Origin of the sequence: Micromonospora sp. NRRL B-16802 (assembly GCF_001279555.1) — a bacterium.
Taxonomy (GTDB): domain Bacteria; phylum Actinomycetota; class Actinomycetes; order Mycobacteriales; family Micromonosporaceae; genus Micromonospora; species Micromonospora profundi.
In genome coordinates, this window is the sequence record NZ_LGEB01000057.1 from 57,672 (window position 1) to 106,633 (window position 48,962).

41 protein-coding genes, 1 tRNA gene and 1 pseudogene (1 of these 43 only partly in view) are annotated in these 48,962 nt (G+C 70.9%); 20 read left to right on the forward strand and 23 right to left on the reverse strand.

The window, feature by feature from the left end; all coding sequences use genetic code 11:
• The 3 genes from ADK66_RS31420 to ADK66_RS14465 form a co-directional block, all read left to right on the forward strand.
• Nucleotides 1-750 carry the 3' portion of an HNH endonuclease signature motif containing protein gene (locus ADK66_RS31420; protein ID WP_157552480.1) on the forward strand. The gene continues 99 nt to the left of window position 1, outside the view, so 750 of the gene's 849 nt are visible here — the last part of the coding sequence; its start codon lies off the left edge, out of view; it ends in the stop codon at nt 748-750.
• Nucleotides 736-821 (forward strand) — tRNA-Leu (locus tag ADK66_RS14460). Before ADK66_RS31420 ends, ADK66_RS14460 begins: the two co-directional genes overlap by 15 nt.
• A gap of 88 nt (nt 822-909) precedes the next feature.
• Nucleotides 910-1,437: a GNAT family N-acetyltransferase gene (locus tag ADK66_RS14465; RefSeq protein WP_053655563.1), complete on the forward strand. Its 528-nt coding sequence runs from the start codon at nt 910-912 to the stop codon at nt 1,435-1,437.
• 59 nt (nt 1,438-1,496) lie between these two features.
• On the opposite strand, the gene ADK66_RS14470 is transcribed toward ADK66_RS14465, so the two are convergent.
• From ADK66_RS14470 to ADK66_RS14485, 3 genes and pseudogenes are all read right to left on the reverse strand, one after another.
• On the reverse strand, nt 1,497-2,507 hold the full coding sequence (locus tag ADK66_RS14470) for an expansin EXLX1 family cellulose-binding protein (protein ID WP_053655564.1): 1,011 nt from the start codon (nt 2,505-2,507) through the stop codon (nt 1,497-1,499).
• 485 nt (nt 2,508-2,992) lie between these two features.
• Nucleotides 2,993-3,772: pseudogene (locus tag ADK66_RS14480) on the reverse strand (MOSC domain-containing protein); the annotation flags it as partial.
• A 4-nt stretch (nt 3,773-3,776) separates the two neighbouring features.
• Nucleotides 3,777-4,610, reverse strand: coding sequence for a class I SAM-dependent methyltransferase (locus ADK66_RS14485; protein WP_053655566.1), 834 nt, complete (start codon nt 4,608-4,610; stop codon nt 3,777-3,779).
• A 119-nt stretch (nt 4,611-4,729) separates the two neighbouring features.
• Here ADK66_RS14485 and ADK66_RS14490 point away from each other — a divergent pair, with 119 nt between their 5' ends.
• The 3 genes from ADK66_RS14490 (at nt 4,730) to ADK66_RS14500 (ending at nt 8,909) form a co-directional block, all read left to right on the forward strand.
• Nucleotides 4,730-5,812, forward strand: coding sequence for an LCP family protein (locus ADK66_RS14490; RefSeq protein ID WP_082377449.1), 1,083 nt, complete (start codon nt 4,730-4,732; stop codon nt 5,810-5,812).
• Nucleotides 5,813-5,934: 122 nt separating this feature from the next.
• Nucleotides 5,935-7,428, forward strand: a complete 1,494-nt coding sequence (locus ADK66_RS14495; RefSeq protein ID WP_082377450.1) for a sugar transferase — start codon at nt 5,935-5,937, stop codon at nt 7,426-7,428.
• A gap of 98 nt (nt 7,429-7,526) precedes the next feature.
• The gene (locus tag ADK66_RS14500) at nt 7,527-8,909 is read left to right on the forward strand and encodes a glycosyl hydrolase family 28-related protein (protein WP_053655567.1); all 1,383 of its coding nucleotides are present in this window, start codon (nt 7,527-7,529) and stop codon (nt 8,907-8,909) included.
• Between the two features lie 7 nt (nt 8,910-8,916).
• Here the strand turns inward: ADK66_RS14500 and ADK66_RS14505 are convergent, their stop codons facing one another.
• The 6 genes from ADK66_RS14505 to ADK66_RS14530 are packed head-to-tail and all read right to left on the reverse strand — an operon-like array spanning nt 8,917 to nt 16,751.
• Nucleotides 8,917-10,164, reverse strand: coding sequence for a hypothetical protein (locus ADK66_RS14505; RefSeq protein WP_369814797.1), 1,248 nt, complete (start codon nt 10,162-10,164; stop codon nt 8,917-8,919).
• 8 nt (nt 10,165-10,172) lie between these two features.
• On the reverse strand, nt 10,173-11,909 hold the full coding sequence (locus ADK66_RS14510; RefSeq protein WP_053655569.1) for an O-antigen ligase: 1,737 nt from the start codon (nt 11,907-11,909) through the stop codon (nt 10,173-10,175).
• The gene (locus ADK66_RS14515; protein WP_231640034.1) at nt 11,906-13,081 is read right to left on the reverse strand and encodes a glycosyltransferase family 4 protein; all 1,176 of its coding nucleotides are present in this window, start codon (nt 13,079-13,081) and stop codon (nt 11,906-11,908) included. Before ADK66_RS14515 ends, ADK66_RS14510 begins: the two co-directional genes overlap by 4 nt.
• 3 nt (nt 13,082-13,084) lie before the next feature.
• Nucleotides 13,085-14,197: a glycosyltransferase gene (locus ADK66_RS14520; RefSeq protein ID WP_082377451.1), complete on the reverse strand. Its 1,113-nt coding sequence runs from the start codon at nt 14,195-14,197 to the stop codon at nt 13,085-13,087.
• The gene (locus tag ADK66_RS14525; protein WP_053655570.1) at nt 14,184-15,317 is read right to left on the reverse strand and encodes a glycosyltransferase; all 1,134 of its coding nucleotides are present in this window, start codon (nt 15,315-15,317) and stop codon (nt 14,184-14,186) included. The genes ADK66_RS14520 and ADK66_RS14525 overlap by 14 nt, the downstream gene beginning before the upstream one ends.
• A gap of 54 nt (nt 15,318-15,371) precedes the next feature.
• Nucleotides 15,372-16,751 (reverse strand): hypothetical protein, encoded by a 1,380-nt coding sequence (locus ADK66_RS14530; RefSeq protein ID WP_053655571.1) that lies wholly within the window; start codon nt 16,749-16,751, stop codon nt 15,372-15,374.
• A gap of 147 nt (nt 16,752-16,898) precedes the next feature.
• Between ADK66_RS14530 and ADK66_RS14535 the strand changes: the two genes are divergently transcribed.
• The 6 genes from ADK66_RS14535 to hutH are packed head-to-tail and all read left to right on the forward strand — an operon-like array spanning nt 16,899 to nt 24,775.
• Nucleotides 16,899-17,750: a MurR/RpiR family transcriptional regulator gene (locus ADK66_RS14535; RefSeq protein WP_053655572.1), complete on the forward strand. Its 852-nt coding sequence runs from the start codon at nt 16,899-16,901 to the stop codon at nt 17,748-17,750.
• 16 nt (nt 17,751-17,766) lie between these two features.
• Nucleotides 17,767-19,416, forward strand: a complete 1,650-nt coding sequence (gene hutU, locus ADK66_RS14540; protein WP_053655573.1) for a urocanate hydratase — start codon at nt 17,767-17,769, stop codon at nt 19,414-19,416.
• 11 nt (nt 19,417-19,427) lie between these two features.
• Nucleotides 19,428-20,648 (forward strand): allantoate amidohydrolase, encoded by a 1,221-nt coding sequence (locus ADK66_RS14545; RefSeq protein ID WP_053655574.1) that lies wholly within the window; start codon nt 19,428-19,430, stop codon nt 20,646-20,648.
• A gap of 37 nt (nt 20,649-20,685) precedes the next feature.
• Complete coding sequence (locus tag ADK66_RS14550) at nt 20,686-22,047, forward strand: formimidoylglutamate deiminase (RefSeq protein ID WP_053655575.1); 1,362 nt, start codon at nt 20,686-20,688, stop codon at nt 22,045-22,047.
• An 8-nt stretch (nt 22,048-22,055) separates the two neighbouring features.
• Nucleotides 22,056-23,240 (forward strand): imidazolonepropionase, encoded by a 1,185-nt coding sequence (hutI, locus tag ADK66_RS14555; protein ID WP_053655576.1) that lies wholly within the window; start codon nt 22,056-22,058, stop codon nt 23,238-23,240.
• The gene (hutH, locus tag ADK66_RS14560) at nt 23,237-24,775 is read left to right on the forward strand and encodes a histidine ammonia-lyase (protein WP_053655577.1); all 1,539 of its coding nucleotides are present in this window, start codon (nt 23,237-23,239) and stop codon (nt 24,773-24,775) included. The genes hutI and hutH overlap by 4 nt, the downstream gene beginning before the upstream one ends.
• Before the next feature lie 106 nt (nt 24,776-24,881).
• Here hutH and rdgB read toward each other — a convergent pair whose 3' ends face one another.
• From rdgB to ADK66_RS14605, 9 genes are all read right to left on the reverse strand, one after another.
• Nucleotides 24,882-25,499, reverse strand: a complete 618-nt coding sequence (gene rdgB, locus ADK66_RS14565) for an RdgB/HAM1 family non-canonical purine NTP pyrophosphatase (RefSeq protein WP_053655578.1) — start codon at nt 25,497-25,499, stop codon at nt 24,882-24,884.
• Nucleotides 25,500-25,625: 126 nt separating this feature from the next.
• Nucleotides 25,626-26,351 (reverse strand): ribonuclease PH, encoded by a 726-nt coding sequence (gene rph / locus ADK66_RS14570; RefSeq protein WP_053655579.1) that lies wholly within the window; start codon nt 26,349-26,351, stop codon nt 25,626-25,628.
• 67 nt (nt 26,352-26,418) lie between these two features.
• Nucleotides 26,419-27,162 carry an MBL fold metallo-hydrolase gene (locus tag ADK66_RS14575; protein WP_053655580.1) on the reverse strand — a complete coding sequence of 248 codons (744 nt, stop codon included), beginning with the start codon at nt 27,160-27,162 and terminating at the stop codon, nt 26,419-26,421.
• 193 nt (nt 27,163-27,355) lie between these two features.
• Complete coding sequence (locus tag ADK66_RS14580) at nt 27,356-28,321, reverse strand: PLP-dependent cysteine synthase family protein (protein ID WP_053655581.1); 966 nt, start codon at nt 28,319-28,321, stop codon at nt 27,356-27,358.
• A gap of 11 nt (nt 28,322-28,332) precedes the next feature.
• Nucleotides 28,333-28,662, reverse strand: a complete 330-nt coding sequence (locus ADK66_RS14585; protein ID WP_053655582.1) for a MoaD/ThiS family protein — start codon at nt 28,660-28,662, stop codon at nt 28,333-28,335.
• Nucleotides 28,663-28,731: 69 nt separating this feature from the next.
• Nucleotides 28,732-29,220 (reverse strand): Mov34/MPN/PAD-1 family protein, encoded by a 489-nt coding sequence (locus ADK66_RS14590; RefSeq protein WP_053655583.1) that lies wholly within the window; start codon nt 29,218-29,220, stop codon nt 28,732-28,734.
• A gap of 53 nt (nt 29,221-29,273) precedes the next feature.
• The gene (locus ADK66_RS14595) at nt 29,274-29,768 is read right to left on the reverse strand and encodes a DUF2017 domain-containing protein (RefSeq protein WP_197281524.1); all 495 of its coding nucleotides are present in this window, start codon (nt 29,766-29,768) and stop codon (nt 29,274-29,276) included.
• Nucleotides 29,769-29,829: 61 nt separating this feature from the next.
• Nucleotides 29,830-30,120, reverse strand: a complete 291-nt coding sequence (clpS, locus tag ADK66_RS14600) for an ATP-dependent Clp protease adapter ClpS (RefSeq protein ID WP_053655585.1) — start codon at nt 30,118-30,120, stop codon at nt 29,830-29,832.
• Nucleotides 30,121-30,268: 148 nt separating this feature from the next.
• Nucleotides 30,269-31,813: a hypothetical protein gene (locus ADK66_RS14605; protein ID WP_053655586.1), complete on the reverse strand. Its 1,545-nt coding sequence runs from the start codon at nt 31,811-31,813 to the stop codon at nt 30,269-30,271.
• A 198-nt stretch (nt 31,814-32,011) separates the two neighbouring features.
• On the opposite strand from ADK66_RS14605, the gene ADK66_RS14610 reads away from it, so the two are divergent.
• The 5 genes from ADK66_RS14610 (at nt 32,012) to ADK66_RS14630 (ending at nt 39,528) form a co-directional block, all read left to right on the forward strand.
• Nucleotides 32,012-34,690 (forward strand): LuxR C-terminal-related transcriptional regulator, encoded by a 2,679-nt coding sequence (locus ADK66_RS14610; protein WP_053655587.1) that lies wholly within the window; start codon nt 32,012-32,014, stop codon nt 34,688-34,690.
• A 16-nt stretch (nt 34,691-34,706) separates the two neighbouring features.
• Nucleotides 34,707-35,993, forward strand: a complete 1,287-nt coding sequence (locus tag ADK66_RS14615) for a nicotinate phosphoribosyltransferase (RefSeq protein WP_053655588.1) — start codon at nt 34,707-34,709, stop codon at nt 35,991-35,993.
• 51 nt (nt 35,994-36,044) lie between these two features.
• Nucleotides 36,045-36,626 (forward strand): isochorismatase family protein, encoded by a 582-nt coding sequence (locus ADK66_RS14620; RefSeq protein ID WP_053655589.1) that lies wholly within the window; start codon nt 36,045-36,047, stop codon nt 36,624-36,626.
• A 40-nt stretch (nt 36,627-36,666) separates the two neighbouring features.
• Entirely contained in the window at nt 36,667-37,917 is a 1,251-nt protein-coding gene (locus ADK66_RS14625) for an MFS transporter (RefSeq protein ID WP_053655590.1), read from the forward strand.
• Between the two features lie 408 nt (nt 37,918-38,325).
• Nucleotides 38,326-39,528, forward strand: coding sequence for an IS110 family transposase (locus tag ADK66_RS14630; RefSeq protein WP_157552495.1), 1,203 nt, complete (start codon nt 38,326-38,328; stop codon nt 39,526-39,528).
• Here the strand turns inward: ADK66_RS14630 and ADK66_RS14635 are convergent.
• From ADK66_RS14635 to ADK66_RS14645, 3 genes are all read right to left on the reverse strand, one after another.
• Nucleotides 39,502-40,002 carry a hypothetical protein gene (locus ADK66_RS14635; protein ID WP_053655591.1) on the reverse strand — a complete coding sequence of 167 codons (501 nt, stop codon included), beginning with the start codon at nt 40,000-40,002 and terminating at the stop codon, nt 39,502-39,504. The genes ADK66_RS14630 and ADK66_RS14635 overlap by 27 nt on opposite strands.
• Before the next feature lie 583 nt (nt 40,003-40,585).
• Nucleotides 40,586-42,346 (reverse strand): cytochrome c oxidase subunit I, encoded by a 1,761-nt coding sequence (gene ctaD / locus ADK66_RS14640; RefSeq protein ID WP_053655592.1) that lies wholly within the window; start codon nt 42,344-42,346, stop codon nt 40,586-40,588.
• Nucleotides 42,347-42,474: 128 nt separating this feature from the next.
• The gene (locus tag ADK66_RS14645; RefSeq protein ID WP_053655593.1) at nt 42,475-43,587 is read right to left on the reverse strand and encodes an FAD-dependent monooxygenase; all 1,113 of its coding nucleotides are present in this window, start codon (nt 43,585-43,587) and stop codon (nt 42,475-42,477) included.
• A 302-nt stretch (nt 43,588-43,889) separates the two neighbouring features.
• On the opposite strand from ADK66_RS14645, the gene ADK66_RS14650 reads away from it, so the two are divergent.
• Nucleotides 43,890-45,023, forward strand: coding sequence for a cellulose binding domain-containing protein (locus tag ADK66_RS14650; RefSeq protein ID WP_053655594.1), 1,134 nt, complete (start codon nt 43,890-43,892; stop codon nt 45,021-45,023).
• Nucleotides 45,024-45,225: 202 nt separating this feature from the next.
• On the opposite strand, the gene ADK66_RS14655 is transcribed toward ADK66_RS14650, so the two are convergent.
• Nucleotides 45,226-46,146 carry an RNA polymerase subunit sigma-70 gene (locus ADK66_RS14655; protein ID WP_053655595.1) on the reverse strand — a complete coding sequence of 307 codons (921 nt, stop codon included), beginning with the start codon at nt 46,144-46,146 and terminating at the stop codon, nt 45,226-45,228.
• A 137-nt stretch (nt 46,147-46,283) separates the two neighbouring features.
• Between ADK66_RS14655 and ADK66_RS14660 the strand changes: the two genes are divergently transcribed.
• Both ADK66_RS14660 and ADK66_RS14665 read left to right on the forward strand, forming a co-directional pair.
• Nucleotides 46,284-46,991, forward strand: a complete 708-nt coding sequence (locus ADK66_RS14660; protein ID WP_053655596.1) for a DUF899 family protein — start codon at nt 46,284-46,286, stop codon at nt 46,989-46,991.
• A 7-nt stretch (nt 46,992-46,998) separates the two neighbouring features.
• Entirely contained in the window at nt 46,999-47,463 is a 465-nt protein-coding gene (locus ADK66_RS14665) for a hypothetical protein (RefSeq protein WP_053655597.1), read from the forward strand.
• A 318-nt stretch (nt 47,464-47,781) separates the two neighbouring features.
• Here ADK66_RS14665 and ADK66_RS31425 read toward each other — a convergent pair whose 3' ends face one another.
• Nucleotides 47,782-48,699 (reverse strand): hypothetical protein, encoded by a 918-nt coding sequence (locus ADK66_RS31425; RefSeq protein ID WP_157552486.1) that lies wholly within the window; start codon nt 48,697-48,699, stop codon nt 47,782-47,784.
• Between the last annotated feature and the right edge of the window lie 263 nt (nt 48,700-48,962).

The window sequence follows — 48,962 nt, forward strand, 5'->3', positions numbered from 1 at the left end:
AACACGGGCCTGCGAGGCGTGCGGCGCACCACATCGTCACAGCTCCTGGTCGAGCTGCCCGAGGGCTCCCGCCGGACGCCGGGGACGCGATTGAAGTGGGCCCTGAGCACACTCGGCGTGCCCGAGGAGTGCGAAGAGTGCGGGACCGGGCCGGTCTGGCGGGGCGTGCCGCTGACCCTGCACGTCGACCACATCAACGGCGACTTCCTTGACAACCGGCCACCGAACCTGCGGCTGCTCTGTCCGAACTGTCACAGCCAGACCGCGACCTACGCCGGCCGGGGCAAACGAGCTGACGATCTCACCGTTCCCGTGCGCGCGGCGGCCGGTGGCGAGGATTCCTCCCCCGAGACGGCCGGTTCCCATCGTCGCCCGACGTCGCGGGCGGAACTCGTCGAGCTGTTCGCCCGGATCGACGCGCAGCAGATCACGGCCCTGGCAGCGGCCCAGCACCTGGGCTGTCACCCGGCGTCCCTGCACAAAATGCGGCGGGCACTTGAGCAGGAGGGCCTGCTGACACCGCGACTGAATCGCCGCTGGCGTTCGCTGGCACACCGCGACACGGTGATAGAACACGCGCTGGCGAATCCGGACGTCGGGCCGAAACGACTGTCGGAGATCCTCCGCGACCTGCCCGACGGACAATGCACGCTGAGTCACGGCTCGATCTCGGCCATCCTCAGAGAGGCTGGGCTCAACACCGTCGAAGCCAGACGCTTTAGAATCAGCACGTTGGCGGGAGTGGCGTAACGGCAGCCGCGCAGGTCTTAGGAACCTGTATCCGAAAGGATGTGGGGGTTCGAATCCCCTCTCCCGCACCATCTGCCAGCGCGTTCACGGGCTGCGCACGCTGTCGGCCGGGTCACAACCCCGGGCCGATCGTGCGACTGACCAGCCAGGATTGGCGCCGTGAGTCTGCGTTTCGTCCTCGACCCCGACCTGTCCCCACGGCTACGCGACGAGATCGTCGCCCTCTGGGTGGACGTCACAAACGCCGGTGGCGCGGTCGGCTTCGTGCCGCCGGTCACCGCCACCGACGTCCGTACGATCGCCGACCCGACCTTCGCCGGCATCGCCGGCGGGCCGGACCGGCTGCTGGCCGGGTACGACGGCGACCGACTCGTGGCGGTGCTTGTCTTCTGCGACAACCGGTTCCCGCTCAAGGCGCATTGGTGCGTGCTGAAGCGGGTGATGGTCCACCCGGACACTCAGGGCACGGGCTACGGGTCGGCGCTGATGCGTGAGGCCGCGCGGCTGGGGCGGGAGTTGGGTCACGAGGCGCTGCACGTGACGGTGCGTGACGGACTGGGTCTGGACGGGTTCTACCGCCGTCTCGGTTACCGGGAGATCGGCCGGTTGCCGGGCGCGCTGCGGGTGGCGCCAGGAGACGACCGGGACGAGATCCTCATGTGGCTCGACCTGACCCCGACCGACTGACCGCTCAGCCACCCCGACCGCCAGTCGGTCAGCCACACCCAGCCCAGCCGACTGACCGCTCAGCCACACCAGCGGGCGGTGGGCCTTGGCGGGCGGGTGGAGGGCGTTCCGGCGACCGAGGCGTTCGCCTGCGCCACCTCCGCCGGCCGGCGCGCGGGTGTCGGCGTGGACGCTGGTCGGGTGGTGGCCGGGCGGGCCGACGCGGGCGGTCGCGCTGTCGCGCGCGCGGTGCCGGGCTCGTACATCCGCACGACGCTGGTCTGCACCTGGCCGGGTGTCATTCGGATGCCGGACACGGTGACCTGGTGTCCGTACACGTCGCTGACCCGCACGCTGAACGGGCCGGGACCGGCACCGGAGGCCAGCAGCCAGTAGTTGTAGTCCTCCCGGGCGGTCGCCCGCCACGGGCCTGTCGTGCCCTGGCGCACCTCGACGGCGCGCAGCGGGTTGCCGTGGTTGCCGATCCGGATGGCGAACCAGAACCGCGACGCGCCTTCCTTGATCCGGAAGGTGAGCGGGCTGGGCAGCGGCGGGTTGACCACGGCACGGTAGGTGATCGGGACGAGGCCCTGGACCGGGTCGGCGATGCGGGCGAACGCCTCCCGGGAAAGGTCGAGGTGCCCGGTCTCGCACTCCGGGCACTGATCCATGATCAGGACGCGGACGGTGCCCTTCGGGCCGGTGACGTCGAGGAAGCCGCCGCAGGCGGCACCGGCGGCGTACTCGCTCGGGCCGAGCGCCACGTAGAGCCGGTTGGCCGGGACGGCCGGGTTCGAGCAGTTGCCGCCCCCACCGTTGGAGTCGTAGAAGGTCGCTTTGCCGCTGTGGGTGGCGGTGCCGGTGGGTGGTGCGGCGGCGAGGGTCCGGCCGGCGGCGCAGGCGGGGGTGGAGCCGGAGCGCAGGGCGAGGGTGAGCCCGAGCGCCGCCGCGAGCACTGTGACGCCGGTGGCGACGAGCCAGGGCAGCGGGCCGGGCGTGGATGTCGGCGGGTTGTCCGGGGCACGGTCCACGTCGAGTTCGATGTCGACGTCGGTGCTGCCGACGCCGCCGGGAGCGCTTCCGTCGGTCACGTCGGCGATGCTGCCGGACCCGCGGGCGGGCGAACAAGCCGGCTAAGCGAAAGCTAAGACAGCATCGACGGACGGTGACCGGCGCGTTCCTTCTGGAGGCCGGCGGTCAGCGTGGCCAGGCTCTGCAACTCGCCCGCCAGGCCCGGCCGGGTCCGCAGGACGTCCTCCAGGCGGGCCCGCCACAGCCCGGTCTCGACCGACGCGCGGGTGCCGTCGGGGTCGTGCCGGAGTTGGTCGCGGGTCCGTTCGAGCGACTCCTGGCAGGTCGGCCCGAGCAGGTCACCTACCTGAACGCTGAGCCAGTCGAACAGGTCTCCGTCGCGTGTCGCGCCGACGAGCACCCGGGCCGCTTCCCATGCCACCCGGGGCTGATGCAGGGCCACCATGGCGTCACCTCCAGATTCGACAATCATCGATCGGGGCCGCAGGCGCGGCAATACCTGGCCGGTCAGGGTTCGATGACGATGGGATCGCCGACGTGCAGGGCCGCTGTCGACAGGCACCAGGTGCAGTCCGAAGAGGAGCTTCTGCCTGATGTTGCGGTGGCGGCCGAGGGTGCGCAGGGGTTCCTTCGTGCGTACCCCGGTTTCCTGGTCTGTGGTGGTGACCACGCAGCGGTCGCACGGCCCGGCGGCGCGCAACAGCAGGTCACCGATGCGCAGCGATCGGCCGGCCCAGTCGTCCTCGGCCCACGCCGGCGCTCCGTCGACCACCAGGTTGGGCCGGAACCGGGCCATTGGCACCGCCTGCTCGCCGGCCTCGGCGAGCCATCCGTTGAGGGCGTCGAGGGAGGCGGAGTTGGCAAGCAGCAGCGGGTAGGCGTCGGCGAAGCTGACCTGGTCGCCGGTGTCGTGGTCGCGTTCGTCGACGGCGAGGTGCCGGGCCGGTCGGGCCAGCCAGACGAGCCGGACGGGCCGGTGGAGCAGTTCGCCGAGCCAGGCGTCGGCCGCCGGGCCGGCGGGTAGCGCGGGCACCGGGATCTTGCGGTGACGGAAGGTGCGGACCGGTACCGGGTCGCCGCCTGTCGGCTCTGGCACGTCGAGGTCGGGCTGCCCGTCGGCGCGCAGCGTCAGGCCGCCTGGGCGCACTGTGGCGCGCAGGCCGACCAGCCGGGTGGTCTCTCGTTGGGTGACGCCGACGCCGGCGGCGTCCACCACCATCCAGCGCCGGTCGCCGGCCAGGCCCCAGGGCTGCACGAGCGCGCCGTCGTGGTCGAGGCGGTGACAGCCCTTGACGGGGTACGTGTGGATCGAGGTCAACCGCACCCGGCTACCATGCCACGCCGATGCCGTCGCCGGGGTACCAGTGGTTGGCGGGGCTCTCCCGGTAGGCGAGGAACCGGCGGCCGGTGCGTTCGGCGTGCTCGGCGAGCACGTTGGTGCTTGTGACGTTGTCGGTGAGCAGGATCGCGCCGGGTGCGAGCTTCGGTTCGATCGCGTCGAACTCGCGCTTCTCGTGGGCGCGGCTGTGGTCGCTGTCGTGCAGGAACAGGTCGACGGGGCGGTCCAGCGCGCCGATCGAGGCGATCGAGTCGCCGATGACCAGGTCGACGACGTCGGACCAGGGTTCGCTGCGGGCCAGGTAGCCGGCTTCGGGGTTGATGTCCAGCGAGGTGACGCGGCCCGGGTGGCCCTCCTGGGCGTTGCGCAGCAGGGCGGCGGCCAGCACGCAGGTGCCGAGTCCCTTGTCGACGCCCGTCTCGACGATGTGCGTGGGACGGGTGGCTCGGACGATGGCGTACCAGCCGATCCGGCGGGCGTAGCGGACCTGCCGGTCGGCCAGGCCGCGTCGGGCGGCGCCCGCGGTGGTCCGCTCGATGTGCTGACGCAGCACCTGATCGGACTCGATCTCGCCGAGCCATTCGCGGACCTGAGTGACCGGTCGGTCACAGACCACGCTCACGAACCAGGCCAGGTGGTTGCGGCTCAGCTTGGTCAACTCGTACGTGTAGTTGTGATGTTCACGGGAGGTGACAAGCCACCGGGCCGAGACGCGCAGCACCTTGGCGTCGTGGCGGGCGACACGGGCGAGCCGCTTGGGGAACGCGGCGACCGGGGCGAGGGGCGTGCGGGCGATGGCCCGTCGGAGCTTCGTTGCGTCCACGGCTGGTTCATACCAGGTTCGCGCCACCGTGTGTCGGAAAACTATTCAGTCGTCATGCGGACCGCGCTGGCAGTGACAGGGGTACCAGGTCGTAACGCGAAATCAGTAGCATCGCGCCTATGCAGTATCGCCAGGAGTACGCGGAGCCCGAGACGGAGTTCATCGCGGCGCAGTCACCATCGGAACCCACGACGGAGGCGCCGCCGAAGCGCCGTCGCCGGTGGCGGAAGGTCGTTCTGATCACCTTCGTGGTCCTGGCGTTGCTCGCCGGCAGCGGCATGGTCGCCGGAGGGCTCTACTTCCGTTCCATCAATTCGGGGATCGAGCGCGTCGACGCGTTCGGCAACGTGCCCGAGGCCGAACGACCGCAGGTGGCCGAGAAGGCCAAGGGCGCGATGAACATCCTCATCCTCGGCAGTGACACGCGTGACCCGGAGAACACCGGCGGTTCCCGCACCGACACCATCATCCTCGCGCACCTGCCGAAAGACCGGTCCAGCGCGCAGCTCATCTCGATTCCCCGGGACACGTGGGTGCCGGTGCCGCGCTCGAAGGAGGGCCGGGGCGGTCGGGACGCGAAGATCAACGCATCGTTCGCGTGGGGTGGCATTCCGTTGATGGTGCAGACGGTGGAGAAGTTCACAGGCGTACGCATCGACCACGTGACGATGGTGGACTTCGCCGGTTTCAAGGAGATCGTCGACGCGCTCGGTGGCATCGACATCACTGTGGAGAAGGGGTTCACCTCGACGCACTCGCTGAACCCGGACAGCCGACGGACGTTCAAGGCCGGCACCCAGACGTTCGACGGCGCGGCCGCGCTCGACTACGCCCGCGAGCGGTACGCCTTCGCGGACGGCGACTTCAGCCGGATCAAGCACCAGCAGCAGGTCATCAAGGCGATCCTCGACAAGGCGGCCTCCGGTGGCACCTTGGCCAACCCCGGGAAGTTGAACTCGTTCGTCCGGGCCACCGCCAACGCCGTCGCGGTGGACGAGTCGATGTCGCTGGTGGATCTGGCGATGGAGTTGCGGCACCTGCGCAGCGGCCAGCTCGGCTTCTACACCTGCCCCACAAAGGGCACCGGCATGATGGGCACCGAGAGCGTGGTGCTCGCCGATGTCGCGAAGGCCCGCACGCTGTTCGACGCGGTACGACGCGACTCGGTCGACGAGATCACCGCAAACCAGCCCAGCTCCTGACCGACAGGGCGCAGTTGGATTCATCCAAACGGCCCTGTTGACTGATGCGATGTGGTCATATTCTGCCTTCGCCCCGGCAGACATTCGTGTCGCCGTGGCACCACGGGGAGGGACACACATTGATGTCGAGCGAATCGACATCGACAAAGCTCGCTGAGAACGCGCCTGAACGCGCGCTCTCGGCGGACCACGTCGACAAACATCAGGGCCCGACGGCCGTCGACCAGAAACCGGATCTCGACACCACGACGGTCCTGCCGTACGCCAGTTCGCGTACGTCGAAACGCACGAACCCGCTGCGCGCGTGGATGCTCGCCGTACCGGTCGATCTGGCCGCTCTCCTGGCGCCGCTTCTGGTCAACGACCAACGCTACTGGCGCGGCACCCTGGCCATGGCCTGCGTGACCGTGGTGATCTTCGCGGTTGGCGGCCTGTACCGGCCACGGCGGCATCTGAGCATCCTCGACGAGCTGCCGAGCCTGAGCGGGCGTCTGCTGGCCTCCGCCTCCATCATCGCGATCATCGCCGCGACCCGGCACGACTCCGCCACATACCTGGCGGGCTTCATGCACGGCGTCGCACTATCCGTCGTGCTCGTCATCCTGGGTCGGGCACTGACCCGGACCCTCGTCATGACGGCCCGGCGACGGCGCTGGGTGGAGCACAACGCGATAGTGATCGGAGGTGGGCCGATCGGAGTCGAACTGGCCCGCCTGCTGCGCCGCTACCCCCAGTACGGGCTCCGCTACGTTGGCTGTGTCGACACAGTGCCGCGTGGCGCCGGGATCCAGCTCGCCGGCAGCCTCGACGACCTGGAGTACCTGGTCCGTCTCCAGCGCTGCGACGTGCTGATCCTCGCGGACCCGGCCAGCTCCGAGTCGACGGTGATGGAGGTGCTCCGCCGGCCGCTCAGCGCTGCCTGCGACCTGTGGGCTGTTCCCCGGTTGTGGGGCTCCCGCTCGGCAGCGGGTAACCCGGACCACATCGGCGCCATCCCGATCGTGAAGATCGGCGACACCACGCTCTCCGGCCCGCGGTGGGCGCTCAAGCGCGCGTTCGACGTGGCCTTCGCGTCGCTGTCCCTGGTGGTGCTCAGCCCGGTGATGCTGCTCTGCGCCATCGCCGTGCTGCTGGAGAGCGGCGGCCGCGGCGGCATCTTCTTCCACCAGGAGCGGATCGGCAGGCACGGCAATCCCTTCCAGGTCATCAAGTTCCGGTCGATGCGCCCGGTCAACGAGCACGAGTCGCAGACGAACTGGTCGATCGCCCACGACAAGCGGGTCGGCCCGGTGGGGCGGCTGCTGCGACGTACCTCCCTGGACGAGCTTCCCCAGTTGTGGAACATCGTGCGCGGTGACATGAGCGTGGTGGGTCCGCGGCCGGAACGTCCGTACTTTGTGGAGAAGTTCTCGGCGGAATACCCGACGTACGCGATGCGGCACCGGGTGCCCGTGGGTCTCACCGGGCTCGCGCAGGTCAGCGGCCTGCGCGGGGACACGCCGATCTCCGACCGCGCCCGGTTCGACAACTACTACATCGAGAACTGGTCGCCCTGGCTGGACGTCAAGGTGCTGCTACGGACCGTGGCGGAGGTGTTCCGGGCCGGCGGTCGCTGACGAGCGGAACCCCGCCCGGCCGCAGCACCGGCTTCTGACGCGACGGCGTGGCGTGGGATCATCGTCCGTCCACGGTGTCACGGGGAGGGAACGGACTCATGGCCCACGAGGACAGCGCGGACCGACCGGGTGGTCGGGCTGTCAGCCGTCGCTCGGCGTTGTTCCGGGGCGGTGCTGTCGCTGCGGGCGTGGGCACTGCGGCTCTGGGCGGTGCGGCGGCCGCCAACGGGCTCTCGTCCCTGGGTGACGGCCGGGTGGTGAACGTCCGCGACCACGGTGCGACGGGTGACGGCGCTGCCGACGACACCGACGCGCTCCAGGCTGCGATCGACGCCGTACGCCCCACCGGTGGGATCGTGTTCCTGCCGCCCGGCGTCTACCTGACGCGGCGTCTGACACTGCGATCCCGGGTGCACCTGCGCGGCTCCGGCGGCGATGCGACAGTCCTGCGGCTGCGGGCGGGCGCGAACTCGGCGATCCTCGAGTCGGAGGGCTTCGCCCGTCTGACGGGCACCCGCTCCGACGCGGGCATCACCCTGTTCAGCATCCGCGACCTCACCCTCGACGGCAACAAGGAGCAGAACCCTGCCGGCGGCTACGGGCTGCGGGTGTACGGGTACGGCTACGAGATCACCGAGGTGATCATCTTCAACTGCCGCAACGACGGCATCTTCAGCGAGTGGGGTCCGACGGCCGCTCTGGCCGCGCCCTCGCACCAGATGGAGGCCCGGCTCACCGCCGTACGGGCACACGACAACGACGGGCACGGCATCGCCTTCCAGGGCCCGCACGACTCGATGTTCCTCAACTGCGTGGCCTTCGAGAACGCGGGCGCGGGGTTCCGGGTCGCCGGCGACTCGACGGGTACGCAGATGGTGAACTGCCACGCGTGGGGCATCCGGCAGGACGTGGCGTTCGACCTCGCGGCAACGAGCGTCGGCTGCGTCAACTGCTACGCCGACCTGAACGGCGGTGTGGGCGTACGCATCTCGCGCAGCGACTGCCGCTGGGTGGGCGGGTTCGTCCTGGGCTACAACGAGTCGCACCCGAACCCGGAGATCGGCGTGCAGTTCGCCCCGGGAACGCAGCCGGACGAGCCGTCCGGATGCGTCGTCGACAGCAGGGTCGTCAACTGTGGGACCGCCGCCGTCGACTTCGGCGCCGACCGTGGCCTGTCAAACGTCCGGGTCAGCATGTTCCAGCCGGGTGCCCTCGCGGACGGCGGCGGCCGCATCGCGGGCACCGGTCGCGGCTGGATCGGCAACCCGGCGTCGTCGACCCAGGTGGAGATCGTGCAGGGGCTCGGCGACGCCGACCGCAACCTCGTCGTACGTCCCGCGTTCGACCTGCGGTCGCAGCCCACCCCCGACCGTCCGTCGGGTGGGAGCGTGCGTGTCTTCGCCCGCGAGGTCAACGGCCGGACCCAACTGTGCGCGATCTTTCCGAGCGGCGCCGTCCAGGTCATGGCCACCGAACCCTGACCGTACGTCAGACCGGGGCCGAGGATGCCGTCGCTCGTGTCGCCCGGTGGGCGCCGACGTGCCCGGGTGGGCGCGCGTCCGCCGACGTCGACTCGGCCGGTGTCTGTCGCATCCGCCCGAGGAACCACACCACCACAAGCGCCTCGCAGAGCAACAGTTGGAGCACGAGGTCGGACACGTCGGCCGCCCAGACGAGCGCCACGGCAACCCCTGCGAACGCGATGATCCGCGATCCGATGGCGGAGGCCAGGTAGCGACGCGGACGGGCCCAGGTCATGTGGCGGACGGACAGCCAGGTGGAGACCGCGAGCAGCAGCTTGTAGAGGCAGTAGCCAGCGATCGCCGCGGCGCCCACGGCGGCCAGGTCGGGGGCGAGCAACCGGCGTACCTGTTCGCTGGCGAGGACCACCACCGACACGCCGAGCCACGCCACGAGGGTCAACCCGCGGGTCACTGTGCGCCAGCGTGCCGTCCGGCCGGCCACGATGTCCTCGCGGGTGCTGGCCGAGAGCACCACGTGGAACGGGCCGAATACGAGATCCAGCGCCCGCAGCACCACCACTGCTGTCTGCCCCGCCGCGGCGCCCGCCACCGACGGCAACGCGATCGTGTACGCCAGATCGGCAAGAGCCGCCACGCAGTAGACCGAGCCGACCGACAGGCTCTGCCGGGCACCTGGCCGGATCGTGCCGACCGAGGCGACCCGGGATCGCAGCGTCACCCAGGCCAGCACGGCGAGCTGCGCGGGCACGGCGGCGATGTCCACCCGCACGTCGGCAGAGAGGAGGAGCACACCGCTCACCAGGGTCCCGAGGGCGGTGAGCTGAGGGATGAGGTTGGCGCTGCCTGGGGATCGGGTACGCGCGCAGGCCCAGAACATCGCCTCCACCGGCAGTTGGAGGAGCACCGGGGCGACCACGCACAACCGGTCGGTGATGCTGCTGTCCGGCAGCGCAACGGAGACCGACAGGAAGGCCACGGCGGCGACCGGCAGCGCCACCAGGGCGGACACACGTCGAGCCCAGCTCTCCAGACGCCAGTCGTCGGGGACGACTCCCGCCGACAGCGGCCGGCCGACAAGCGCCTCCATCAGCGTGTACGGGATGGCGAGCAACGTGCCGAGTAGCGCGACGAGTGCCAGCCGGTCGTTGTCGGCCCACGACGCGTAGAGGAACAGCGCCACGCTTGACAGCCGGGTGAGCGCCTGCACGGAGATCTGCGACCGTTGCAGACGCAGCACCGTGGTGGAGAGCATGCGCACGATCACCACCTCCGGTTGTCGTCGGGGTGCCGGTGTTCCGGGCGGGTCACCGGCAGGACAGCGGTGCTGTCGTCGTCCCTGCGGCCGTACGACGGAGGCGGTTGCTGGTGGCGCGGTGCCGCGGAACGCTGCGGGTCATCGCCCCTGCGTGCGGAGCGCTGCGGCGGGAGGATCACGGTGTCGGCGTCGACGGGCTGCCGCGCGACCCTCTGCGGTTCCACCCGGGGCAACACCACCGTCTCCGCCTCCACCCGGGGCAGCACCACGGTCTCCGCGTCGACAGGCCGCCGTCGCTCGGGCGGTCGGGCCGGCGGGTGCGCGACGGGCGGGACCGCCGGCGCCTGTCGCACCTCGACGGCGGGCGCAACGGGCGCCGGCGGCAGCGGGTCCAGGTGGTTCCCGTACGCGACGAAGACCGCGAGACACATCGTCGCGCCCGTGTACTCCCAGGCTTCGATGACGAGGAACGCAGCCGAGAGGCCGGTCAGGACGGCGAGATGGGAAACGGCGGACGGGAGCGTTGAGGCGTACCGCCAGAGTCGGACGAGCAGGTATCCGATCCCGGCGATCAGCACCACCATCATCGGCAGCCCGTACTGGAGGGCGACGCTGACGAAGTAGTTGTCGACGAAGACCTGCCCGCCGGAGGCGGCTCGCGACACCGTCGCCGCTCCGGCGGCACCGATGCCACGGCCCCAGAGCGGAAGGTCACCGTCGAGCAGCCCCGACCACACCTCGAAACGCTGGAAGAGGCTGCGCGCACCGGTCGCGCCGACGGCCACGAAACCGACAGTCACGCACGCCACGACACCGAGCCCGACGAGGCGGGCGCGGCGACGAGCGGCGGCGCCGCCGGAACGGTTGCCCACGGCGGCGGCGATGACCCCGCCGACGACGAGCAGCGCACCGGAACGGGACGTGCTGAGCGCGAGGCAGACAACCGCCGAGACCGCGCCGACGTGCCACGACCAGCGGGTGGGCCGGGCGCCGGAGGTCAGCCAGAGCGCCACGTAACCGAGCAGGAACGCGCCGGCGAGGATGCCCAGCTCGGCGTTGACCTCGGTGAGGCCGGGAGCCCGGAACGTGTCGCCGATGTAGCGGATCGCCCGGCCATCTTCGAAACCCCACTGGACGAGCTGCTGCGGCCCGATGATCAGCTCTGCGACGGTGGCGACGCCGTTGGCCATCAGCAGCCAGGCGGCGACTGTCACGATCCGGGTCATCCCTGGCGCGCCAAGGCCCAGCAGGGCCAGCAGGAGAAGGAACGGCAGCACTGTGAGCCGGAGCCCGGACAGGGTCTGCCCCGGCCCGTGGTGCGCGATGCCGATCAGGCTCCAGACGCCCAGCACCAGAAGGCCCACGCCGACGCCGACGACCTGCCGGCGGCTCCAGCCACCACGCAGCACGCAGCGCAGGGCGTGCACGCCGGCTATCGCCGCTGCGGACAACCCGAGGGCGTACTCGCGACCGCCGAAGGCGTCACCGACAATCCCCTCCACGCCGGCGAGGCGCAGACCCAGCGGCGCGTTCAGCACGACGAGGACGTACGCGAGGCCCGGCAGTGGAAACACCGCGAGCGCGGCGAACACGACGACGAAGGCCGGCAGGAGCGGCGGGGCACCGGCGAGCAGGCACACCACTGTGGCCACCGGCACGGCGGCAACCGCGCCGAGCAGGACCCGCACCGTACGCCAGCGGATCGGGCCCGGCGACCGCACCGCGCGCCGACCGGCCGTCATCGTCTTGTTGCCGGGACTCGTCGCCGTCCCGCGTCGTCCGCGCGCAGCGCGGTGTAAGCGTCGACAACAGCGTCGACGTGCCGGTCCCAGTTCAGCTCGCGCCCGTCCCGGGCCGCGGCAGCCGCGATCGTGTCGTAGTCGGCAGGCGGCATGCTGGCGGCCCGACGCAGGGTCTCGGTCAGCTCCGCGCGCGTCCGGAAGATCCGCAGGGATTCGTCCGATGCCATCGGCGGCCGGGCCACCTCGCTGGAGATGATCGGGCGGCCGGCCCGCAGCGCCTCGACGCACGAGATCGGGAAGTTCTCGGCCCACTGGCTGGGGAAGACGAGCCAGCCGGCCCGCGCCATCGCTGCCTGCTTGCCCGCCGCGTCGAGAAAGCCCAGGTATTCGAGGCCGGGCAGTTCCCGCGCCGCCGCCTCGACGTCGGCCCGGCGTGGGCCGTCCCCGCCGATGAGCAGTGTGGCGCCGTCCTGGCCGGCCACCTCCCGCCACGCGGCCAGCAGCAGGTCGATGCCCTTGTGCTCACTGAGCGCACCGAGGAACAGGAACACCGCAGGGTTGCCGGCCGGCCAGGACACCGGGCCGCCGGTCTCCGGCACGGCGAGCGGTACGACAGTCCCGCCCAGCGTGGACCCCTGCGGAAGGTGCCGCTGGGCGATGTCCCGGGTACGCGCGGCCGGCCACAGCAGCGAGACCCCGCGCAGTTGCCGGACCAGCCACGCCGACCGGGCTCGCAGCAGGCGGTCGGTCAGGTCTGACCTGCCCTGGTTGGCGAGACTGTTGTTCGGGTCGGCTACGGCGTAGTCGTGGACCGTGTGGCAGGTCGGCCACGTTCTGGCGATCCGGGCCAGCGGCAGGACGCCCAGGCCCTGCCAGTTGTGCACGTGCACCACGTCCGGGGCGAAGTCGCGCAGGGCGTTCAGGCGCAGGCCGGTCGGGTCGGCCAGGTCACCGAGATGGGTGAGGACCTTGCCGAGCCTCGGGTCGGCGCCGCCCAGGCGGGCCGAGATCCTCGTGTCGACGGGCGCGTCGGTGGGCAGGCTGTGCGGCGACGGGCGGCTGAACACCTGCACCTCGTGACCGCGGTCGACGAGCGCGGCGGAGAGGTCCCGCACGTACTGCTCCGCGCCGCCGCGGATCGCGAACGACGAGTGGACCATGGCGATCCGCACTGCTCAGGCCTGCTTTCCGGTCGTCTGGGACAGGGCACGACCGTCCTGGTCGGCGTCGAGCAGGTGCGCCAGGTGAGCGGTCGCGTCGCGCCAGGAACGCCCGGCGGCACCCGCCCTCGGTCGAGGACCTCCCACGGCCTCGCCCACCGCCCGGACCAGCGCCGCCGCCGTCCAGGTCGTCATCCGTTCGGCCCGACCGTCGGTCGCCTCCAGCAGGGCGGGGTCCGGTGAGATGACTGTGGGTGTGCCCAACCGGAGCGCCTCGGCGGCCGGCAGCCCGTACCCCTCGAAGTGACTCGGCATCAGGAACGCGGCGGCGTTGGCGACGGCCGCCGCGTAGTCGGCGTCGGAGAGCCTGTCGAGCAGCACCACCCGGTCGGCCGCCGGGGACGCCGCCACGGCGTCGGTGAACCGGTCGATGCGCTGACCGCCGGTGAGCACCGCGAGCACCAGGTCGGGAAGGTCGGCCAGAGCCTCGACGGCCAGCTCGACCCCCTTGTGGGCCGCGTGGCCGGCGACCAGGAGGTACTGGCGCACCCCGCCGGTGCGGGCCGCGAGTTCCGGCGGAAGCGCACCGGGTACGACGTCCACGTCGCTGCCCGGATACCAGACGGTGGCCCGGTTCTCCGGCACGCCGTAGAGCCCCAGGAGGTCGTGGCGGGTACGGGCGCTGACGCAGAGCAACTGCCGGGACCTGTTGATCGCCGTCGCGTAGCTGGCCCGCCGGTACTGCCGCACCGACGTCGACAGGTCGTGCGGCCAGAGCCGGAAGGCGAGATCGTGGACGACCGTGGTGACCGGCAGTTGGCTGCCGACCATGGCGACCGATGGGCTCAGGGAGAGCACCTGCGCACCCGCCGGCTCCTGCCGGGCCTCACCGGTGACCCGACGCAGGGTCGTGGTGGCGGACGCGACGGCCCGGGCCCGGTCGCCGGCCTGCCGGCTGACCACCGCCACCTCGGCGGCGGCCCCGGCGGGCACCTCCCACGTCGGGGGTACGGCGACGAGCCGCAGCCGCTGCCCGGCCGGCCAGTGCCGCACGACCTCGGTGAGGACGCGGGTGATGCCGCCCGGACCGACACCGCTGCAGTCGACGATGGTGTCAGCGGGTCTCATGCGCGATCCACTCGCCCATCTCGTGCTGGAACCGCTGCGGTGAGAAGGCCATCGCGTGTTTGCGGATGCGCGCCGCGTCGAGTTCGCCGACACGGCGTACGGCGGCGGCGTGGTCGGCCGGTCGCATCGAGCCGATCAGGAAGCCCGTCTCGCCGTTGACGACAGTCTCCAGCAGGCCGCCGGTGTTCAGACCGATCACCGGCGTTCCGCACGCCTGCGCCTCCACCGGGATGATGCCGAAGTCCTCGTGTGCCGGGAACAGCAGCGCGCGGGCGCCCGCGTAAAGCTCCCGCAGCCGCTCCCGGGAGGGCCGCACCTCGAAGGTCACCGGCACCCCGACGGTGGCGGCGAGCCGGCGCAGCCTCGCCTCCTCCGGCCCGGAACCGGCCACGACAAGGGGCAGTCCCGACTCGGCGGCGATCTCGATCATCAGGTCGAAGTTCTTGTACGGGATCCAGCGCCCCACACCCAGCAGGTAGTCACGGGCGGGTTGGACCGGGGCCTCGGCGAAGTACTCGACGTCGACGGGCGGGTGGATCACGACGGCGTCACGCTTCCAGAACCGCTGGATCCGCGCCTGCACCTCGCGGGAGTTCGCGGCGTACGCCTGCACGTGCCGGCTGAGCCGGACGTCGACAGACTGGAGCGCCTTGCGGGGGCCGCTGAGCAGCGCGCCCGAGCCCCGACCGTCGAAGTCAGGGCTCCAGACATAGCGTGCCGGCGAGTGCACGTAGCTCAGGTGCCGGGTCCGTTCCGGCGGGCCGAGCCGCACGGTGTGGGCGAACGCGTGGCTGGACGAGATGACCACGTCGTAGCGCTCGTCGCCGACTGTCCGCCAGGCCAGGGGCATGAGGGGCAGCGCGAGGGCCTTGCTGCGGCGCAACGGCGTCTTGGCCAGCCACGTCTCGTGCAGACCGAGGCGGTCCACCTCGACGTCCCGGTCCGCCCAGAGCACGATGCGGCGCGCGTGCGGCACAAGGTCCGCGATGGCGAGGAACACGTTCTCCGATCCGCCTGTGGCGCCGAACCACTCGTGGACGACCGCCACGGAGCGGTCGGCGAGCAGCGGCGTCGACGCCGGGGGCGGCACGGTCGGCTGGACGTTGTCCAACGAGGTCATCGTTCCTCACTCATGTCAACGGTCGGCTCGCCGGGCGTACCTCCGGTGCCGGTGTCAGCTGTTGCGGCGCCACAGGTCCCGCAGCGCGTCCCAGTTGCCCGCGATGCCGGCCTCGCACAGGGTTTCGACGTAGAAGGCGCCGTTGACGTCGTCGCGGTCCCACCACACGCCGCACACGGTCCGGCCGTCCCCGCCCTTGAAGGCGTACTCGACGTAGCTGCCGGGTGCGCCGGTCACGCCGCCCGTCGTCCGGGTGGCCTCGCGCAGCCCCGGCGCCAGCGCGCCGCCGGCCAGGTTGAGCTGCTGACGGTACGCACGCGCCGCGTCCTTCTCCGCCTTCGCGGGGTACAGCGCGAAGTGCACGGAGGCTCCGCCGTACCGGCAGAAGACGTGGCGTCGCTCGTCGGCCGGCAGCGGCGGACCGCCGACCTCGGTGTCGACGGCGCACCCTCCCGCGGCGGCCAGCCAGGGCTCTGCAAGCGGCGCGAGGTCGCCGTCGAACTTGGTCTTGTTGATGGAGAACTGCGTCGCCTCGAACGGTGCGAGCGAGGCGTTCGGCGCCGGCGCTTCGGGCTCGTCGTCGGAACGGTTGACGCCGCCGACGAAGAACCCGGCGGTGCCGGCGGCCAGGACGAGCACCACGGCGGCGACAGCGAGGAGCCACTTGGGCCGCTGCGGGGGCCGCTGCACGGGCGCGATCCGCCGACCCGTACCGCCGAACGGATCCTGCGAGGGCGACTGCGGCGGCAGGCCGTCGGATGCGGACGCGGAAGCGGATGCCGAGCTGTAGGTCGCGGGACCGTAGGTCACAGGGGCCGGGCTCTGGGTCGCCGGTGCCGGGCTGTGGGTCGCGGGTGCGGGGCTCTGCGACGGTACGGGTGAGCCGGGCGCACCCGAGACGGGCTGCGACGGGCTGGACACCGGCTGCCCGGAGACCGGGTTGGTGTGCACCGCCCAGGGAAGTTGCGGCATGTGCGCCACCAACTCGGGCGCACCGGAGACCGGCGCTCCGCTGGCCTGCTGCGGCACACCGGAAACCGGCGGGGCCGAGGCAGGCGGTGCTGAGGCAGGTGCCGCCGAGGTGGGCGGCGCCGACATGGGTGGCGCGGAGACCGGCAGGTCGGGCACCGGCTGGTAGGCCATGCCGAGGCTCTGGAAGAGGCGCTGCGGCGCGTTCCCCTCCTCGGCCCGGTAGGCCACCCACGGGTGGGCGGCGGTCAGGTTGGCGTGCGCGTATCGGTGACCGCCGGCGGCCTGCGCCAGCGCGTTCGCGGCGTTGCCGAAGGCCACCCGCCAGCGCTCGTCGGACGCGGCGACGCCGTCGAGCACGGCCACCGTGGCGAACTGGCCCTGCCCGTCGACTGCGGCCCACGCCTTGCCAACCTGGCAGGCGCCCAACATGTGGGTGTACCTGTACGGGTTCTCCGGCTGCATGCCACTCCTCCGCTCGACCGCCGTGCGGATCCTACAGAGGTGGTGCCATCGCAGCGTCCCGCCGGTCGGCGGTGCGACAGGTGAGGGCCCGGCGGGCAGCCCAGCCACCCCTTGCCCTCTGAAAGTTTTCATGCATAGAGTCGCGGTGTGAATGAGACAGGGGTCGAGGCGTCGGTGGAGCAGGTGCTCGACCTGTTCGACGGGGTGCGGCTCACCCCGACCCAGCGCCGCATCGCGCACTGTCTCGTACAGCACGGCCCGGCGGTGGCGTACCTGTCCGCGGCGGAGGTCGCCGAGCTGGCCGGGGTCAGCCAGCCGTCGGTGACCCGGTTCGCCGTCGCGCTCGGCCACGACGGCTACCCGGCGCTGCGCCGCCGGCTGCGAGGCCTCACCACTGCCAGACCCGGTGGTCCGGCGGACGCCGGAAACGAACTCCAGCAGGCGGTACGCGCCGAGATGGGCAACCTGGACCGGCTGGCCGGTCAACTCGCCGACCGGGACCGGATCGCCGAGACCGGCAGGCTGCTCGCGGCCAGCCGCCCACTGCCGGTGCTCGGCCTGCGTGCCGCCGCACCGCTTGCCGCGTACTTCGCCTACTTCGCCGCCAAGGTGCACCCGGACGTGCGGGTCCTCGACGACGGCGGCAGCCTGCTGACCGACCGCCTCGAACAGGCCGCCGAGGCCGGCGCTTCGGCGGTGCTGGCCTTCGTGCTGCCCCGCTACCCCCGCGAGACCCTTGACGCGCTGCGCGACGCGCGGGCCACCGGCCTGACCGTCGTGGCGATCACCGACTCGCCGGTCAGCCCCGCCACCGAGCACGCCGACGTGGTGCTGCCCGCCGCCGTCGGCGCCCAACTCGTCTTCGACCTGCACACCGCCCCGATGACCCTGGCCATGGTGCTGTTGCAGGCGATCTGCGACGCCGCGCCGGCCGACACGCAGCGCCGGCTGGAAGCGTTCGAAGCCTCGGCGGCCCGCCGTCAGTTGTTCCTCGGATGACCGGAGGAGACCAGAGATGACAGAGCCGATCCGTGCCGCACGGGGCAGTCAGCTGACCGCCCGTGGGTGGCAGCAGGAGGCCGCACTGCGGATGCTCATGAACAATCTCGACCCCGAGGTGGCCGAACGCCCCGACGACCTCGTGGTGTACGGCGGCACCGGCAAGGCGGCGCGGGACTGGCCGTCGTACCACGCGCTGGTCCGCACACTCACCGACCTGCGCGAGGACGAGACGATGCTCGTGCAGTCGGGCCGGCCGGTGGGCGTGCTGCGCACCCACGAGTGGGCGCCCCGGGTGCTGCTGGCCAACTCCAACCTGGTCGGCGACTGGGCGACCTGGCCGGAGTTCCGTCGCCTCGAACACCTCGGCCTCACCATGTACGGGCAGATGACTGCCGGCTCGTGGATCTACATCGGCACCCAGGGCATCCTCCAGGGCACGTACGAGACGTTCGCCGCGGTGGCCGCCAAGAGATTCGGGAGCACCCTCGCGGGCACGCTGACGCTCACCGCAGGCTGCGGCGGGATGGGCGGGGCGCAGCCCCTCGCGGTCACCATGAACGGCGGCGTCTGCCTGATCGTGGACGTGGACCGCACCCGCCTCGACCGCCGGGTGCACGACCGCTACCTGGACGAGGTCGCCGACTCGCTGGACGACGCGGTGCAGCGGGTGCTGGCCGCGAAGCGGGACCGGCAGGCGCTCTCCGTGGGCGTGGTGGGCAACGCCGCCGAGGTCTTCCCCGAGCTGCTCAGCCGGGGCGTCGAGATCGACATCGTGACCGACCAGACAAGCGCCCACGACCCGCTGTCGTACCTGCCGGTGGGAGTGGATCTGGCCGATGCCCGCGACTACGCGACGGCGAAGCCCGCCGAGTTCACCGACCGGGCGCGGGCGTCGATGGCGCGGCACGTCGAGGCGATGGTCGGCTTCCTCGACGCCGGCGCCGAGGTCTTCGACTACGGCAACTCGATCCGTGGTGAGGCGCAGCTCGCCGGCTACCCGCGCGCCTTCGACTTTCCGGGCTTCGTGCCCGCGTACATCAGGCCGTTGTTCTGCGAAGGTAGGGGTCCGTTCCGGTGGGCGGCGCTGTCCGGCGACCCGGCCGACATCGCCGCCACCGACCGGGCGATCCTGGAGCTGTTCCCGGAGAACGAGTCCCTGGCACGGTGGATCCGGCTGGCCGGCGAACGTGTCGCGTTCCAGGGTCTGCCGGCGCGAATCTGCTGGCTCGGCTACGGCGAGCGCGACCGGGCCGGCGTGCGGTTCAACGAGATGGTCGCCTCCGGTGAACTCTCCGCCCCGGTGGTCATCGGTCGGGACCACCTGGACGCGGGCAGTGTGGCCAGCCCGTACCGGGAGACCGAGGCGATGGCCGACGGCTCCGACGCGATAGCCGACTGGCCGCTGCTCAACGCGCTCGTCAACACGGCAAGCGGGGCTTCCTGGGTGTCCATCCACCACGGCGGCGGGGTCGGCATCGGGCGGTCCATCCACGCCGGGCAGGTCTGCGTGGCCGACGGCACCGCGCTCGCGGGGCAGAAGATCGAGCGGGTGCTCACCAATGACCCGGCGATGGGCGTCATCCGGCACGTGGATGCCGGCTACGAAGGCGCCCGCGAGGTAGCCGACCGCACCGACATCCGCGTCCCGATGACCGAGCAGTAAGGAAGGGCACCTTGTTATCGGATTTTGTTGTAGAAGGGGCCCTTCCTAACAAGTTCCGCACCCTGTGGGACGAGCTCGCCCCGATCGGGCGGGACGCCGACAGCGGCGGTTACCTGCGCTACGCGCTGACCGAGCCGGAGCGGGAGCTGCGGGCCTGGTTCCGTGCACAGGCGCAGCAGCGAGGGATGCCGGTCACCGAGGACGGCAACGGCAACCTGTTCGCGCACTGGGGCGACCCGGAGGCCGCCGACGCGGTGCTGACCGGCAGCCACTTCGACTCGGTGCCGCACGGTGGGGCGTACGACGGGCCGCTCGGCATCGTCAGCGCCTTCCTCGCCGTGGACGAGCTGCGCGCCGCCGGCGTCACCCCGATCCGGCCACTGGTGCTGGCCGCGTTCGTGGAGGAGGAGGGGGCCCGCTTCGGCGTACCGTGCCTGGGGTCGCGTCTGCTCACCGGTGCAATGCCTGTCGATCGCGCGGCCGGGCTGCGCGACGCGGCCGGGGTGAGCTTCGCCGAGGCGCTCGGCGACCGGCCGGCGGGCGCCCGCCCGGAGCTGCTGGGCCGGTTCGGCGCGTTCGTGGAGCTACACGTCGAGCAGGGCCGCGCGCTCGTCGAGGCGGACGCGCCGGTAGCGGTGGCCAGCGCGATCTGGCCGCACGGCCGCTGGCGCTTCGACGTGACAGGCGAGGGCAACCACGCGGGTACGACACGGATGGCCGACCGCCGCGACCCGATGCTCACCTACGCGTTCACGGTGCTGGCGGCCAACAAGGAGGCCCGGTTGCGCGGCGCGCACGCCACTGTCGGCAGGGTCGCCGTCGAACCGAACGCCACGAACGCCATCCCGTCGAAGGTGACCGGCTGGCTGGACGCCCGCGCCGCCGACCCGCAGACCCTCGCCGACCTGGTCGAGGCCGTACAGGGCAAGCTCGCCGAGCGTGCCCGCCGCGACGGTACGGAGGTGACGGTCACCGAGGAGTCGGCCACAGCGCTTGTCGCCTTCGACGGTGGACTGGCCAGACGGCTGGCCACGCTGCTCGACGCGCCGGTGCTGCCCACCGGCGCGGGGCACGACGCGGGGGTGCTGGCCGCGCATCTGCCCACCGCGATGCTGTTCGTGCGCAACCCGAGCGGGGTGTCGCACTCCCCCGCAGAGGCCGCCACCGACGCCGACTGCGCCGCCGGGGTACGGGCGCTGGCCGACGTGTTGGAGGAGCTGACATGCCGCTGACAACGCAGACGATTCAGCTCCACAGGAGGCGAGGAGCATGACCACCTCCCGTTGGCTCGCCGAGTACGCCTGGCTGCCCGAGGACTCCGAGCCCACGCCCGAGGTGCTCATCGAGGTCGAGGACGGCCGGATCACCGCCGTCACACCGCTGCAGGGGTCCACCGGGCCGGAGGCCGGGGTGGAGGTGCTGCGGGACGCCACCCGGCTGCCCGGGTTGACAGTGCCCGGCCTGTCCAATGTGCACTCGCACGCCTTCCACCGCGCCCTGCGTGGGCGTACCCACGGCAGCCGGGGTGACTTCTGGAGCTGGCGCGACCGGATGTACGCCGTCGCCGACCGGCTCGACCCGGACACCTACCTGGCGCTGGCCCGCGCGGTCTACGCCGAGATGGCCCTGGCCGGGATCACCTGCGTCGGGGAGTTCCACTACCTGCACCACCGGCCCGACGGCGGCGCCTACGACGACCCGAACGAGATGGGCGCGGCACTTGTCGAGGCCGCCGCGCACGCCGGCATCCGGTTGACCCTGCTGGACACCTGCTACCTGACCTCCACAGTGAGTGGTCAGCCGCTCGCCGGACCGCAGCGCCGCTTCGGTGACGGTGACGCCGTCCGGTGGGCCGAGCGGGCCTCGGCGTTCCAGCCGACTGACTCCCACGCTCGCGTCGGCGCGGCCGTGCACTCGGTGCGGGCGGTCCCCGCCGACCAGCTGCGCACTGTCGCCGACTGGGCGCGAAGCCGGCACGCTCCGCTGCACGTACACCTGTCGGAGCAGTACGCCGAGAACGACGAGTGCCGGGTCGTGCACGGGCGCACACCCACCGCGCTGCTCGCCGAGCACGGCGTGCTCGGGCCGGACACCACCGCCGTACACGTCACCCACCCGACCGGCGCTGACCTGACACTGCTCGGCGACAACCGGACCGGGGTGTGCCTCTGCCCCACCACCGAACGGGACCTCGCCGACGGGATCGGCCCGGCCCGGCAGATGGCCGATGCGGGGCTCCGGCTCAGCCTGGGCAGCGACAGCCACGCGGTGGTCGACCTGTTCGAGGAGGCGCGCGCCGTGGAGCTTGACGAACGGCTGCGCACCCGCCGCCGCGGCCACTTCACCTCCGCCGAGCTGCTGGCGGCGGCCACCGCCACCGGCCATGCCGCGCTGGGCTGGGCCGACGCCGGGCGGATCGCCGTCGGCGCCCGCGCCGACCTGGTGACGGTCCGACTCGACAGCGCCCGCACGGCAGGGGTGCCGCCGGTGGGCGTGTTCTTCGCGGCGTCCGCCGCGGACGTCGACCAGGTGCTTGTGGACGGCCGGGTGGTGGTTGCCGAGGGCAGGCACCTCACCGTCGACGTACCGGCCGAGCTGTCGGCGTCGATCGAGGCGGTGACCCCGGCGTGAGCGCGAGCATGAGCAGCCTGCTTGTCGACAACATCGGGGAGCTGGTCACCAACGGCGTCGGCGAGGGTCCGCTGGGCATCCGCCGCAGGGCGGCAGTGCTGATCGAGGCGGGCCGGGTGGCCTGGGTCGGGCCTGCCGCGTACGCGCCGGCCGCCGACCGGCGGATCGACGCCGGCGGGGCGGCAGTGCTGCCCGGTTTCGTGGACAGCCACGCGCACCTGGTGTTCGCCGGTGACCGGGCCGCCGAGTTCGCCGCGCGGATGGCCGGCGAACGCTACACCGGCGGCGGCATCCGGACCACAGTCGGCGCGACCCGCGCCGCCAGCGACGACGACCTGCGGGCCACAGTGCGCCGGCTACGCGGGGAGGCGCTGCGCCAGGGCACCACCACCATGGAGATCAAGAGTGGGTACGGGCTGACGGTCGCCGACGAGGCACGCTCGCTGCGGATCGCCGCCGAGACCAGCACCGAGACCACGTTCCTCGGCGCTCATGTGGTGCCCGCCGAGTACGCCGACCGTCCCGACGACTATGTCGGGCTGGTCTGCGGGCCGATGCTTGCCGCCGCCGCACCGCACGCGAAGTGGATCGACGTGTTCTGCGAGCGGGGCGCCTTCGACGTCGACCACGCCCGCGCCATCCTCGCCTGCGGGCAGGCCGCCGGGCTTGGCGTACGGGTGCACGCCAACCAGCTCGGCCCCGGCCCCGGTGTCCAGCTCGGGGTGGAGCTGGGCGCGGCCAGCGTCGACCACTGCACCCACCTCAGCGACGACGACGTGGCAGCGCTGGCCGGCACCGCCAGCGACGACGGGTCCGGGACCCGCACTGTGGCGACCCTGCTGCCCGGTGCCGAGTTCTCCACCCGCTCGCCCTACCCGGACGCCCGCCGGCTGCTCGACGCCGGTGTCACAGTCGCGCTTGCCACCGACTGCAACCCCGGCACGTCGTACACCTCGTCGATGCCGTTCTGTGTGGCCCTCGCGGTCCGCGAGATGGGCATGACCCCGGCGGAGGCCGTCTGGGCCGCTACCGCCGGCGGGGCTCGGGCGCTGCGCCGCGACGACGTGGGTGTGCTCACCGCCGGCGCCCGGGCCGACCTGGTCGTCCTGGACGCGCCCTCGTACCTGCACCTGGCCTACCGGCCGGGTGTCCCACTGATCCGCCAGGTCCTGCTCAACGGAGTGCCGCAATGACGACCGTGACCATCCACCCCACCGGAATCTCCGCCGACGACGTCCTGGCCGTGGCCCGCGGCACCGCCACTGCCGTCCTCGACCCGGCCACCCGGGACGCGATGGCGACCAGCCGCGCGATCGTGGACGGCATCGAAGCCGCGGGAAGGCCCGTGTACGGCGTCTCCACCGGCTTCGGCGCGCTGGCCAACACGTTCGTCGCGCCGGAGCGGCGTGCCGAGCTTCAGCACGCGCTGATCCGCTCCCACGCCGCCGGGGTGGGCGCCCCGATGCCGCGTGAGGTCGTCCGCGCCATGATGCTGCTGCGCGTACGCTCGCTGGCCCTGGGCCGCTCCGGGGTCCGCCCGCTGATCGCCGAGGCGCTTGTCGACCTGCTCAACCACGACATCACCCCGTGGGTGCCCGAACACGGCTCGCTTGGCGCGTCCGGTGACCTGGCACCGCTGGCGCACTGCGCGCTCGTGCTGCTCGGCGAGGGCTGGGTGCTCGGCCCGGCCGGTGAACGGCAGGACGCGGCAGAGGCGCTTACCGCCGCCGGGCTCAAGCCGATCGAGCTTGCCGCCAAGGAAGGGCTGGCGCTGATCAACGGCACCGACGGCATGCTCGGGATGCTGCTGCTTGCCATCCACGACGCGGCGCACCTGTTCGCCATGGCGGACGTGACGGCCGCGCTGGCCATCGAGGCGATGCTCGGTTCGGAGCGGCCGTTCCTGCCGGAGCTACACGCCATCCGGCCGCACCCCGGTCAGGCCGCGTCGGCCGCGAACATCCACCGCCTGCTCCAAGACTCCCGGGTGATGGACTCGCACCGCGACGACCTGGCACACGCGGTGCAGGACGCGTACTCGATGCGCTGCGCCCCGCAGGTGGCCGGCGCGGCCCGCGACACGCTGGACTTCGTCCGCACCGTCGCCGCCCGGGAGCTGGTGTCCGTCGTGGACAACCCGGTGGTGCTGCCGGACGGTCGTGTCGAGTCGACAGGCAACTTCCACGGAGCGCCCCTCGGCTTCGCTGCGGACTTCCTGGCCATCGCCGCCGCAGAGGTTGGCGCGATCGCCGAGCGGCGGGTGGACAGGCTGCTGGACGTCACCCGCTCGCGGGAACTGCCGGCGTTCCTCTCCCCCGACGCCGGCGTGAACTCCGGGCTGATGATCGCCCAGTACACGGCTGCCGGCATCGTCGCCGAGAACCGGCGGCTGGCGGCCCCCGCGTCGGTGGACTCGCTGCCCACGAGCGGCATGCAGGAGGACCACGTCTCGATGGGCTGGGCGGCGACAAAGAAGCTACGCACCGTGCTTGACAACCTCACCAGCCTGCTGGCCGTCGAGTTGCTGGCCGGCGTACGCGGGCTGCAACTGCGGGCGCCGCTGGTGCCGTCGCCGGCCGGCCGGGCCGCCGTGGCCGCGCTCGGCGGCGCGGCCGGCGAGCCCGGCCCGGACGTGTTCCTCGCCCCGGTACTGGAGGCCGCCCGCGCGGTGCTGGCCGGCCCGGAGCTGCGTGCCGCAATCGAACGGGAGGTCGGCCCACTGGGCTGACCTTCGCAGGCCGCTGTCGTCCGCCGCGGGTCAGGCGGCGGACGACAGCACATTTCACGGTTCGCTGTCATCCGCTGCGGGTCAGGCGGCGGGCGGCGGCTGCCGGTCAGGCGGCGGGCGGCAGCACCTTCGCCACCAGCTTCGCCAGCTCGCGCAGAGCCTTGCCGCGGTGGCTGACCGCGTCCTTCTCCTGCGGGGTCAGCTCGGCGTTGGTGCGCTCCAGTCCGTCGCCCAGGAAGATCGGGTCGTAGCCGAACCCGCCGTCACCGCGCGGCGCCCGCAGGACCCGCCCGGACTGCCGGCCGTCGACAAGGTGCTCCTTGCCGCCAGGCAGCACCAGCGCCACGGTGCACACGAAGGACGCGGCCCGCTGCTCGTCCGGCACGTCGGCGATCTGGTCCAGCACCAACTGGAGGTTCGCCCGGTCGTCGCCGTGCTTGCCCGACCAGCGGGCGCTGAACACGCCAGGCATCCCGTTCAACGCATCCACCGCGAGCCCCGAATCGTCGGCGATCGTCGGCAACTCCGTACGCCGGCAGCCCTCCCGGGCCTTGATCAGCGCGTTCTCACCGAACGTCAGGCCGGTCTCCGGCAGCTCCGGATATTCCGGTACGTCGTCGAGCCCGAGCAGGGCGATCCGGTGCGCGCCCAACGCGCCGTCCAGGATCCGCTGAAGCTCCACAAGCTTCTTCTGGTTACGCGTGGCAAGCAGGACCTTGTTCATGCTGAGTCACCTTCGTTCGCGACTGCGGGGCTCGCAAGCTCACTCCTCGCGCTCACCCAATCACCTTCGTTCGCGACTGCGGGGCTCGCAAGCTCACTCCTCGCGTCGCAAGCTCACTCCTCGCGCTCACGCGAGCGCCTTCCGCTGGGCCTCGGCCAGGTCCGCGCAGCCCGCGACGGCCAGGTCGAGCAGGCTGTCGAGCTGGTCGCGGGCGAACACGCCCGCCTCACCGGTGCCCTGCACCTCGACGAAGTCACCTGCGCCGGTGCAGACCACGTTCATGTCCACCTCGGCGGCCACGTCCTCCTCGTAGCAGAGGTCCAGCCGCGCCTCACCGGCGATGATCCCCACGCTGACCGCGGCCACCGAGCGGTGCATCACCTTCTCCGGCTTGCCGGCCAGCGCCTTGCGTGCGGCGAGCCACCCCACGGCGTCGTGCAGCGCCACGTACGCGCCGGTGATGGCCGCCGTCCGGGTGCCACCGTCGGCCTGGAGCACGTCACAGTCGAGGACCACCGAGTTCTCGCCGAGCGCCTTCAGATCGATGCAGGCGCGCAGGCTCCGCCCGATCAGCCGGGAGATCTCGTGCGTCCGGCCGCCGACGCGGCCCTTGACGCTCTCCCGGTCGGAGCGGGTGTTCGTGGCCCGGGGCAGCATCGCGTACTCGGCGGTCACCCAGCCGAGCCCGGAACCCTTGCGCCAGCGGGGCACCCCCTCGGTGACGCTCGCCGTGCAGAGCACCCGGGTGCCGCCGAACTCGACGAGCACCGAACCCTCCGGATGGGTGCTCCAGCCCCGGGTCAGAGTCACCGGTCGAAGTTGATCGGGCCCTCGCCCGTCAGGTCGCGCCATGCCTGCACCCTATGCGGTGCGGCGATCCATCTCCCCCGGGGTGCCCCGGCGTCGCGCCCGGCGGGAGTCAGATGTCGTAGCTGGCGCCGGCCCGGACCACCTCGACCGGCCCGGTGTACGCGGAGGTGGCCGACTCCAGCGTGTGCGCCTCGCTGCCCCACGCCGCCACCAGATGCGTGAGCAGCAGCCGACCCACAGCGGCCTTCGTGGCCGTCTCGCCGGCCTCCCGACCGGTCAGGTGCAGATCCGGCGGATTGTCGACGCCGTCGAGGAAGCTCGCCTCGCAGAGGAACACGTCGGCGTTCTGGGCCAGCCGCAGCAGTTCGTCGCAGGGCGCGGTGTCGGACGAGTAGCACAGCGAGCGACCGCCGTGCTCCAGCCGCACCCCGTACGTCTCCACGGGATGGTTGACCCGGTCGACGGTGACGGTGAACGGGCCGATCGGGAAGGTGCCCGGCTCCAGCGCGTAGAACTGGTAGACGTCCTCCACAGTGCCGTCGTCGTGGTACGCGGCGCTGAGCCGGTCAGGAGCGCCGGCGGGCGCGTACACCGGCAGGGCCGGATAGGGGCCCTCCGGGGCGTAGCGGCGGACCACCACGTACGTCACTGCGTCGAGGATGTGGTCGCAGTGCAGGTGGGTCAGCAGGATCGCGTCGGGGGTGTGCAGCCCCGCGTACCGCTGGAGACTGGACAGCGACCCGGAACCGAAGTCGACGAGGAGTCGGAAGCCGTCGGCCTCGACGAGGTATGCCGAGCACGGGGACTCGGGGCCGGGGAAGCTGCCGGCGCACCCCAGGACAGTCAGTCGCATCGGGTCTTCTCGCTGTCACTGTCAGTAGTAACTGTGCCGGCGGCGCTCCCGGCCATGATCCCTACTGACACGTGCGCCACGCTGCGCAGCCTACGCCGGGGTGCCCGACCACCAGAATCATCCGCTCGAACTTGTCACGAACGTGACACCTACTCACAGTGCGGCGGGGTAGCGTGCGGGCGGACCCTCGCGGTCACGCCCAGAGCTGCCCCTCCAGGGCGTCCTCGGCATCGGCGAGCGTGCCGCCGTACGCGCCGGTGGACAGGTATTTCCAGCCGCCGTCGCACACCACGAAGGCCACGTCGGCGCGGCGGCCGTCACGGACCGCCTCGTGCGCCACCGCGAGCGCGGCGTGCAGGATGGCGCCCGTGGAGAAGCCGGCGAAGATGCCCTCCACGTCGACGAGCTGGCGGGTGCGCAACACCGCGTCCCGGGTGCCCACCGAGAACCGCCGCGACAGCACAGAGGCGTCGTACAGCTCCGGGACGTACCCTTCGTCGATGTTGCGCAGCCCGTAGACCAGCTCGCCGTAGCGCGGTTCGGCGGCGACGATCTGGATGCCGTCGACCTTCTCCCGCAGATAACGACCGGTGCCCATCAGCGTGCCCGTGGTGCCCAGCCCGGCCACGAAATGCGTGATGGTGGGCAGGTCGTGCAGCAGCTCCGGCCCGGTCGTCTCGTAGTGCGCCCGCGCGTTCGCCTCGTTGCCGTACTGGTAGAGCATCACCCAGTCGGGATGCTCGGCGGAGATCTGCTTGGCGGTCGCGACAGCCTGGTTGGAGCCGCCCGCCGCCGGCGAAAAGATGATCTCGGCGCCGTACATGCGGAGCAGCTGGACCCGCTCGGTGGAGACGTTCTCCGGCATCACGCAGACCAGCCGGTAGCCCCGCAGCTTGGCAACCATTGCCAGCGAGATGCCGGTGTTGCCGCTTGTCGGCTCCAGGATCGTGTCACCCGTGCGCAGCCGACCGGCCTCCTCGGCCGCGCGGACCATGAACAGGGCCGCGCGGTCCTTGATGCTGCCGGTCGGGTTCCGGTCCTCCAGCTTGGCCCAGAGCCGCACCGGAGGCGCGCCGTCGGGAACCGTCGGGGAGAGCCGGGGCAGACCGACGAGCGGTGTGCCCCCGCAGGCGTCGAGCAGGCTGTCGTACCGCGCCATGACGGCAGACCTCAGCGAGCAGCGACGGCGTGCTGGCTGATCGCGGCAGCCGCCGCGAAGCCGAACGCGCCGCCGGCCACGGCCGGCAGGATGGTCACGCTGTCGCCGTCGGCGAGCTTGGCCTCCAGCGCACCGAGGAAGCGGACGTCCTCGTCGTTGACGTAGACGTTCACGAAGCGGTGCAGCGCACCGGCGTCGGTGATCAGCCGGCTGCGCAGCCCAGCGTGCCGGGAGTCCAGGTCGACGAGCAGGTCGCCAAGGGTGTCGCCGGAACCTTCGACGACCTTCGCGCCGCCGGTGTAGCTGCGCAGGATGGTGGGGATGCGAACCTCGATAGCCATGATGTCGTGCTCCTCAATTCAGGTGTGCCAACGGTGACAGGAAGGACAACGGGTGCGGACGCTGACGGATCAGCGGCCGGAACACTCGTAGTCGACAGTCGCCGGGCTCTGCCCGAACATGTAGGACTGCACGGCGTGCGGGTCGACCCCCGCCTCCACGATGCGGACCGGCTCCTCGGTCACCACGCCGTCGACGATCCGGAACGACCGGATCTCCTCCGAGTCGGGCTCACGGGTCGAGACGAGCAGGTAGTGGGCCCCCGGCTCACCGGCGAAGGAGACATCCGTGCGGGACGGGTACGCCTCGGTGGCGGTGTGCGAGTGGTAGATGACCACGGGCTCCTCGTCCCGGTCGTCCATCTCCCGCCACACCCGCAACTGCTCCATCGAGTCGAACTCGTAGAAGGTCATCGACCGCGCGGCGTTTTCCATCGGGATGTGCCGGGACGGGGTGTCGCTGCCGACGGCACCAGCGACGACGCCGCACGCCTCGTCGGGGTGGTCCCGGCGCGCGTGGGCGACGATCGCGTCGATGATCGACCGCTCGATGCTCAGCACGTCCACCAGCCTAGCCCGTGCTGGGCCGCGGCCTGAAGTGGTGCCGCTCACGCTTAGTCGATCAAGGCGTTGAGCAGCGACTCCTGTAGATACCCCAGGTACGCGTAGACCGACAGTTGGAACACCCGGCTGGACGCCGGATCCTCGGCCACCGCGTCGTCCAGCTCCTCGCCCAGGTCCGTGCCGTCCTTGATCTCCAGCCGGACGCCCATCGCGAGCCGCGCGTCGTTCAACGCCCGCAGCCACGCCTCCGCCGCCTCGGCGTCCAACCGCACCTCGCCGCCCGCCTCGTCAGGCAACGCGGCCAGGATGGCCCCCGCCTGGTCGATCTTGGCGGTCTTCAGGTCACCCTCGGTGTAGCGGCGGAACTCGGCGGTGCCCGGCGCGTCCTTCGGATAGACCGCCGGGAAGAGCCGACCCACTACCGGGTCGGTGTGGTCGAAACCGTCGGTGAGTAGACCGACCACCTCGGAGGCCACCTTGCGCAGCACCCGCGCCTCGTCGACCGCGAAGGTGGCGACATAGCGGCCAGCCTGCCGCCGGAACATGCTCACGACGCTGATCCCGTTCGCGACTGCAGGGCTCGCAACTCCGGCTCACTCCTCGCGCTCACGAGCGGTCCACCGTCGCCCACAGCCCGTACGCGTGCAACTGCGACGCGTCGTGCTCCATCCGCTCCCGGGCGCCCGTGGAGACCACGGCACGCCCCTTGTGGTGCACATCAAGCATGAGCTGCTCCGCCCTCTCCCGGCTGTAGCCGAACAGCTTTTGGAAGACCCAGGTCACATACGTCATCAGGTTGACCGGGTCGTCCCACACGATCGTCACCCATTGCCCGTCGGCCGCCGGCACCTCGACGGTGGCCGGCGTCTCGACCGGTGCAACCTGCGGAGCCGCCATGCCCCCCATCGTGCCACCGGTTTCCCGGAACCGAGGAACCGGAACGCCGGCTCGTCGCGGATCGCCCATCTCGACCGCCCCTGGGCCGCCCCGGCCGCCGTCGGAAACGAGGCACGGTGGACGTCCGCGACAGCGGGCTGCGAGGCCGTCAGGCGAGCAGGATGCCGTGTTCGATGGCATCGGAGAGCACCCCACCCAGCGAGAGGCGGATCACCTCGAACCGTCGGGAGACCTCCCGGGAAAGTTCCAGCTCGACCTCCCGCAACGCCCGCTGGGACCACCGTCGCGCCGCGCTCTGGTCGTCGTTGCCAGGGGTACGCCACTGCTGCCAGCAACCACCGGAGAGTGCCACGGCGACCGGTGGAAGCACCTCGTCGCGGTACGCCGTCGGATAGCCGGCCAGCGCGTCAATGGCCTCGGCGCCGGTCAGCTTGGCCACCCCGGCCGTACTGGTGATCAGCAGGACCGGGTCCAGGTCACGGCCCTGCCGGTGGTCTGCCAGGCCGTACTGCACGGCCGTGGCGATCCGGCGGCGTACGCCCTCGGCCGGCGGCGCGCCGAGCACCTGGGTGGCGGCGTCGCCCAGGATGCGCCGCACCGCGTGATCGCACTGCGCGGTGGCCAGCAGCGACAGGGCGGCCATCTCGCGGTCCAGCAGGTCCGGCAGGCCGGCGCAGCCGACCCCGAAGACGATCTCCTGGACCGCCCGCAGGTGGATGTTCGCCAACTCCAGGGCGAGATGCTGGCGGATCCGCTGTGCGCAGGATCGGGTCTGCCGGTCGAGCCGCTCGGACCAGTCCCCCGGGTCGGCGACCGCCGTCACCCGGTCGTGCTGGCCGGGCAACATCGGCGGGTCGTTACTGGCCCGGTGCAGTCCTTCACCTGCCGACCAGCCCACCAACGCCCGGCGCAGGTCGGCGGGATCCGCGCCGCCGACCGGGAACCACCGCGCCCCGGCCAGGGAGGGCACGGCGGCCAACAGTGCCGCCCGGTGCGCCTCCACCGTCACCGCCGTCGAGTCGACCTCCCCGGGGCGGTCTCCCGCCGGGGAGGTCGACCCCGCCTCACGATTCGTCGCCGTCCTGTCGGCCGGCGGTGCCCAACCCGCTGCTCCGGGGGTCACCGCGAAGACGACCTCGACGGGAGATGCGGCCACCTCGGCGAGCAGGTTCAGCTCCGGGGCCGTGAACGCCTGATCGGCGGAGATCACGAACAGCAACGCGCCGGCCCGTCCGACAGCATCGAGCAACACCCGAGCGCCCGCGACGCCGAGGCTCCCCGTGTCGGGTGTGTCGATCAGAGTGAAGTGCCGCAGCAGCGGCTCGGGCACGCTCAGCTCGACCCGACGTGCCGGGCGGGCCAGCGCCGGACCTGCGGCGTCACGGTCCGCGCCGTACGAGTGCGGCTGGCGGTAGCCGGGCACGAACGCCGCCCGGGTGGGCACCTTGGCGTGGCGCACCACCAACCAACTGCCCGCCGGCACGGTGAGCATCACCGGGTCGAGCCCGACCAGGGCGGCGAGGACCGCGCGCCGGTCAGCGCCGGCCGGGCCGACGGCGACGACGCCGAGCGGCTCCTGGGCCGCGGGGCCTGTCACACCGACCCGGGCGGGCAACGGGTCACAGGTCGGCTGGCCGGTCGGGTCAGTCATCGCCATCGGCGAGTCGACCGGGGGGAGAGGGCCCTGCTGCATCAGGTGCCTCCCGAGGCAGGCGACCGGTCGTGCCGGTCGCGTGGAAACTCCGGTGGCAGTACCCGGATGCCCGGAAGACTACGGGCGGCCCCCCGACCAGGCAGAACACTTCGGATACTCATGGGTAATTGTGCCACTACTCAACTTCGCTGCGTGACGGTGCGAGCGCAGACGGAATTCGATGGATATGCTGCGCGGATGAGTCGATGGAAGTTCGTCGGGCGGACCGACGAACTCAACCGCCTGCTGGCGGCGGTGACCGGCGAGGCCGGCCGGGGGCTCTTCTTCAGTGGCAGCGCTGGCATCGGCAAGAGCCGGCTGCTGCGCGAAGGTGTCAACGCCCTGCCCACCGACCGGTACGCGATCTGGTCCATCGCCGCCAGCGCCACCACTGCCGCGCTGCCCTTCGGCGGGCTGGTCCAGGTCCTCCCCGCCGAGCAGCCCCAGGGGCTCTCCCCCGCAGGCATCCTGCGCTGGGCGCTCGGCGTCCTGCAACAACAGGCCGCCGGCCGGCGGATCGTGCTCGCCATCGACGACGCGCACCTGCTCGACCCGCCGTCGGCGGCGCTGGTGCACCTGGTCGCCCGGTCGGACAACGCGACAGTCGTCGGCACCCTGCGCGACGGCGAGCAGGTCCCCCTGCCGATCCGCGCGCTCTGGACCGACGACCTGGTCGAGCACGTCGAGTTGACCCCGATGCCACCGTCGGAGACCGCCGGCCTACTGGCGGCGATCCTGGGCGGCCCGGTCGACGCCGGCTCCGCGGACCGGCTCGGCCGGCTGTCGGCCGGCAACCCGCTGCTGCTGCGCGAGCTGGTGCACGCCGCCAACGGCAGCGAGGAACTGAAGCGCACCTACGGGATCTGGAAGTGGACGGGCCGGCTGGAGTTGGCGCCCAACCTCACCGACCTGATCGACACCCGTGTCGGGCAGCTCACCGACGGCGTCCGCACTGTCGTCGAGCTTGTCGCCTTCGGTGAACCACTCGGTCTGCACCTGCTCAACCAGGCTGCCGACCCGTCCGATGTGGAGATGGCCGAGGAGCGCGGCCTGATCACCGTCGTGCAGCACGACCGGCGGACCAACGTACGGCTGGCCCACCCGCTATACGGCGAGGTGATGCGCCGCCGCTGCCCGGTCAGCCGCACCCGCAGGCTCCAGGCACACCTCGCCGAGCTGCTGGAGCGCGTGGGCAAGCGCCGCCGCGACGACCTGCTCCGGGTGGCGGTGTGGCGACTCGACTCGGGCACCGCGCAGGACCCGACACTGCTCGTGGACGCCGCGGTGCAGGCGTTCACCCGCTACGACGTGCCGTTGGCGACCCGGCTGGCACGCGCCGCGCTGAACGCCGACGGCGGCTCGGACGCGGCGGAGCTGCTGGCCACCATCCTGATGTTCGCCGACCGGCCGGAGGAGGCGCTCAGCGTCCTCGACGCGGTGACCCTCGAACCGGACGACGAGCGGCGGCTCTGCCGTTGGCTGACCGTACGCGGGATGGTCAGCTACTGGGGATTGAGCCGCGAATCCACAGTGGAGGAGATCGCGAGCCGGGTCGAGCAGCTCAGCGACTCCGCCGACCGGGCCCGTGTGCACGCCTTCGAGGCGATCATGCGCCTGCATCGGCTGGACACGACGACCGCGGTGCGGCTGAGCCAGCGTGTGCTGGACCGGCCGGCGGCCAGCGTCGCCGCCCGTGAGCTGGCCCGCAGCACCATCGCGCACGTCCAGGCCGCGCAGGGCGAGTTGGCCCGCAGCGGTGCGGCGATCGCCCAGGTGCACTCGGCGGCGGCCAGTTGGCGCACCGACATGCCGTACCTGCAGCTGGCCCTGGAACTGGCCCGGGGCACCCGGCTGATGCTCACCGGCGACCTGGTGGGGATCGACGCGATCGTGGCCGACGAGTTCGCCGACCTGGCGGGTGCCGGCGATTTCCGGCTCGGCACCGGCTACCTGGCGATCCTCCAGGCGTACGCGGCACGGTTGCGCGGGCAGAGCGACTTGGCGATGCGTACCTCGTTGGGTGCCTGCGCGGTGCTGGCCACCAGCCGGGTCTACGCCGGTCTGGCCCAGGCCGAGCGCGCGCAGGCGGCGGCGTTGCGCGGTGACGCGGCGCAGGCCGCCGAGGCGATGGCCGAGGCCGACCGCACCCACGCACCGGGCATGGCGGTGCTCTACCCGTGGCTGGAGCAGGCCCGGGGCGCGGTGCTCGCCGCGTCGGGCGACCTGCCGGGCGCGGTCAAGCAGCTCAGCGACCTGGCCGACCGGCTGCGGGCGGACGGTTTCGCCGGGCACGAGGTGCACGTCCTGCACGACCTGGTCCGACTGGACCAGGCAGGCGCACCGACCGGTCCGACCTGCCGCGACGGTGGCCGGCGCACTGTGGCGCAGCGCCTCGCGGAACTCTCCGAGCAGGTGGACGGGGTGCTTCCGCCGCTGCTGGCCCGGCACGCCCGGGCTGCGGTGACCAACGACCCCACGGATCTGCTCGCTGTCGCCGACGACTACGCCGCGCTGGAGCTGACCGTGTACGCGGCCGAGGCCACCGCCCAGGCCCTGCACCTGCTGCGCCAACAGCAGTCGGTGGCGGCGGGCGAGGCCCGGGAGCGCCTGGCCGGTCTGCTCGGCCGGTGCCACCTGATCCGCACGCCCGCGCTGCGCGCCGGAGCGCCGGTGCTCACCGACCGCGAGTGGCAGGTGGCCCGCCTCGCCGCGCACGGCGCGACAAGTAAGGCCATTGCCGAGCGCCTCTACCTTTCGGCCCGCACTGTCGAGAACCACCTCCAGCGGATATACACCAAGCTCGGCGTGACCGGTCGGGCCGAGTTGTGGGCCGCTCTGCGGGCGATCCCGGGCCACGAGGGCGACTACGCGGACTGAACCTTAGGCTGGGGCGGTGAGCAACCTCCGCCCCGCGCTGTTGACCGACCACTACGAGCTGACGATGGTCAGCGCCGCACTGAAGGACGGCACCGCCGACCGTCGCTGCGTCTTCGAGGTGTTCAGCCGTCGGCTGCCGAGCGGCCGCCGTTACGGCGTGGTCGCCGGCACCGCCCGGCTGATCGAGCTGATCCGCGACTTCCGGTTCGACCCGGCCGAGGTCGACTTCCTCCGCCGGACCGGCGTGGTCGACGACGCGGCGGCGGCCTGGCTCACCGACTACCGCTTCACCGGCGACATCGACGGGTACGCCGAGGGTGAGCTGTTCTTTCCCGGCTCGCCGATCCTCACCGTCTCCGGCGGCTTCGCCGAGTGCGTGGTGCTGGAGACGCTGGCGCTGTCCGTGCTCAACCACGACTGCGCGGTGGCGGCAGCGGCGGCCCGGATGGTGACTGCTGCCCGGGGCCGGGCTCTGATCGAGATGGGGTCACGCCGCGCCCACGAGGAGGCGGCGGTGGCCGCGGCGCGGTCGGCGTACCTGGCCGGCTTCCGGTTCACCTCCAACCTCGCCGCCGGCGCCCGCTACGGAATCCCCACGGCGGGCACTGCCGCGCACGCGTTCACGCTGCTGCACGACGACGAGCGCGCCGCGTTCGCCTCGCAGGTCGCCACGCTGGGCAAGGACACCACGCTGCTTGTCGACACGTACGACATCAGCCAGGGCATCCGCAACGCCATCGCGGTGGCCGGGCCGGAGCTGCGGGCGGTACGGATCGACTCGGGTGACCTGGCGGTGATCGCCCAACAGTCCCGCGAGCTGCTCGACTCGCTGGGCGCCACCGAGACCAAGATCATCGTTTCGGGTGACCTGGACGAGTACGCCATCGCCGCGCTGGCCGCCGAACCCGTCGACATGTACGGCGCGGGCACCGCGGTGGTCACCGGCTCGGGTGCGCCCACCGCCGGGCTGGTCTACAAACTCGTCGAGGTCGAAGGCCGGCCCGTGGTGAAGCGCTCCGAGCACAAGGCGACAATCGGCGGCCGGAAGGTCGCGGTCCGCCGGCACAAGCCGACCGGTACCGCCACCGAGGAGATCATCGTCTCGCAGGGCGTGCCGGACCGGCAGGCAAACGACCGCATGCTCCAGCGCTCGTACGTGGCTGACGGCGAGCCGCTGACCCTGCCCACCCTCGACGAGTCACGGGCGCACCTGCGGGAGTGCCTCATCTCCATCCCGTGGGAGGGGCTGAAGCTGTCCGCCGGTGACCCGGCCATCCCGGTCACCGTCGTACCCGCCGCCTGAGTTCGTTCCGGACCTCCGCCACAGACCTGAGCACGAGAAGAGAGGTACCCGATGGCAAACGCGCTGATCATCGTGGACGTACAGAACGACTTCTGCGAGGGCGGCTCCCTTGCCGTCGCGGGTGGCGCCGGGGTGGCCGCCGGCATCTCCCGGCTGCTCGCCAGCGAGCCGGAGCGGTGGGATCACGTGGTCGCCACGAAGGACTACCACATCGACCCTGGCGCGCACTTCGGCGATCCGCCGGATTTCGTGGAGTCCTGGCCGCGGCACTGCGTGGTCGGCACCAGCGGCTCGGAGTTCCACCCCGACCTGGCCACCGGGCGGGTCGAGGCGATCTTCCACAAGGGCGAGCACGCTGCGGCGTACTCCGGGTTCGAGGGGCACGCCGACGACGGCGAGTGCCTGGCCGACTGGCTGCGCCGGCACGACGTGGACCGAGTCGACGTGGTCGGGATCGCCACCGACCACTGCGTCCGGGCCACCGCGCTGGACGCCGCCCGCGAGGGCTTCGCCACTACCGTGTTGCTGGAGTTGACAGCCGCTGTCGCTCCGGCGACCACCGACGTGGCCCTGCGGGCCATGGACGGCGCCGGCGTGACGCTGCACGGCGAGCCTGTGATCAGGGCCGCATGATGCGGTAATTGGGTGGCCATCGGTCCGCCGCCGGTCGAGGATGTCGCCGGAGGTAGGGACCAACGTGAACATGAAGCCTTACCGGGCGGCGCTCGCGCTGCCCGGCCTGCGGTCGCTGTTGCTGATCGCCGTCCTGGCCCGCATCCCGCTCACAGCGACCGGGATCACGCTGACCTTTCACGTGGTTCTCGACCTCGACCGGGGCTACGGGGCCGCGGGCCTGGTGGGCGCTGCCATCACCGTGGGCGCGGCGATCGGCGGCCCGCTGCTCGGCCGACTTGTGGACCGTCGCGGTCTGCGCCCGGTGCTGGTGCTGACGGCGGTAGCCGAGGCGGTGTTCTGGAGCACGGCGCCGTCACTGCCGTACGCGCTGCTGCTGCCGGCCGCCTTCGTGGCCGGCTCGCTGGCCCTGCCCATCTTCTCGGTGGTCCGCCAGTCCATCGCCGCGCTGGTTCCGGAAGATCAACGGCGACCGGCGTACGCGTTGGACTCCATGTCGGTCGAGCTGTCCTTCATGATCGGCCCAGCGCTGGCGGTCGCCCTGGTCACCGCGATCTCGGCACAGACCACCATGTACCTCGTCGGTGGTGGCATTGTCGCCGCCGGTATCGCCCTGTGGCTTGTCAACCCGCCGATCCGCGGCGCCGCCGAGCCCGTCGGACCGCGACGCCGGGTGCCGCACCGGGAGTGGCTGACGCCCCAACTGCTCGCCGTCCTGGCGCTCAGTGCCGCCGCCACCCTGGTGCTCGGCGGCACTGACGTGGCGGTGGTCGCCGTCCTGCGGGCCAGCGGCGAGGTCGGCTGGACGGGGGCGGTGCTGACCATCTGGGCGGTCGCCTCGCTGGCCGGCGGATTCGCCTACGGAGCCGTGCACCGTTCGTTCTCGCCGCTGGTGCTCACCGGGGCGCTGGCTCTGTGCACCATTCCCGTCGGGCTGGGCGGCGCACACTGGTGGCTGCTCTGCCTGGCGCTGATCCCGGCCGGGGCTCTCTGCGCGCCGACCATCGCGGCCGGCTCGGACGCGGTCAGCCGACTGGTCCCCGCCGAGGTACGCGGCGAGGCCATGGGCCTGCACGGCTCGGCCGTCACCGTCGGCATCGCCATCGGCGCACCGCTAGCCGGCGCGGTGATCGACGCCACTACGCCGCTCTGGGGCTTCGTGGTGACCGGCGCGCTCGGCGCCTTGGTCACATTGGTCGTGCTCCCGATCGAGCTGCGCCGCCGCAGCACCGCTGCCAGCGCCGCACCTCTACCGCAACCCGACGCGGAGCTCGCTCCCGCCAACCGCTAATCCACCGCGCCACCAAGCGGCCGCCGCACCCATCGCCACTCCGGCGCGCCACCGCACACCGATCGCCACTCCGGGAGCCGCCACGCGCCCATCCCGATTCGGCGCCACGCCGCACCCATCCTCACTCCGGCACGCCACCGCACACCGATCGCCACTCCGGCAAGCTGCCCGTTACCTTTTTGATCGTCCCCAGCCGGGGACCCTCGGTCGCCCGGCCCGGTATGACTTCCTGCCCCTGTCGTTCGGATGATCCGGGGGGTGTTGTCGCCGGGTCGGGTGGCGTCGGCGGACCGCTGATAGGGACACGGCCACCCGTGTTCGGGGTAGGTCTCTTCGTAACGTGGCTGCCGGCAGTCCGACGCCTGACCAGCGGCCGGGGCCACGGGAAGATGCGTGGAGGCGGGTGTGGTGCACGACGGTTACGGCGTCTACCTCGGGTTGGACGTCGGCAAGGGTGATCACCACGCGGTTGGGTTGGCACCGGACGGCAGACGGTTGCACGACGCGGCGTTGCCGAATACCGAGGTCCGGCTGCGGCAACTGTTCGACAAACTCGCCCGTCACGGCACGGTGTTGGTGGTGGTCGACCAGCCCGCCTCGATCGGCGCCTTGCCGGTCGCGGTCGCTCGGGCGGCCGGTCATCAGGTTGCCTACCTGCCCGGCCTGGCGATGCGCCGCATCGCCGACCTGCACCCCGGAAACGCGAAGACCGACGCCCGCGACGCCTACGTCATCGCCGACGCGGCCCGCACCCTGCCCCACACGCTGCGGCGGGTCGACACCGGCGACGAGACCCTGGCCGAGCTGGAAGTCCTCGTCGGCTTCGATGACGACCTCGCCGGCGAAGCCACCCGAGTGTCCAACCGCATCCGGGGCCTGCTCACCCAGATCCACCCTGCCCTGGAACGAGTCCTCGGCCCTAAGGTGCACCACAAGGCTGTGCTGGAGCTGCTGTCGCGCTGCGGCGGCCCGATCGGACTGCGCAAAGCCGGCCGCCGCAAACTGACCTCGATCGCCGCCGCCCACGCGCCCCGAATGGGTGAGCGGCTCATCGAGCAGATCATGACCGCCCTCAACGAGCAGACCGTCACCGTCCCCGGCACCACCGCAGCGGAAACGATCCTGCCCCGCCTCGCCGACAGCCTCCGCGACGTCCTGCGCCAACGCGACCAGGTCGCCGGCGAGGTCGAGCGGATCCTCGATGCACACCCTCTCGCCTCGGTCCTGACCTCGATGCCCGGCGTCGGCGTCAGGACCGCAGCCCGGATCCTGCTCGAAGTCGGCGACGGCAGCAGCTTCGCCACCCCCGGCCACCTCGCCGCCTACGCCGGCCTCGCCCCGGTCACCCGACGATCCGGCAGCAGCATCCGCGGCGAACACCCACCACGAGGCGGCAACAAGAACCTCAAACGCGCGTTCTTCCTCGCCGCGTTCGCAGCCCTCGCCGACCCCGTCAGCCGGGCCTACTACGACCGCAAACGCGCCGAAGGCAAACGCCACAACGCCGCCCTCATCTGCCTCGCCCGACGCCGCTGCGACGTCCTGTTCGCCATGCTCCGCGACAAAATCCCCTACCAACCCCCATCAACCCACGTCGCTGCTGCCATGTGAATCCACGGCGAGGACCGTCACTCGGTCGTCATCAGCGTCATAACCGATGATCGGCACAGCGTCAAAGCCCTCAGCGGTCATCACCACCGGCTTGCCCAGCCTGCGGCCGATTGCCCTCATCAACCCGCACAGCACGTCCAAGCCCCGCTGGCCCTGCAACTCCCTTAAATCGACATCAAAGTCGATCTGCTCAACTGCGTACGGCCGGAAGATCGCAAGCACGTCAGGCGCCGGCCAGACCTTCAGCGTCACGCCCGCCTCATGCCGCAGGCTCAGCATGTCCTCAACGTGGTGCGGCACACGAACGACCCGCCCGTCCACCGCGTACTCGTAGGCCCAACCCTTGGACCGAACGAGGTCCACGACGGCTTGCCAATCGGCGACAGTCGTGTCAGGCACATGCACGTCCGGCAGCACCCCGTTCGACTCAAGATCGAACCACTCACTTACGTCATCCCACGCGAGGTCAGCCACGTCGCCATGCTGTCGGCACTGTCTTCCAACCGCACCCCTGTTCTTCCTTGACGAAGGCCATAGGGACACCCCCCCGGGGTGGGCCTGTCCTCTCGTCGCACTGATACCTGTGAGTCATCAATATGACTCACAGGTATCAGCTTCTCAGGGACCCGACCCGACCCGACCGCCGAGGCCAACGACAACAACAAAGCCACGCCGGGATCGGAGCCGCAGTCCAGCAACACAGCCCAGCAACACGGCCCAACAACGCAGGCCAGGCCACGACGCCACGGACCGCGTCCACCCGCACGGCCCGCGCCCGCCCGCACCGCACCGCACCGCCCGCGTCCGCCCGCACGGCCCGCGTCCACCCGCACCGCACCGCACCGCACGGCCCGCGTCCGCCCGCACGGCCCGCGTCCACCCGCACCGCACCCGCACGGCCTACAACGACACCGCACCCCCGCACCTACACCGGCAGCCGCAGCGGCAGCGGCACTGTTGGCGCGAGGCGAGACGCGGGTCTTGCTGGCCGGACATGGCGACGGGCGCCGCTCCCGGTGTCCCGGGGGCGGCGCCCGTCGTACGGCTCAGCTGAGCGTCAGTTGCGGTCGATGTCGCTGGCGGTGTCCTCGCGGTAGCTGGCACCGCCGTCGGACTCGCTGGTGAGCGGCTTGGAGCCACCCTCCGGCGGACCTGCCAGGCTCTGGCCACCGGCGGCCAACTCCGGGAACTTCTCGTCGAACGCCGGCCGCTCGGAGCGGATCCGGGGCATCCGGTCGAAGTTGCGCAGCGGCGGCGGGCTGCTGGTCGCCCACTCCAGCGAGTTGCCGTGACCCCAGGGGTCGTTCACCTCGACAACCGGGCCGGTCTTGTACGCCTTCCAGCAGTTGTAGATGAACGGCAGCGTCGAGATACCGGTGATGAACGCGCCGACCGTCGAGATCATGTTCAGCGTGGTGAAGCCGTCGCTGGGCAGGTAGTCGGCGTACCGGCGGGGCATGCCCTCGTTACCGAGCCAGTGCTGCACCAGGAACGTGGTGTGGAAACCGATCATGGTGAGCCAGAAGTGCACCTTGCCCAGGCGCTCGTCGAGCATCCGGCCGAACATCTTCGGGAACCAGAAGTAGATGCCGGCGAAGACCGCGAACACGATGGTGCCGAAGAGCACGTAGTGGAAGTGGGCCACTACGAAGTACGAGTCCGACACGTGGAAGTCCAGCGGCGGGCTCGCCAGCAGCACACCGGTCAGACCACCGAAGAGGAACGTGACCAGGAAGCCGACCGCCCAGAGCATGGGCGTCTCGAAGCTGATCTGGCCCCGCCACATGGTGCCGATCCAGTTGAAGAACTTCATACCGGTCGGCACGGCGATCAGGTAGCTCAGGAAGCTGAAGAACGGCAGCAGCACCTGGCCGGTGGCGAACATGTGGTGCGCCCAGACGCTCATGGAGAGCGCGGCGATCGCGATGGTCGCGGCGACCAGGCCCTTGTAGCCGAAGATCGGCTTGCGGGAGAAGACCGGGATGACCTCGCTGATGATGCCGAAGAACGGCAGCGCGACGATGTACACCTCGGGGTGGCCGAAGAACCAGAACAGGTGCTGCCAGAGCATCGGCCCGCCGGTCGCCGGGTCGTACACGTGGGCACCGAGGATGCGGTCCGCGGCGAGCGCGAAGAGCGCGGCGGCCAGCAGCGGGAAGACCAGGATCACCAGGAGGCTGGTGACCAGGATGTTCCACGTGAAGATCGGCATCCGGAACATGGTCATGCCGGGCGCGCGCAGGGTGAGGATCGTGGTGATCATGTTCACCGCGCCGAGGATGGTGCCCAGGCCGGAGATGGCCAGACCCATGACCCACATGTTGGCGCCGACGCCGGGCGAGTGCTCGACGCTGCTCAGCGGCGCGTACGCGAACCAGCCGAAGTCTGCGGCACCGCCCGGGGTGATGAAGCCGGCGGTCGCCATCGTGCCGCCGAACAGGTACAGCCAGTAGGCGAAGCTGTTCAGGCGAGGGAAGGAAACGTCGGGCGCGCCGATCTGGATCGGCACGATGTAGTTCGCGAAGGCGAACACGATCGGCGTCGCGAAGAACAGCAGCATGATCGTGCCGTGCATCGTGAAGAGCTGGTTGTACTGCTCGGGCGAGAGGAACTGCAGCCCGGGTCGAGCCAGCTCAGCCCGCATGACCAGGGCCATCAGGCCACCGATCATGAAGAACACGAACGCGGTGATCATGTACATGATCCCGATCTGCTTCGCGTCCGTGGTTCGCAGCAGCCGCGCGATGGCCGACCCCTTGACCGGCTCCCGGACCGGCCAGGGCCGGGTCACGACCGGCTTGGGTGCGACGGTGGTCACGAGTGGCCTCCGGTTCTCGGTTGTCGCTCGGCACACGCTGGTTATCTGCGGGCCGTCATCCGTAGGGAGGATAGTCCCCGGCAGGTCGCAGCGCCGCGTGGGGTGGCGTGACACGATCTACTACGGGCCTACAGCGGGCCGATCAGTAGCCGGTAGTGCCCCCCGAAGATCCGTCCACCGCGTCCGCGCAGCAGCGGGTCGCGCAGCGCCGGCGGCACGTCTCTGGTGCGGTTGCGGTCCCGGGTCCGGTCGGCCACCCATCGAGTACGCGGGCGACGACGACTCTCGTACGCCACAAGTGCCGCGTCGACGCTGCTGGCTGCGCACAGTGATTCGGCAAGCACCACGGCGTCCTCAAGTGCCATGGCGGCACCCTGCGACAGGGTCGGCGCGGTGGCGTGGGCGGCGTCACCGACCAGCAGCACCCGTCCCCGGTACCAGCGGCCCAGCTCCACTTCGTCGGTGAGCCCGACGTGGACCTGGTCCGGCGTCAGCATCTCCAGCACCTCGGGCACGGGCCCCCGGTACTCGCCGAAGAGTTCGCGGAGCCGGGCCAGCGGGTCGGCGGGCGTCTTGGTGCCGGCCTCGTCGGCGTAGCAGTGCAGCCGACCCTCACCAATCGGCACCAACAGCAGGCCGGAGCGCTGCCCGAGCAGCGCGGTCCACTCGCTGACGGGCGGGCCGTCGCGTAGCACCGCCCGGTAGACCACCTGCCCGACGGGGCGGGGCGGCCCGCCGAGCGCGGCCAGCGCCCGGACCGAGGAACGCGGCCCGTCGGCGCCGATGACCAGGTCGTACTCGGTGGTGGTGTTGTCGGTGAAGGTGACGCCGACGCCTCCCGGAAGCAGGTCCAGGGCGCGGACCTCGGCGCCGTGGCGGACGGCGCCGCCGGCACCGCTGAGCAGCACCCGGTGCAGGTCCGCCCGGGGCAACGCCCGGCATTCGCCGACGCCGGCCCAGAGGGTGTCGAGATCCACCTCACACAGCGGCGCGCCTGTCGCGTCGAAGAAGCACTGCCTGTGGATGACCTGTCCGAGCGGGCGGACCGGGTCGTGCAGGTCGAGTCGGCGCAACGCGCGGGCGGCGTTGCCGGGCAGGTAGAGGCCTGTCGCGGTCGACTCCCCCGGCGGCAGTTTGTCGGTGACGTCGGGCCGGAAGCCCGCCAGGCGTAACGCCCGGGCCACGGCGAGGCCGGCGATGCCTGCGCCGACGACGAGGATGCGCAGGGGAGAGCCACCCATTGTGGTGTACGCCTCCGGAGGGGTTACGGCACGCGTTGGAGGCAACACGCTACTCGGCGCAATCGGCGCACACCAGAGCCCGACCGGCCGCCCGGAACCACCTCTCGGGGACGCGTGCCGCTCAGCTGGACGTGCGGCGACGGCCGTACGGCGGGCGGATGGCAATCCTCACATTTCACCAGTTTGACGCGAACGGTTGCGCCAGAGTTTCAGGCATGTAAATGTGTCAGCGAGCGTGGGAGCGCTCCCGCACCTGCCCCGACCCGTTCGGCGCGCCGCACGCGCCGCAGTCAAGGAGCGTCATGAAACGTCCACTTCGGGCCCTGCTGGCGGCGGGCCTGCTGCTCAGCGGCTCGCTCTTCGCCGTAGCCCTCGGAGGCACCGCCTCCGCCGACACCCAGATCTGCGAACAGTACGGCTCCACCACCATTCAGGGCCGGTACGTGGTGCAGAACAACAAGTGGGGCACCACCGCCCAGCAGTGCATCAACGTCACAAGCACCGGCTTCGAGATCACCACGCAGAACGGCAGCAACCCCACGAACGGCGCGCCCACGGCGTACCCCTCGGTGTTCTTCGGTTGTCACTACACCAACTGCTCTCCCGGCACGAACCTGCCGATCCAGGTGAGCCAGATCAGCAGCGCCACCAGCAGCATCAACTACCGGTACGTCAGCGGCGCCATCTACAACGCGTCGTACGACATCTGGCTGGACCCGTCGCCAAAGCGCGACGGCGTCAACCAGATGGAGATCATGATCTGGCTCAACCGGCAGGGTTCGATCCAGCCCATCGGCTCGCGGGTCGGCAACACCACCCTCGCCGGCCGCACCTGGGAGGTGTGGCAGGGCAGCAACGGCTCGAACAACGTCATCTCGTACGTCGCGCCGTCGGCGATCTCCAGCCTGAACTTCAGCGTGCTGGAGTTCATCAACGACGTTCGCAACCGGGGCGCCATCACCAACAGCTGGTACCTGACAAGCATCCAGGCCGGCTTCGAGCCCTGGCAGGGCGGCGCCGGCCTCGCGGTGACCTCGTTCTCCGCGAACGTCAACGGCGGCGGCAACAACAACCCCACCACCCCGCCCCCGGGGACCACGCCACCGCCGGGCGGCAGCTCGGGCTGCGCGGTGAAGTACACGCCGAACTCGTGGAACAACGGCTTCACCGCTGACGTGCAGATCACCAACACCGGCTCCAGCACGATCAACGGCTGGACGCTCAACTACACGCTGCCCAGCGGACAGCAGGTCACCAACGCCTGGAACGCCACGGTCAGCCAGAGCGGGTCCTCGGTGACCGCCCGCAACGCCGGCCACAACGGATCGATCGCACCCGGCGGCACGGCAAGCTTCGGCTACCAGGGAACGCTGAACGGGTCGTACTCGTCCCCGACCAGCTTCTCGCTCAACGGGACGTCCTGCTCCCGCGCCTGATACGGCCACTGTGCGGGGTCGCGACCGAAGTCGCGACCCCGCATCCGCATCCTCGCCGCCACCACCGCCCAGCAGCCCGACGCCGACCCGGAGATCATCGCGTTGACCGTCGCCTGGTCAACCTGGCGACGAACATCCCAAGTCCGAGCCCGACGACCCACTACCAGCGCAGACTCGGCCACTTAGCTTGAGACTTACTCGTCTAGGGCTCGAGCGTGGCGGGCATGCTGAAGGCGGCGACGTGACGGGCACCGATGAAGGCGTTGCTCTCTACGATCTTCCCGTTCTCGATCCGGAGTACGTCGACGACCAACGCCTCGTAGTGCGGGCTGCCGGGCCGGCGGAGATAGTTGATCAGTGCCGGGCGCCCGTTGGCCGAGGTGGGGAACGTACGCCAGTCGAGCGGTCGGCCGAGGAACTCCGCGGCCGCGTCGATCCCGACGACCGGCGGCTCGGGCGGCATCGTGATCCGTACGTCCTCGGCGAGCAGTGCCCGGAAAGTCTCCGGGTCCCTCGCGTTGGCGTAGCGGCGCAGGATCTCTTCGTCCTCACTGCTGAGCTGCGGGCGGCGCCAGTCCTTCGGGTCCGACGGCGCTTGCCGCCGGAGGGTGTGGCGGGCCCGCTGGAGGAGGCTGTTGACGGCCGCTACGGCGGTGTCGAGCGCGGCGGCGATCTCCTGCGGCGTCCAGCCGTGGACGTCGCGCAGCACGAAGGCAGCCCGCTGCCGCGGCGGCAGGTACATGAGCGCTGCGATCACGGCCAGCTCGACGGTTTCCCGGGCGGCGAGACCGGTCTGCGGATCGTCGGCCAGCAGGGCGTCGGGATAGGGACCGAGCTCGGTGGACCACTCCAGCGGGTCACCGTACGGTACCGTCCGGTGACCGGCCGCCTTGCGGCTGTCGAGGAAGACGTTCGTGGCGATCCGGTAGAACCAGGTGCGCGCCGACGCCCGACCCTCGAAGCGGTCGCGAGCCCGCCAGGCACGCAGGAAGGTCTCCTGCACCAGGTCGTCCGCGTCGGTGACGTTCCCGGCGAGGCGGTAGCAGTGCACGTGTAGCTCACGCCGGTGCTCGTCGAAGGCGCGCTGCAGCCAGACCGCCTGCTCGTCAGGCGAGTCGGACATGTGATCTCCCCGGGGCTGACTGGTCCTCACAACCGTACTGACGACCGCGGGCCCCATCCGTCATCGGTCACCGATGACGATCGCCGACTCGGTCGTCTGTACCTGTGACCGATCCCCACTCCACGAAGGAGATAGCCATGACGGCAACCCCCGCGTCCAGCGCCGCAGCGCCCCCGGTCGTCGACCGGGAGACCTGGCTGCGCGAGCGCAACGAACTGCTGGTCCGGGAGAAGGCCCATACCCGTGAAGGAGACGCGATCGCAGCCGCTCGTCGTCAGCTGCCGATGACCTTGATGCCGACGGTGACGGTGCGGGGCCCTGGCGGGGACACCCCGCTGGTGGAGGTGTTCGAGGGCCGCCGGATGCTCATCGCCTACTTCCACATGTGGCACGACGGCAAACCGTACGAGCATCAGTGTGAGGGGTGCACCTTCTCGACCTGTCACATGCAGATGCTGGACTACCTGCACGCTCGGGACGTCACCTACGCCGTGTTCTGCCAGGGTCCCTACGACGAAAGTGCCCCGTTCGCGGAGTTCATGGGCTACAGGTTCCCCTGGTATTCGGCGAAAGACTCCGACCCGGCTCTGGCCGACGGTCGTGACTTCGGGTTCATCGCGTGCTACCTGCGCGACGGCGACAAGGTCTACGAGACCTACTGGACCACCGGGCGGGGCGTGGAGGCGTTGATGACCACGTACCACGCCCTGGACCTCACGGTGTACGGCCGGCAGGAGAACTGGGAAAACTCGCCTGAAGGCTGGCCGCGGGTCACCGGGCACCCTTGGCGTCTCAACGGCCGCCCCACCGCGCAATGGTCACGCCCCGGCGTCGCACCGCGATGACGTCCTGATGATCGAGGTGATCATGCTCGGGTCGGCCGCGGTGTCAGCCTGCTGCTGCGTCGTGCCGCAGGCGGGCGCTTCCCGCAGAGCCCGAATGCTTGCGGGTGCGACAGTCGCTGTCATGGTCGCGGTGACCCTCGACGCCGCACCGGTTGTGCAGCACGCGGGCACGCTGCTGCTCCTGGCCTTGGCGGTGGCAATCGTCGTCGGCGATCCGACCGAGCGCGGCCCGGAGCTGGAGTGGCACCGTATGGCCGGGGCCGTGCTCATGGCGCTCGCCGTGCTGATGCATCAACACGGCGAGTCGATGGCTACCCGCCACATGGCCGCCGGGCCCCGGACGGACCACGGCACCGTCACCGGCCATGACGCGGCGCTCGTGTTGCTACGCGCCGCCACGGCCGAAGTGACCATTGCTGCCAGCCTCGAGGGTCGACACTGGCGGTTACAAGGAAAGACGCGAAGACGGTAAACAGCAAAAACAAGCGTAGTGTCGAGGCTCGGGGCACAGACCTCAACGCCCTGAAGAACCTTGCCGTTTTCACACCGCGACAGCCCGTCGGAGGCGATCCCTGTCGTCGTCGGCACCAACCACCACGTCGTCCTCGGATTCGATTCGCCAAGCGGTGGAGAAGGCACGCACGTCCCATCGGCCAGAGCGCGCCTCGTCAACGAGGTTGAACAGCAGGCTGTTTTCATCACGCAGCCGTGCACCTCGCGCTTACAGCCCAAGCAGGGCGTCCAACTCGGCGGACAAGCCCAAACTTCACTCACTGGCCACAGACCTCGATCAAGGCATAGCCTTCAGTCGTACGCCTGCATTCTCGGCCGCACGTTCCGCGGCACTGATTATTGAATCAATCTCCCGCGAATACAATCCGAGGTCCTCCACTGCCTGCACAAACGTCATAATCTTTGCGTGCAGCATGAGGTCGTCCGGCAATTCGATAGTTGATTGGGGAAGGAGCGCATCTCGGGCGACTACCTCCGCAAGAATTTCGTCCAGTCGAACGTCGCTGGACGACTTCGCTACCCGGGCCGCGAATTTTGGCACAAGCTCCACAGATGAAGGAGACGGAAATCGCTCCCGAAGCACGGCAGCGGTTGCCTGGTCAATGAGTTCGGCCGCCGCCTCGCTGGACTCCTCATCAGGCAGCGCTGACAGGAGTTCTCGGTCATAGGAGGCTTGCGCCTTGAGAATCTGCCCGACCACCGACCTGGGTCCACTCGTAGGCAGGGCACTTCCTAGCCCTGCAACAGTCGGCCGCTTGCGTGCTTTGCGGCGTAGCCGGTCGGCCCGCGATTCGGCCGCTCGCACCAACTCGGCACACTGCTCTCCACTTGGGAACTGACTCTGCACCAGGTCGGCGAGAATCGGCAGGATGCCTCTCTTCACATTCCGGCTCACAGAAGAGGAATTATTGAAAGCCAGGTCAATCAGCTCAGCGATTTGGAGGTCGGTCGCCGACCTGCCAGTACGGTTGATTACGCCTTCCAGGTACACGGCTACACGCTGGTCGGACGCCTCTCGGGAGAACGTGCGGCGCATCGCCAGTACCCATGCTTGAAATATCAGTTCCGGCGTCGATCGGGGGTGCGCCAGCAACCAAAAGGCATGCCTACGGTGTCCGCTTCGAAGAATCCTCCATGCTGCAAGCCCAGCGGGGCTGAGCATGTGCTGAGGACCATCGGTGGCGCCATGGTTCATCGACTCCGCTCCCTGACTAGGCGTGGCTACGGCCGCGATCGCCGCGGGACCGGCTCATTGGCAGCACAGAACCATCCGGGTATCGGCTCACGGAGCACACCCTCCCTCACAAGTTCGCGACACACTTGCTCGGCACAGTGGCCGACCTCCGACCCCGCTCCTTGAGATTGATTCGAGAAGCGCAACAAACGCCATGGATCAAATACCGCGGAATCATCGGGAAGAAGATCGACGTCCACCTCACGGCCGACTGCGTCGACCAT

Coding starts and splice junctions, on each gene's coding strand:
- hutI (WP_053655576.1), top strand. CDS start 22,056: ATGAGCAGCCTGCTTGTCGACAACATCGGGGAGCTGGTCACCAACGGC.
- ADK66_RS14520 (WP_082377451.1), bottom strand. CDS start 14,197: ATGAGACCCGCTGACACCATCGTCGACTGCAGCGGTGTCGGTCCGGGC.
- ADK66_RS14595 (WP_197281524.1), bottom strand. CDS start 29,768: ATGTTCCGGCGGCAGGCTGGCCGCTATGTCGCCACCTTCGCGGTCGAC.
- rdgB (WP_053655578.1), bottom strand. CDS start 25,499: ATGAACAAGGTCCTGCTTGCCACGCGTAACCAGAAGAAGCTTGTGGAG.
- ADK66_RS14625 (WP_053655590.1), top strand. CDS start 36,667: ATGTCGCCGGAGGTAGGGACCAACGTGAACATGAAGCCTTACCGGGCG.
- ADK66_RS14550 (WP_053655575.1), top strand. CDS start 20,686: ATGACCACCTCCCGTTGGCTCGCCGAGTACGCCTGGCTGCCCGAGGAC.
- hutU (WP_053655573.1), top strand. CDS start 17,767: ATGACAGAGCCGATCCGTGCCGCACGGGGCAGTCAGCTGACCGCCCGT.
- ADK66_RS14580 (WP_053655581.1), bottom strand. CDS start 28,321: ATGGCGCGGTACGACAGCCTGCTCGACGCCTGCGGGGGCACACCGCTC.
- ADK66_RS14605 (WP_053655586.1), bottom strand. CDS start 31,813: ATGCAGCAGGGCCCTCTCCCCCCGGTCGACTCGCCGATGGCGATGACT.
- ADK66_RS14610 (WP_053655587.1), top strand. CDS start 32,012: ATGAGTCGATGGAAGTTCGTCGGGCGGACCGACGAACTCAACCGCCTG.
- ADK66_RS14495 (WP_082377450.1), top strand. CDS start 5,935: ATGTCGAGCGAATCGACATCGACAAAGCTCGCTGAGAACGCGCCTGAA.
- clpS (WP_053655585.1), bottom strand. CDS start 30,120: ATGGCGGCTCCGCAGGTTGCACCGGTCGAGACGCCGGCCACCGTCGAG.
- ADK66_RS14655 (WP_053655595.1), bottom strand. CDS start 46,146: ATGTCCGACTCGCCTGACGAGCAGGCGGTCTGGCTGCAGCGCGCCTTC.
- ADK66_RS14505 (WP_369814797.1), bottom strand. CDS start 10,164: ATGCTCTCCACCACGGTGCTGCGTCTGCAACGGTCGCAGATCTCCGTG.
- ADK66_RS14585 (WP_053655582.1), bottom strand. CDS start 28,662: ATGGCTATCGAGGTTCGCATCCCCACCATCCTGCGCAGCTACACCGGC.
- ADK66_RS14645 (WP_053655593.1), bottom strand. CDS start 43,587: ATGGGTGGCTCTCCCCTGCGCATCCTCGTCGTCGGCGCAGGCATCGCC.
- hutH (WP_053655577.1), top strand. CDS start 23,237: ATGACGACCGTGACCATCCACCCCACCGGAATCTCCGCCGACGACGTC.
- ADK66_RS14650 (WP_053655594.1), top strand. CDS start 43,890: ATGAAACGTCCACTTCGGGCCCTGCTGGCGGCGGGCCTGCTGCTCAGC.
- ADK66_RS31425 (WP_157552486.1), bottom strand. CDS start 48,699: ATGAACCATGGCGCCACCGATGGTCCTCAGCACATGCTCAGCCCCGCT.
- ADK66_RS14530 (WP_053655571.1), bottom strand. CDS start 16,751: ATGCAGCCGGAGAACCCGTACAGGTACACCCACATGTTGGGCGCCTGC.
- ADK66_RS14665 (WP_053655597.1), top strand. CDS start 46,999: ATGATCGAGGTGATCATGCTCGGGTCGGCCGCGGTGTCAGCCTGCTGC.
- ADK66_RS14575 (WP_053655580.1), bottom strand. CDS start 27,162: ATGCGACTGACTGTCCTGGGGTGCGCCGGCAGCTTCCCCGGCCCCGAG.
- ADK66_RS14525 (WP_053655570.1), bottom strand. CDS start 15,317: ATGACCTCGTTGGACAACGTCCAGCCGACCGTGCCGCCCCCGGCGTCG.
- ADK66_RS14500 (WP_053655567.1), top strand. CDS start 7,527: ATGGCCCACGAGGACAGCGCGGACCGACCGGGTGGTCGGGCTGTCAGC.
- ADK66_RS14660 (WP_053655596.1), top strand. CDS start 46,284: ATGACGGCAACCCCCGCGTCCAGCGCCGCAGCGCCCCCGGTCGTCGAC.
- ADK66_RS14490 (WP_082377449.1), top strand. CDS start 4,730: ATGCAGTATCGCCAGGAGTACGCGGAGCCCGAGACGGAGTTCATCGCG.
- ADK66_RS14620 (WP_053655589.1), top strand. CDS start 36,045: ATGGCAAACGCGCTGATCATCGTGGACGTACAGAACGACTTCTGCGAG.
- rph (WP_053655579.1), bottom strand. CDS start 26,351: ATGGCGCGACCTGACGGGCGAGGGCCCGATCAACTTCGACCGGTGACT.
- ADK66_RS14510 (WP_053655569.1), bottom strand. CDS start 11,909: ATGACGGCCGGTCGGCGCGCGGTGCGGTCGCCGGGCCCGATCCGCTGG.